Consider the following 55,302-nt stretch of genomic DNA (forward strand, 5'->3'; position numbering starts at 1 on the left):
GCGCCACGCCGGCCGCACCCGCCCAAGGCCGCGCCCGCCCGCTCCGGCCGGCAACCGGCCCCGCCGCCCCGCCTGGACGAGTTGTGCGCGGCGGCCGAAGGCTCCGTGCCGGCTTCCATCGTGGACCTGTGCCTGCGCCAATACGGCCGCTGACCTGCCCTGACACCCGAATACTCTGGTCGGGCTTGACCCTCACACCGTGTCAGGGCCTGCACTGGAAGGCGTCATGTTCACCATCGGAGACTTCGCCAAGCACGGCCGGGTATCGGTCCGCATGCTGCGTCACTACGACGCCCTCGGACTGCTCCGCCCGGCCCGTGTCGACCCCGCCAGCGGCTACCGCTACTACGAGGCCGGGCAACTCGCCCGCCTCAACCGTGTCATCGCGCTCAAGGAGCTCGGCTTCAGCCTGGACCAGGTGGGCTCGATCATCGACGAGCTCGTGGGCTCGGAGGAGCTGCGCGGCATGCTGCGGCTGCGGCGGGCGGAGCTGGAGTCGGCCATGGCCGCCGCGGCGGCCCGGCTGACCCAGGTCGAGACGAGGCTCCGGATCATCGAGAACGAGGGAACCATGTCTTCCATCGACATCGTCGTGAAGAGCCTTCCGCCCGTACGCCTCGCCGAGCTGAGCGGGATCGCCGGCAGTTACGAGCCGCAGGACATCAGCCCGGTCATCGGCCCGCTGTACGACGAGCTGTGCCGCCGCGTCGAGAGCGCCGGAGTGACGCCGACCGCCCCGGGCATCGCGTACTACGAGGACGCCGGGGACGCGGCGCGCCCGGGTGCCGTCCTGGTCCACGCCGGGCTGCCGGTGGCCGCCCCGGTGCGGGCCGAGGACCTCGGGGGCGACGTACGGATCGTCGTGCTGCCCGCCGTCAAACGGGCCGCGACGGTCGTGCACCGGGGCTCGATGGACGGCGTGCTGCCGACCGCGCAGGCCCTGGCCCAGTGGATCGATGCGAACGGGGAGCGCTCCAGCGGGTACGCGCGCGAGCTGACCCTGGCCTGCCCGGAGGACCGCGACCAGTGGGTCACGGAGCTCCAGGAACCGCTCGGCGCCTGACTGTCCGTCGTCGGCCTGGCTCCGCCGGGGGGCACTCCCCCGGCGGAGCTCCTATGATCTCGACTCCTCCGGGCCCGAGGCCGTACGCGATCTGCTGTGGCGGCGGGCCGACACCGTGGTGTGGCCGGGGGACGCCGCCGCCTGGCTGCGGGCTCAGCGGCCCGCCGGGCGACGGCCGCAGACGTAGGCGCAGCCCCGTACGGTGTCGCGGACCGTGCCCCGCACGGTGCCGCGGACCGCGCCGCGGCGGGCCGTACGCAGCCGCCTCATCGTGACGTGGCCGCGCCGACGCCATTCGGCCGGAGACAGCCCGGCGCGCTGGCCGCCGCCCGCGATCAGGGCGTTGACGGGGGCGTGCGGGTCGGCGGCGAGCCCCTTGGCCACCAGGACGCCGACCACGAGCGGAACCAGAGCCACGGCCAGCGCCGCACCCGCGGTGGTCACGTGCTGCTGCACGCGCGGGCGGTTCACAGGCCGGTGGGCGGCGGCGGCGGTTGCGTCGGCGAGGACGGCGTCGGAGGGCATGACCCCATCTGATCACCGGGAGCTCGCCGGGGAATCGGGGTGGATACTCAGGCCGTTGGGTGTGACGTACTCAGATGTGTACCGGTGGGCCGGCGGACCGGTGGGCCGGCGGACCGGCGGACCGGCCCGCCGGACGAGGGGGCAGCGGCAGTGACCACACCGGGGCAGGGCTTCGAACCGGCGGGCGGCGACGGCCCGGCGCCGCCCGAAGCGGGACGGGCGGCGCAGCTCCGTACCGCGTACGAGGGCCTGTTGCAGATCCGCCGCCTGGTCAACGGACCGGCCGGCGCCGCGGTTCCCGCCCCCTGGGAGCTGCGCCTGATGCCGCGCGCGGTGGCCCTCGTACTGGAGGCTTCGGGTTTCCCCGCGTCGGCGCAGGATCCGCAGGGGTCGCGCACCCGGACCGGCTACCGGGTGGCCGCGTCCGGTGAGGGGCGGGTCGAGGTGACCTGGCTGGGCCCGCCGGGCGGCGGCGCGGCCGAGGAGGAACAGGAACGCCTGACGGCCTGCTCGGCCGCGCTCGAACCCCTCGGCTGGGTCTGCCTCCTGTACCGCGGCCCCCGCCGCCGCCGCTTCCTCGAAGTGGAACCCCCCACGAGCTCCTGACGACCCGCCGGAGGCCGTCCGATGCCGTCCGATGCCGTCGGCTACGGCGCGCCGAAGGTCAGCGTGAGCCGCGGTGTCCCCTCGTTGGCCTGGGCCCGTGAGGACCAGAGCCACAGGGCGTCCGTGCCCGTGCTGGTCAGCGCCAGGCCGTACGCGGTGCCCAGCGCTCCCGTGACGGCGGCCGTGTTCAGCCCGGCGCCGTGGACCGCCGAACCGTCCGGCACGCCCGCGAAGGCGCCGAGCGCCGGCCCGCCGAGCGCGGGGCGGTTGGCGTAGGTGGTCCCGTCCTGCGTCCACGCCCCGGTGACGGGCACCACCGAGACGGTGTCCGTCGTACCGGCTCCGCTCATCGTGCTGGTCTTCACCTCGAGCGTGGCCGACTTCAGCACGGTGCCCGCGGGAGCGGCGGGCAGGTCGAAGCGCAGGTAGCTCGCGTAGAACGAGGTGCCGCGCACCGCCAGGGAGCTGGAGGTGCCGTAGTTGGTGCCGGGCGCACCGGCGTTGGCGTAGGTGTCCTCGGACGCGGTGACCTGGACGACCGAGTCGGCCGGGGCGGAGGCGAGGGCGAAGTGGTTCTGCACCTGGGCCGCGCTCAGGACGGTCGGGTAGACGGCGGTTTCGTCGAGCCGGCCCGCCCAGAAGTCGCTGGTCGGGCGGTTCGGCCAGCCGCTCAGGTTGTCGCCGCCGGCGTGCCAGTAGCCGGAGAAGTTCTCGTGCGTGGTGACGTTCAGCGTGCCCTTCTGCACGCCGTCCACGTACAGGGTGATGCCGCCCGGTCCCTGGGTCGCCACGACGTGGTGCCAGGCGTCGTCGTTGTAGGCGGCGCTGGTGGTGACGGTGCGGGTGCCTCCGGTGTAGACGCCGAAGGCGAGCCGGCCGTCATTGGTCATGTAGACGTGCTTGTCGTACTGGCTGCTGGTGCGGTCCTGGTTGTTGCCGAAGCCGACGAGCTTGCCGCCCCGCGTGGTGTTCGTCTTGAACCAGGTTTCGACGGAGTAGGTACTGCCCACGTTCTGGCGCTTGTCCCCGTACACCTGGGCGTCCGTGCCGTCGAAGCCGATGGCCGTGCCGGCGCCGGGTACCGCTCCGGGCGACTGGCGCAGGGCGGGGCCGCCCAGGTGCACGCCGCTCTGATTGCCGCCCACCGAGGAGTCGGCGGCGAAGGGCCCTGCCGACTCGTCGTAACGCCAGTACTGCTGGGCCCCGTCGGTGCGGACCTGGTTCGGGTAGGCGTCCACCGAGGTCGGCACGGTCACGTTCGCCGCCCCCGACAGGGCGCTGGTGTTCCCGGCGGCGTCGCTCGCCGTCACCCGGTACGCGTACGACTGGCCGGCGGCGACGGTGGTGTCGGTCCAGGACGCCTGGGGACGCCGGAAGAACAGCGAGTCGGCGGTGACCGTGGCGATCGGGGTGGCCGCCCCGTTGCGGTAGATCTTGTACGTCAGGGCGCTGTCGTCCAGGTCGAGACTGGTGCGCCAGCGGACCTGCGCCTCGCCCGGCTTGAAGCTGACCGCGCTCGCGACGGGCGCGGTGGGCGCGCCGGTGTCCCCGGTGGACGCGAAGCGCGTGAGGCTCTGCTGCGCCGATCCGTTGACGGTGGTGAATTCGCCGCCGACCCAGAGGTATTGCACGCCGGCCTTGGATCCGACGGTCATCACGCGCGGGCCGATGCCCTCGCCGATGCCGTCGTTGGTGTCGGGCGCCCAGCCCAGCTTGTTGGTGCCGGTGGTCGGTTCGGCGAGCAGGTGGTGGCGCTGGCCGTCCGGGTACTCGCCGACGCTGGAGCAGTCGTGCGCGTGCGAGGCGCTGTAGAGCACGTCCTGGTACGGGAGCACGGCCTGGGTGGCGCCGAGGCAGGTGTCGCGCCAACGCTGGCCGAAGTCACTGAGGTTGAGGGCGATGCGGCCGTCGAAGACCCCGCCGCCCGTACCCTCGTTCGCGGTGTAGAAGCCCGTCGCGTCGACAGCCACGTCCTTGACCACCGAATTGGATTCGATGAACCCGGGGTAGGCCTTGGTGAGGGCGCCGCTCACGGCGTCCACGACGGCGAGGGCGTGGGTGGCCGCACCGCCCACGGTGAAGAAGTCTCCGCCCAGGACGACGTGTGCGCCGTCCGGGGTGACCTCGACGGCGCGGCCCGGCTCGTCGGCGTTGGCCGTGAAGGGCTTCAGCGTGCCGTCGGCGGCGTCGACGGCGGCGAAGCGCTCGCGCTGCTGGCCGGCGACGGTGAGGAAGTCGCCGCCCGCGTACACCGTGTCGCCGGTGACGGCGAGGGCCCGGACGGTGGCCGCGAAGGCCGGACGGAAGCCGGTCTTCACGGTGCAGGTCGCCACGTCGATGGCGGCGAGGCTGGAGACCGGCGTGCCGTTGACGGCGCCGAAGTAGCCGCCCGCGTACAGGGTCTGCTTGTCCGGCGAGAGGGTGAGGGCGCGGACGGTGGCGGTGCCGCCGCCCACGGTGAAGGACAGCTTGCAGGAGGTCGGGGCGCCGGTCGCGGCGTCGAGCGTCGCGAAGTTCACCGCCTGCTGTTCGCTGCCGGCGCCGCCCTCGGGCGGGCGCACGGCGGAGAAGGTGCCGCCGACGAAGACCTGGCCGCCCGCCTCGGCGAGGGCCCAGACGATGCCGTTGGGCTGCCACGTGGACAGCGCGTCGGCCGTGAAGGCCACCGGCGGGGTGATGGCCGCCGCCTCTTCGACGAGGCCGAGACCGATGGCCGTGCCGGTGCCGGCCACGGACAGGGCGAGAGCGGCCGCCAGGCCTCTGGATCTACGCATGAACCCCCCAGTTCGATGGTGTGGTGCGTGTACGCGGATCGCGGTGTGGCCGAAAACAGGCGTACGACTGTCCGTGACTCGATCACGGGCGCACCTTAGGGGCAATCTCCGTTGCGTTCATCCCTCTTGACGCATCGGATGCCAAATTGCGCCGTCACCGGGACGGGACGCGCCCCGGGGCCTCCGGCTCCCGCGCGGCGACCGCCCGGCTCCCGCCCCGGGCGGTCGGTCTCGCGAATGCCGCCCCACTCGGGGGCTCGTCCCTCTACCGTGCCCCTGTGTAGGGCGACCGGAGGGCGGAGCGGGATGGACGAAGAAGAAGACGTGCGGCTGGCGGGGATGACCCCGGAGATCTCCCGCCGCACCCTGGCGCTGCTCCGCGGCCTCACCGGGCTGGAACCGCCGGAGCAGGTGCCGGAGGAGGCGATGATCACCGCCGACGAGATCCTCGCCGAGTTCGGCACCGACGGTCTGCGCGTGCTCGTGACGACCCTGGCGTCCTGGGCGACGGCGCAGATCGAGAACGTCGCCGAGCTCAGCAGGCGCAGCCACGAGGCCGTCCTCGACGCGATGGAGCTGGCCTGCCTGGAGGCCGACGCGGAGGGCTGAGGGGGGTCGACAGCGGAGGACTGTGGGGGTCGACAACAGCCCGGCAACCCTCCGGCGCGGCCCTGTCGGGGCGGCGCCGGAGCCCCGGCCAGGGCCCCGTAGGGCTCCCGCCACGGTCGGAGGGGTTTGTTCCGCCAGAAATCGGTTCATCCTCCCCACACCGAAACCTCGGATTCGGCCCTTCGTCGGCGACACTGGGGAGCGGGGGGTCCCGATCGGAGGCCGTCGTGAGCACACCTTCCCCCATTCGTCTCGCTGCCGTGCTGTCCACCGAACACCGTGGACGCCTGATGTCCCACGCCCTTGAGGTCAACATCCGCGAGGGTGCCCGGATCTTCGACGAAGGCACCCGGGCACATTCCTTCTGGATCGTGCGCTCCGGAACCGTGACCCTGCAGATCCCGGGATCCGGCCGCCGGGCAACCCCTATCGAGAGCCTGGGCCCGGGCGAGCTGGTGGGCTGGTCATGGCTGTTCCCGCCGTACGTGTGGCAGCTGAGCGCCGAGGCGATGACGCCGGTCCGCGCGTACGAGTTCGACGCCACGACCGTGCGGATGCTCATGGACGCCGATCCGGCCTTCGGGTCCGCCGTCGGCCACTGGGTGGGCCGGGTCCTCGCGCTCCGGCTGCACCAGACCCGCACCCGCCTCCTCGACCTGTACGCCCCTCGCGCCGCCGCGAGCTGACCGGGGCTGCGAACCGGCGCGCTACCGAGCGTGTTCGGCCGAATCCGCCGACTGCTCCTTCACAGGTCAGCCGCAGGTCAGCCACCGGGCCACCGCTGCGGTCTGCGGTCATGCGTGCGCGTTCGGTGACGAGAAGTAGAGGTGCGAACGGGCGTTCCGCTTCCGCATGGGCAAGACTCCCGTCCGTTATCCGACACAACGACGCAAGGAGTGTTCGACATGCGGTTCATCACCAGGAGCCTGGGGCTTTCGTCCGTCGCCATGGGGCTCGCGGCCCTCACCGCCCTGGCCGGGTCCGGGGCGGCCGGCGCCGCGCCGTCCGGAGCCGATTCCCTCTACGCGCCCTCCGCGCTCGTCCTGAGCGTCACGGACGGCGACGACGCCGCGAGCGGCACCGTGCTGCGCGCGGTCACCCTCGTCTGCGCGCCCCGGGCCGGCGGAACGCACCCGGCCCCGGCCGCCGCCTGTAGCGAGATACGGGCCAACGGACCCGAGCTGGACGCACTCGCCCAGCCCCGCCAGGACTCGGCGTGCACCCGCGAGTGGGCCCCCGTGACGGTCACGGCCGACGGGGTGTGGCAGGGCCGGCACCTGAGCTACTCCTACACCTACGCCAACTCGTGCGGGCTGCGGAACAGCACCGGCGTGCTGTTCGACTTCTGACCGGCCGCCCGGCCTGCCGACGGGCAGGCGGTCGGGCGGTCGCCCGACCGGTTGTCCGGCCGCCCGGCCCCGCCGCCTCGACCCGCCGCGCCGGCCTGGCAGGCCGCCCCCGTCAGCCCAGTTCGAGGCTCGTCACGCCGTACACGCCGGTCAGGTCGACGTCCGGCTCGCGGCCGGTGTACATCCGGGCGGCCTCGAAGGTGGGGGTCAGGCCCAGTCGCGCCGACAGGGCCGTGGCCGCGGGGTGGGCGTCCGGTACGTCCACGGCGACCATCCCGTCCGGGGCGTGCTCCGCCAGCCGGAGCAGCAGGGCCTCCGCGACCGCCGGGGAGGCGGCGTAGAGCGGCCCGATCCGTGAGGCACCGCTGCACGGCCGGATCACTCCGAGCCCCTCGATCCGCCCGTCCCGGACGGCGGCGAGGCCGGTCCGGCCCGGCAGCCCGACCCAGGCGGCCAGGAAGGCATCACGGGGCGCGGGGAAGAACCTGCGGTCGTAGGCGGCGAGTTGCCCGAAGGGCAGGGTGCTCACGTCCACGATCTCCAGCCCGGCCCCCGCGCCGGACCCCGATCCCCGCGCCGGATCGGCGGCGGCGCGCGGCACGCCTTCGTGGCGGACGTTGTTCCAGGCCGAACGGAAGCCGGACTTGCGGTAGTTGTCCTGCTGCTCGACCACTCCGTCCAGTCCGACGAGCCGCCCGTCGAGCCGTTCCATGCCCGGCCGCCACAGCTGGATCCCGTAGCCCCGGCCGCGGACCTCGGGGCGGGCGATGTAGAAGCCGATGAAGCCGAAGCCCGCCCCGTACCGCACCGCCGAGACGCACGCGACGGGCTCCCCGCCGAGCCGGCCGACGAGGAAGCCGCCCGGGTCGGCGACGGCGAACGCGAACCGGTCGGAGTCCCCCGGATTCCAGCCCTCCTCGTCGGCCCAGTCCCGGATCAGCGCCATGTCGGCGGCGCTCGCGCCGTTGATCTCGAATGCCGTCATGTCCGGTGTTGTACCAGAAGCGAAGGGGGCGCACAGCAGGTCCTGTTCAGCCATCACGAGACCCTCAAGTGACGGTCAGGAGGTCGGCGAACGAGGCAGGATCGACCTCCCGGTGCAGGTCACTGACCTGCCCGTCGCCCACTTCGACCACCCGCCAGACCCCGTCCGCGCGCAGCGCGAGGTCGGTGGTGACGAAGGGGCAGCCCAGCGCCCTGACAGCGGCGCCCACCGCGTCGAGGTCCGGCGTCACGACCGCCCCGTACGGGCTGTCGGGGTGGGCGGTCACCAGCCGGGGCTCGCCGTCGCGCCACCAGACCCGTACTTCGGTGGCCGTGTCCGCGGCCACGGTGAAGTCCTCGAAGGCGCGCAGCACCACCCCGCCGGTGAGGTCGTCGCCCTGGAGTTCCACGAAGCGGCCCACCACCCGCTGCACGGCGGCCCGGTCGGCGAGATCGGGGAGGTGACAGGCCTCGGCCCACTCGTGCTTGCGGGACTTGACGTAGTCCTTGACGATGCCGGAGCGGGACGGCAGCGCCTCGGCGAGTTCCGCCAGGCGGGCCGGGTCAGGGGTCCGCCCCGGGGCCGTCGGCAGCCAGCCGGTGGCCGGGGTCAGCTCGGCGAAGGCCTCGTACCAGCCGGGGAGTTCGTGGGCGCCGCGGTACGCATCGGGGCTCACCCGGAGTTCACCACCACGCTCGCGCAGGGCGGCGTCGAGCTCCGCGTACCGCCGGGCCGGGAGCATCCAGCCCCGGTACCACAGGGCGCCCGCCCCCGGCGGGTACCCGGGCCACCGCCCGGCCCGCGTCCCCGGCGAGCAGCGCGTCGTGGTCGATGAGCGCGGTGACGGCGCCGGCGGCGCGCAGCGCCCGGGCCTCGCCGGCGAAGTGGGCATCGGCCCGGCGCTCGTTCAGCGGATCGGAGCAGTACAGGACGGTGGTCGGCATGCTGTCACCCTATGGAGCTCCGCGCGGGGCCGTCGTGCGTTCCCTAGGGGGAAGCCGCTCGTGGCGGCGGGGGCGGGCGCTCACGCACGCCGGCGCCCGGCCTACGCCGCGTCCGCGGCCCGTCGCATCTCGGCCACGTCGAGCTTCTTCATCTTCATCATGGCGGCGGTCGCGCGAGCGGCCCGCTGCGGGTCGGGGTCGGCGATCAGGTCGATGGCCCCGGCCGGGATGACCTGCCAGGACACGCCGAACTTGTCCTTGACCCACCCGCAGGCGGATTCCTCGCCGCCGTCGGAGGTCAGCGTGTCGTAGTAGTAGTCCGCCTCCGCGTCGTCGGCGCAGTGGATCTGGAAGGAGATGGCCTCGCTGAAGTGGAATTGCGGGCCGCCGTTGAGGCCGACGAACTTCTGTCCGTTGATCTCGAACTCGATGACGAGGACCTCGCCCGCCGGGCCGGGCCCCGCCTCGGTGTAGCGGCCGACGCGGCCGAGCTTTCCGTCCTTGAAGACGGACAGGTAGTAGTCGGCGGCGGCTTCCGCGTTGCCGTCGAACCACAGGCACGTGGTGAAACCGTTGCTGCTCATGACTGCCTCCGGCAGGGTGCGCGTACGGGGCGGACGGAAAGGGAAACCGTCCCGTACATACGGACCGGCCCCGGCCCCGAAACTCATCGGTGGGGCCGGGGCCGGTCCGTATCGCACTCGTGTGGGCTACATGCCGAGCATGCGGTCGACGATCCGCTCCGCGGCGCGGCCGTCGTCCAGGTCGCAGAACTCCGCCCGGAACTCGGCGCGTGCCCGCGCGTACCGCGCGCCCACCTCGTCCGCGTCGCGCACGGCTTCGATCAGGCTCGCCGAGTCCCGCAGCAGCGGGCCCGGGGCCTTCTTCTCGAAGTCGAAGGTGAAGCCGCGCAGCGTGTCGCGGTAGTGCTCCAGGTCGTAGGTGAAGAGCAGGATCGGCTTGTCGGTGTGCGCGTAGTCGAAGATCGCGGAGGAGTAGTCCGAGATCAGCACGTCGGCGACGAGCAGCAGGTCGGTCGGGTCGTGCCAGCGGGACACGTCCTTGACGAAGCCGTCGCGGACTCCGTCGCGGAGCTGTTCGTTGACCTTGTGGTGACCGCGGACGAGCAGGACGTGGTCCTCGCCGAGCTCGCGGCGGGCCGCTTCGATGTCGATCCGCAGGTCGAGCCGGTAGCCGGAGGCGAGCGACCAGCCGAGGCGGTTCTCCCGCCACGTGGGCATGTAGAGGACGACCTTCTTACCTTCCGGCAGGCCGAGCCGGCGGCGGATTTCGGTGATCCGCGCCGGGTCGGGCTTCAGGAGCGCGTCCGTGCGCGCGCTGCCGGACTCGATGGTCTCGCCGTCGTAGCCGAGTGCCCGCTTGAGGACCTCAGTGGCGTACGAGCCCGGGGAGGCGAGCAGCGACCACTGGGCGCTGTCGTGCTCCAGCGCCTCCAGCACCTCGGGGCTGGTGTAGTAGTCGTGCATGAAGTCGTGGCCGATCTGCTTCAGCGGCGTACCGTGCCACGTCTGCACGACGGTCTGGCCGGGGCGGCGCCTGAAGGCCATCGGCACGCTGTCGTTGACCACGTAGTACCGGGCGCGCGCGAGCACGTCCCAGGACTCCAGGCTGTCGTACTGGACCGCGCGGGCGGTCGGGGGGACCTCGGCGCGGCCGTCGCGCACCAGCCAGACGTGCTCCAGCTTCTCGCCGCGCCGCACGAGCTCCTCGTGGATGGCGCGGGGCGAGTCGCCGGCGCCGTTCCCCTGGAAGGAGTCGTAGACGACGAGGTCCTTGACCGGCAGGGCTCTCTGCGCCGGGTACGTCACGTCGCGGGCGACGCGCTGCGCGTAGTGCGAGCGGTCGTGCGGGCTGATCAGCGGGTCGGCGATCAGCGCCAGGCGGTCGTAGAGCCGGGCTTCGACCCGTATGCGGCGGCCCCGCGCCGTGAGGGCCTGGGGTCCCGCGTGCAGGGCGGTGGGCGCGAACTGCACCGGGGCGCCGCGGTCGACGCCGAGCAGACCCGCGGTGACTCCGCCCCGGGAGACCGGCCGCATCGAGGGCCACCAGCGGCCCTGCGGGAGGGGGGTGTGGCCGGCGTAGGACTCGGCGGGCACCGGCTCGAAGGAGGCTTCGAAGCGGTCGCCGTCCCGGGTGACGGGGTAGCTGAACTCGACTCCGTGCGCATCGTGCAGGACCAGTTCGCAGGGCTCGTCCACGGGCGCGACGAACCGGCCCCGCAGGGTCAGCCTGCCGTCCTTCGCCTCGACCGCGTCGACCAGCGGCGGGGACGGCTGCACGGAGAGGGTGAGGTGTCCGGTGTTGCCGCGCTTGGCGAAGAGGAAGCGGTCGCTCTCTTCGCCGGGCAGGGGTACGACCAGTCCGGCGAAACCGGCGCGCTCGTCGTGGGCCAGCCGCTGCTCGGTGCCGTCGGCGCCGGTCACGGACAGGCTCCACGGCTCGGGGGTCCACTCGCCGGGCTCGCGGGGGGCGTCGGGGACGGCGGCCAGTTCGGCCAGCGGGACGCGTGCGGTGAAGGGGATCCGGCCGCCGGCGACGGCGGCGGAGGTCTCCAGCGGGTAGGTGAGCACGGCCCCGGTGGAGACGTGCTGCGCGCGCAGGGCGCCGCCCGCGCCGACCTCGGCTGCGAGCTCGCCCACCACCTCGACGGCGTCGTCACCGGACGCGCGGACGTCCAGGGCGCGGGCGCGGACGATCTCGACCTGGAGGGTGAGGGCGCCGAGGGTGTTCGGAACGATCCGCACGTCGGGGGCCACCCAGTGCGCGGGCGGGTTCTGGCCGCTGTCGTGCTCGCCGCCGCGGAGCCGGGAGCGGTGCAGGCCGCCGGCGCCGGTGACGGCCACCGAGGTGGTCCACACGCCTTCGTTCCACTTGCCGCCCGTCTGGAAGGAGGTGGGGTCGACGACGGCGGTGAAGCCGGCCCAGTCGGCGTGGCGCAGGGCGAGGTGCGGGGAGTTCACGGTGGCCATCGGGGAGGCGACCGTACGGGTGGTGACGACGGTCCGGCGGCGCTTGCCGCTCTCGCGGAAGATCAGTGCTTTGCGCGAGCCGAGGCGGCTCTCGGCGCCGAGGTGGCCGGGCAGCGCGTAGCCGCGCAGCAGCAGTTTGCCGTCGGTCCACTGGGCCTGCTCCAGGCGGCTGACGACGCGGCGCTCGCGCGGGCCGAGGGTCAGGACCTTGCCGGGGACCGGTGCCTTGAGGAAGGGGTAGTCGGCCTGCGGGCGGGCCAGCCCCTTGACCGGCACGCTGTACGTGAAGTCCTTCTGGTGCTGGAGGAGGCTGATGAACTCCTCGATCCGGCCCTCGCCGGCCAGGTACGCCTTGAGCCGGTCGGCGACGGTGAGGTCGGGCCACGGCCCGGTGCCGATCTCCCGGACGAGTCCGCCGACTTCCTTGGAGAAGGCGGCACGGAAGTCGGGTCCGGCCTCCGCGACGTACTTGTAGATGAGCGGGAGTTCCTCGCTCAGCACGTTGTGGTCGTATTCGCGCAGGTAACGGGCGTACGGGGCGCCCTGCTTGCGCTGGAGCGCCTCGCGCACCAGGCGTACGGACGCCACCCGGTCGATGACCGACACCGGGTCGGTGGAGCGCTGGGTGATGGAGCGCTCGCCGGTCTCGCGGACGCGCCAGTGGTAGACGCATTCGCTGAGGATGTCGACGCTGGTGGCGAAGTAGTGCGCGGGGATGCTGACGGGTGCGTCCTCGTAGAGGATGCCCTCCGGGTACTGGAATGCGTGCTCGTCCCAGAAACTGCGCCGGTAGACCTTGTTCCACGCGGTGCGGTCGGTGACCAGCGCCGGGAACTTGGAGATGTGGGTCTCCAGTTTGGTGTGGGCGAACGCGGCGCGGTGCCCCCAGGACTGCGACATGCCGACGGAGCGGAAGCGCTTGACGTTGCCGGCGGCGAAGTCGGAGCCGGTCTCGTCGAGGGCGTCGATCATCCGCTGGTAGGCGTAGTCCGGCATCGTGTCGTCGCTGTCGACGAAGGCCAGGTACTCCGTACCGGGGGTGATGTGGCGGGCGCCGACGTTGCGGGCGGCGCCGAGGCCGGCGTTCTGCTGGAGGACCACCCGGAACCGCGCGTCACGGTCCGCGAACGCCTGTGCCATGGCCGCACTGTCATCCGTGGATCCGTCGTCGACGAGCACGACTTCAAAGTCATCGAAAGTCTGCGCTGCGATGGACTCCAGGCACTCGTCAAGATAAAGCTCGACGTTGTAGACGGGTACGACGATGCTGAGGCGCGGGGGCATGGGCGGCGAGTTCTCCAGCGTATTAATCTGTTGATGATCAGCTGATTACAGCATCTTACTGCGTAACGAGATGATAAAATCCGGCGTCTCGGACATACGGGAAAAGCCGCCGGGCGGACGGCAATGAGTTCAACCGCCCGCCACCTCGCCGCCACCTGATCAGACTTCGAGTTCCGCTTCGATCTTCCTCAGCTGGTGCCGGGCCATCGCGAGGTTGGCGCGCCCCTTGTCCAGCGCGAGGTAGAGGAAGAGCCCGGCGCCGCCCCGGCCCTTCAGCAGCCGGATCAGGTGGTATTGGCTGCCGAGAGTGATCAGGATGTCCTCGATGTCCTCGTTGAGGTTGAGCATCTCCATCGTGCGGAGCTTGGCGCGCACCACGTCGGTGTTGCCGGCCGCGGCGATCGTGAGGTCCAGATCCTTGCCGCCGCCGATGGTGCCGAGGGCCATGCCGCTGCTGTAGTCCACCAACGCGGCGCCGAGCACGCCCTCGATGCTGGTGGTGGCTTCCTTGAGTGCGGTTTCCACGTTACTCATGGTTCGTTCCTCTTTCTTGTTTCTTGTCCGGCTGTCCCGGGATTCGGTCGGTACGGAGGTACGTGGTCGGGGGGACCGCCGGGCGGTCGGCGGTCCGGGTCGCGCCGCGGTCCGCGGGCCTGTGCTCAGGGGACCCGGCGGCCGAGGCTGTGGTCGATCAGCTCGGCTATGCGCAGGCTGGAGCGCCGGGCCTCCAGGTGGAGGCGGCCCACGTTGACGCGCTGCTCGGCCACCAGCGTGAGGACCGCCGCTTCGCCCGCCGCGTAGGTGGCGACGTAGCCGTGCTCCCCGCGCACGAGCAGCTCGCGGAAGCCGCCCTGACCGGTGCAGTCGCTGAGCCGCTGGGCCACCCCGAGGGCGGCCGCCGTCAGGGCCGCGACGGACTCGGCCTCGGCGGCGGCGCTGTCCTGGGCCAGGACCAGGCCGTCGGCGCTGGCGGCGAGGGCGCCGGTGAGCTGGGGGACGCGGGACCGTAGCCGCCGGAGCTCGGCGAGTATCTCGGCCTCCGCTTCGGCGGGCACCGTGCTCATGTCGGCCTTCCTCCTTTCGGGCTGCCGCCGCTCGGAGCGGTCGGCGCGCAGGACCGGTCGCAGCGGGAGCCTCACAGGCTTGCCTCCAGTGCGTCGCGCAACCGGCGCAGCAGCGCCACGTCCGGGGACTGCGTCTGCGTCATCCAGTCGGGCAGGGCGTGCTCGGGGGCGGGTTCCGCCGCCGTCGGTGCGTACGGGGTCTCGACGAGCCCGGCCGCGGCCAGCCGCCGTACGTCGAGCAGGGTGTGGAACGCCGGCCGGCCCAGCACCCACGCGAGGTCCGCGGGTGTCCGTACGCCGTCGGCGCGGGCCAGCAGGATCCGCTGGCGGGCCGTGACGGTTTGGCCGGGGGCCGCGGCCCGGGGCACGACCGGGGAGGTGTCCAGCAGCGGGTAGGGCCAGACCGCGTCGAGCAGCTCGCGGCGCCGCCGGGTCTCCCGCTCGACGGCGGCCGCCGCGACGGAGCGGACGGTACCGATCCAGTGGGTGGCCCCGCGGCGGAAGCGGGAGGGGCCGCTGCCCGGTGAGAGGGCGAAGAAGGCGGCGTCGAAGATCGCGGCGAGGTGGCAGATCTCCAGCTCGCCGCCCGCCATGCCCCCGCTGTCGACGAGGAAGCGGGCGACCTGGCGGCGGGCGCCGGCCTGGTTCACCGCCTCGGTCCAGCGCTCCGGGGCGAGGCCGCCGCCGGTGGTGAGCAGGACGTCCAGGCCGGGGGTGGCCGGGCTCTCCGCGTGGACGATCCGGCCGTCCTCCAGGAAGAGCGTGCCCCGCTCGCGGAGCAGGGCGCCGGTGGCGCGCTCGGCGGCGAGCCGGGTGAGTAACGGCGAGACGGCAGCCGTCGCGGGGAGGGAATGTGCGGTCATTTGAGCACCAGCCCCTCGGCAAGGGCGCGGAGTCTGTGCCGGGCGAGCGCGAGATTGCCGTCGACCCGGTCGAGCCACAGGTGGAGGAAGACGCTGCTGTCGAAGCTGGTTTCGACGAAGCGGAGCACGTGGTAGCCGGTCCGGGTGGTGACGATCAGATCCTCCACGGGCAGCCCCGCCGCCTCGTCGCCGGAGCCGGCCGGTGGTTCCGCCTGGGCGAAGGACTCGTACTCGGCGGCGGCCCGCGCCAGTTCGGCGGTCTCGGCGGCGGTGGTCTCGTGGTCCCCGACCGGCGACTCCCCCGCGGTGCCGAGGGCCAGGCCACTGCTCCAGTCGACCAGTGCGGCGCCCCTCGCCCCGGGCAGGGCCATGGCTTCGAGCAGGCATTCGTCGATCCCGGGCACGCGGGCTCCCCTCCCGGCCGGACCGGGCGTGGTGCACGGTCGTACAGCGCGACAGAAGGGAACTTACTCAGGTTCCACCGTGCGGAAGGGCGTTCTGGCATTTTCCGCTGGAACATGCGAGTTAACGCGTGACAGCTTGGCCGGAACCCGTCGGAATTTGATCATTGGTTTGGATCATGGGTGCCGGGGATTGCGCGAGGCACGCGTCAGGAGGCGAGCGGAAGATCGTCCGCGAGCCGGAATGCCCCGCCCTCGCGCCGTACGTAGCCTTCGTGGCTCAGGGTGCGCAACAGGTGATAAACGGTGGGCAGGGGAATGCCGGTAATCCGGGCGAGCCTCTTGGCGGTCACGCCGCCCTCCGCGTGCATCGCCTCCACGAGGCGCAACGCCCGCTGTACGGAACCGATGAGGGTCGGTGCGGTGGTGGTGCCGCTGCTGCTGTCCGTGCCGTCCGCGCTGTCCTTGTGTCCGTGGTCGCTGCCCATGAGTAGTCCCCCTGCTTCGGTACGAGGCCTGGAAACCCATCAAAGTCGCTCATCGGCCGCAAAACCAGCGGACTCGCGTAAACCTGAGCATAAGATCAACCTCCCTGTCGGGCCCCCATATCCTGCGCGGACCGCGGATCACAGCTGGTCCGCGTCGGGGAGGGGATCAGTGAACGTGGAAACCATCGGGGAACGCACCGAGGCATCCGGCGGGGCATCCGGCAGCGAAGGGCGCACACCGCAGGGGCGGCAGTGCCCGGAGTGCGGGCACGTCGTCGCCGTGCACGCGCGGTACGTCGACTGGTGCGCGGAATGCGACTGGAACGTGGATCCGGGTGCTCCCGATCCGGACCGGGGCCGCATAGCAACGGTCCGCCGGCGCCTTGCCCGGGCACACGGGGAACAGCTCGCGGCCGGGATCGGCCGGGGCGAGGACGGGCCGGCCGCGCTGGACACCCCGACCGTCCTGGCCTACGGGATCTCCGTGGTGGTGCACGCGGTCACCGCGGCTCTGGTGGTCGTGGCCGGAGTGCTGGTCATCGATGGATGGCACACGGGGATCCAACCGGTGCTCGGCGTGCTGGTCCTGGTGATCGCGGCGGCGCTGCTGCCCCGGCCGGGGCGGCTGCCGAAGCACGCGCCGGTGCTGTACCGGGCGGACGCGCCCCGGCTGTTCGAGCTGATCGACGAGGTCGGGGCCGCCGTCGGGACGTCCGGGGTGCACGCCGTGGTCGTGGAGCCGGTCGCCAATGCGGGGGTCACCACCTACGGCTTCCGGAACCGCCGAGTGATGTACCTGGGGCTCGGGCTGTGGGAGATCCTCTCGCCGCAGGAGCTCGTGGCCCTGCTGGGCCACGAGCTCGGACACTTCGCGAACGGCGACGTGCGCTCCTCGTACCTCACCGGCTGGGCGCTGCACGCCCTCCAGCGCTGGCACCACCTGCTGACCCCGACGCCCCTGCCGCCCCTGGCACCCTTGTGGCACCAGGCGGCGGACCTCCTCCTGCGCGTCCTGGCCTTCCTGCCGCGCTGGGCCGTCTACGGGGTGACCCACCTGCTCGACGGGCTGACGATGAGGGCCTCGCAGCGGGCCGAGTACCGGGCCGACACCGGCGCCGCCCGCGTCGGGTCCACGGAGGCGGCCGTCGCCCTCATGGACCGGATGCTGCTGTGCGAGGCGGTGCAACCCCAGCTGCGGCGCGAGTCGGTGGCGGCGCAGATGCGCGGCGGGGCCCAGGGGCGCGCGCTGCGCGACGCGGCCGAGCGGGGGCTGTGGGAACGGCTCGGCGAGCGGATGGGCTCCGTCCCCGAGAGCGAGTACGAGCGGCTGCGCCGGGTCTCCGCCCGGCGCGGGCACAGCGTCGACGACACCCACCCGCCGACCCACCTGCGCCGCCGCTGCCTGGCCTCGGCCGGCGCGCACCCGGCCCGGGTGGTCTGCGACGCCGCCCGTACGGAGGCGGTCGCGGCCGAACTGGCTCCGGTCCGCGCCGAGCTGGCCCGCCGGGTGATCCGGGACTACGCGCACTGAGGCCGGGGCCGAGGCCGGGGCCGGGCTCGATCCGTCCCTGCCGCGCGGGCGCGGCTCGTGCTCGGCGTCACCGCACTGGACGACGCGGCGGCGTCGCGGCCCTCCCCACCGCCCCCCTCCCCGTGTCACCCTGCCCGTCATGGAGCGGATCATCGAGGAGATACGCGAGGACCTGGACCGCCGGCTCGCGGTGGCGGCGGAGCGGCTCGCCGACCGGGCGCCGGTCGAGGACCCGGCCCACGCCGCCCACGCCTCTTACACCGCCCTGCTCGGCCGGGCCGAACTGTGCGACCGGATCCACCACATCCTCGGTCACGTGGTCGAGGGCCTGGTCCGCGGCTCCCGCGGCCTGCCCGCCGGTCTCGCCGACGCCCGCGCCGACGGTGCGCTCCGCGCCGGGCAGGGGCTGCCGCTCGCCTCCCTGCTGGGGGTCTACCGGCTCTGCGGCCGGCTGCTGTGGCAGACCCTGACCGAGGCCGTCGCCGCCCACGACCGGGCGGCGCTGCCCCGGCTGCTGCCGGGGGCGCCCGCGCTGTGGGAGGTGGTCGACCGGTTGGCGGACGCGGCGGCCGAGTCGTACCACCGGGCCGAGTCCGCGCGCGGGGACCGGGAGCGGGAGCTCGCCGCCGCCCTGCTCGACACCCTGCTCGAAGGCTCCGGTTCGGCCGAGGAGGCCGCCGGGTCGGCGGAGCGGCTCGGGCTGCCGGAGCGCGGCCGGTTCGCGGTGGTCGTCCTCGGACCCGGCGGCGGAGACCTCGCCGGGGCCGGCCTCGGCGGCGCCGGGACAACGACCGGGGCCGAAGCCGAGACCGAAGCCGGCACCGGAGTCCACCCTGCGCCCGGCGCCCCGCGGCTGCTGTGGCGGATCCGCGCCGCCGGGGAGAGCTGCCTCGTGGAGCTGGGCCACCATCCGCTGGAATCCGTACGGGAGTTGCTCGCGCCGCTCGGCGTGCGCGCCGGGGTGAGCCCGGTGGTGGCGTCGCCGGCCGAGCTGGCCGGGGCGCACCGGATGGCCGTCCTCGCCCTGCGCACCGCCGTCGCGGAGGGCCCGCGCACCGCGCTGCTGGACGAGCGGCTGCCGGCGGCACTGGTCGCGGCCGAGCCCGAACTCGCGGCCCGGCTACGCCGGGTGGTGCTCGGGCCGGTGCTGGCGCTGCCGCCGGAGGACCGCCGGGTGCTGCTGAACACCCTGGGGACCTGGCTGACCTGCCAGGGCTCGACGACGTACGCGGCGCAGCGGCTGTACTGCCACCGCAACACCGTCTCCAACCGGCTGCGCCGTCTGGAGCGGCTGACCGGCCGCTCCCTCTCGGATCCGGCCCACGTCGTGGAGCTGGCGCTGGCGCACGCGGCGGTCGTCCAGCGTCCGGCTAGCGCCGTGCCTCCGGCGCCGGCCCCGTCTCCGTCTCCGTCCCCTCCTTCGGGTGCGTCGTCTTCGCGGACTCCAGCAGGAACGGCACGTCGATTACCGCGACCCCGGGCGTGAACAGCAGCCGCGCCTTGAGCCGCAGCGCGTTCTGGTTGTGCAGGGGCTGCTCCCACCAGTGCCCCACCACGTATTCGGGGATCACCACCGACAGCATGTCCGTCCCCTCGGCGGCCGCCTGCTCCTGCACGTAGGCGAGCACCGGCCCGACCACTTCCCGGTAGGGGGAGTGCAGCACCTTCAGCGGGATCCCCGGGTCGTGCTCCGCCCAGGTCTCCCGCAGCCGGTTCGCGTCCTCCTCGTCCGCGGCCACCGAGACCGCGGTGAGGGTGTCGGGCCGCAGCCCCATGGCGAAGCCGAGGGCCTTGAGCGTGGGGGCGTGCACGGCGGCGACGAGAACGACCACGTGATGGCGGGCGGGCTTGCGCGGTTTGACCCCGGGGGCGACGGCGACCTCCCGGGCCACGGTGTCGTAGTGGCGGCGCACGCCCTTCATGCCGAGGAAGAGCAGCGGCATCGCGATGACGACGAGCCAGGCTCCGTGGGTGAACTTGGTGATCAGGACGATGACCAGGACCACGGAGGTCATGACGGCGCCGACGGCGTTGATGGCCCGTCGGCGGTGGATGTGGATCCGCTCCTCCTTCCGGGTCCCGGGCGATGCCAGCTCCTGCTTCCAGTGCCGGACCATGCCGGCCTGCGAGAGGGTGAAGGAGACGAAGACGCCGATGATGTAGAGCTGGATGAGGCGGGTCAGCTGGGCGTCGAAGGTCACGATGAGCGCGATGGCCGCGAGCGCGAGCAGGACGATGCCGTTGGAGTAGACGAGCCGGTCGCCGCGGTTGAAGAGCTGGCGCGGTACGTACCGGTCCTTGGCCAGGATCGAGGCCAGCATCGGGAAGCCGTTGAAGGCGGTGTTCGCGGCGAGGACCAGTACGCCGGCCGTGACGGCCTGGAGCAGGTAGAAGAGGACGTGCCAGTCGCCGAAGGTGGCCCGGCCGATCTGTGCGAGCGCGGTGGACATCGGCGTCCCGGGGGCCAGGCCCAGCTCGGTCGGGTTCGCCGCGACGTGCACCTCGTAGACCATGGCGAGGAGGGTGATCCCGGCGAACATGGTGACGGCGAGCGCGCCCATCGCGGCGAGCGTGGTCGCCGCGTTCTTGCTCTTGGGCTTCTCGAAGGCGGGCACGCCGTTGCTGATGGCCTCGACGCCGGTCAGCGCGGTACAGCCGGAGGCGAAGGCGCGCAGTGCGAGCAGCACCAGCGCGAGGCCGGCGTAGCCGCCGGCTTCGGTGATCGGCAGCTCGGCGGATTCGGCGCGGATGGTGTCGCCGGTCGCGAGGCGGAAGGCGGCCACGGCGAACATGAGGTAGATGACGAGTACGAAGCCGTAGGTGGGGATCGCGAAGATCCGTCCCGACTCCCGTACGCCGCGCAGGTTCATCAGGGTCAGGAGCACGACGAACCCCACCGACAGGCCGACTTCGTGGTCGGTGAGGGAAGGGATGGCCGAAGTGATGGCGGAGACGCCGGAGACCACGGAGACGGCGACCGTCATGACGTAGTCGACGAGCAGCGCGCTCGCGGCGGTGAGGGCCGCGGTCGGGCCGAGGTTCTTGGAGCTGACGATGTAGGCGCCGCCGCCGCCCGGGTAGGCGTAGCAGGTCTGACGGTAGGAGGCGACGACGACCACCAGCAGGAAGATGATCGCCGCGGCCGCGTACCAGGCGAGGTGGAGCAGGGCGACGCCGCCGAGGGCGAGGATCAGCAGGATCTCCTCGGTGGCGTAGGCCACCGAGGAGAGCGGGTCGCTGCAGAAGATGGGGAGTGCGAGCCGTTTGGGCAGCAGGGTCTCGCCCAGACGAGCGGTGTCGAGCGGTTCACCGACCAGCACGCGTTTCGCATTGATACGCCTCATTTAGGCATGATCAGCCAAACCTGTACCGATTCACCCCGTATAGGGCTTGTGTCATGGAGTGAACCGTGTGCCTCCTACATTTTCGCCGCCGCGCTGCGGATCGCCTCGCGGATGCGGAAGTAGGTGCCGCAGCGGCAGATGTTGGCGATCGCGTCGATGTCCTCGTCGGTCGGCGTGCTCGTGCGCTTCAACAGGGCCACCGCCGCCATGATCTGGCCGGGCTGGCAGAAGCCGCACTGTGCGACGTCCTGTTCGAGCCAGGCCTCCTGCACCGGGTGCAGCTCGTCGCCGTTCGCCAGCCCCTCGATGGTGGTCACGGCCTTGCCCGCGCACGCGGAGACCGGGACCACGCACGGGCGGACGTCCACCCCGTCGAGGTGGCTGGTACAGGCCTTGCAGGCGTCCACGCCGCAGCCGTATTTGGGGCCGCGCACGCCCAGCATGTCGCGGAGCACCCACAGCAGGGGCAGATCGTCGGGCGCGTCCACGGTGACGCTCCGCCCGTTGACGGTGAAGGTGTGCGAGGGCACGGCTCGGCTCCTGGACTAGCGGGGGTAGGGGGTGAAGTCGACGTCGAAGTCGAGGGGGAAGCTGCGCGGCTTCGTGCCCGTGGCGCGGGCGTAGGCGTTGGCGATGGCGCCCACGGCGGCCGGCAGGCCCAGCTCACCGGCTCCGCCCGGCTCGGTCCCGGTCGCCGGGAGCACGAAGACCCGTACGTCCCGGGGGGTGTCCCGCTGCCGCGCCCAGCGGAACTGGCTGTAACTGCCCTCCAGCGGGAGCCCCTTGTCCAGGTGCAGGCCGGCCGTGAGCGTGGTGGAGATGGCATCCATCAGACCGCCGATCATCTGGGCCTCCAGACCGCGCGGGTTGACGGGCAGGCCCACGTCCACGGCGATGACGGCCTTGGTGACGCGCACGTGCTCCGGGTCCCGGGTGTCGATCTCGACCAGGCAGGCGGTCCTCGACTTGTACTCCTCGTGGAAGGCGATGCCCTGGGCGCACCCGGCGGGCAGGGCGCGGCCCCAGTCCCCCTCGGTCGCCACCTTGTCGAGCACGGCGCGCTGGGCGGCCGTCTTCAGGAAGGTGCGGCGGAACCGGTACGGGTCCCTGCCCGTCGCGGCGGCCAGTTCGTCGACGACGATCTCCTCGGCGCCCCGGGTGTTCGCCGAGTAAACCGAACGCCAGGAGCCGGTGGGCACCCCGGTCGGGACCTCGGTGAGGACCTGGGTGGTGAGGCCGAAGTGGTACGGGGACTTGACCGTGGTGAGGAACAGCGTCTGGGCGAGGGTGGCGTTGCCGATGCCGAGCGGCAGGCTCGCGGCCGTGGCCGTGATGATCTCGCCGAGGCCGTGCCGGAAGTCGGTCTCGGCGGCGGCGACCCGGTGTTCGAAGCTGAGCACCTCGCCGAGCAGGTGGGTCGCGCGGATCTTGTGGTGGGTGGCTGGGCGCATTCGGCCGTGCCGGGTGTCGTCGACACGGGTCCACATCAGACGGACCGGGCGGCGGCAGGCCTTGGAGATCCGGGCGGCCTCCAGCGCGGCGTCGAAGAAGAGCCGCCGGCCGAAGGAGCCCCCGGCCTGGACCACGTGGACGGTGACCTTGTCGAGCGGCAGGCCGAGGTCGGCGGCTATGGTCTCGCGGGCCACGATCGGGGACTTGAGCCCGGACCAGATCTCGGCGCGGTCCTCGCGCACGTCGGCGACCGCGGAGTTGGTCTCCATCGGCGCGTGGCTGACGAAGGCGAAGTCGAACTCGGCGTCCACGCGCGCGGTGAGCAGCGGCGGCACGACCAGCGGGGCGGTGGCGGCCCGCAGTTCGGCGCGCACCTGGGCGTCGGAGAGCTGGTCGGCGGGGCCCGGGCCCCAAGTGACCTGGAGCGCGGCCTTGGCGTCGAGGGCCTGGCCGAAGGTCTCGGCGACGACGGCGACACCGGTGGCGACGGTGACCACGTGCAGGACGCCGGGCATGGCCCTGACAGCGGCGAGGTTGGCCACGGCACGGACGCCGCCGCCGAGGGTCGGGGGACGGCGGACCACGCAGGGCTTGGCCCCGGGCACGTCGAGGTCGAGGGTGTACCGCTGGGCGCCGGTGACCATCGCGCGGGCGTCGATCCGGCTGGTCGGCTTGCCGACGAGGGTGTGCTTCGCCGGCTGCTTGGGGCTCGCTCCGAGGACCACGAGTGCGGGGTTCGCCGCGGCCGTGGCGAGTGAGCCGTAGCCGGCGGTGCGGCCGTCGGGGGCGCGGACGGCGCCGTTCGCGGTGGTGAGGGAGGAGACCGGGAGGCTCCAGCGGACGGCCGCGGCCGCCACCAGACGGGCGCGGGCGGTGGCGGCGCACTGGCGGACCGGGCCGTAGAGGGAGCGGATGGAGTTGGACGAGCCGGTGAGCTGGTTGAAGAGCAGCTCGGGGCGGGCGTCGTCCAGTTCGATCCGTACGGCGGCCAGCGGCGCGTCGAGCTCCTCCGCGACGAGCATCGCCACGGCGGTGGTGAGGCCCTGGCCGACCTCCTCGCGCGGCAGCCGGAAGCGGACGGTGCCGTCGGCCTCCACGGCGAGCGCGAGCAGGGCGGAGGTGGGAGCGCCCGCGAGGATGAACAGGTCGCCCAGGTCCAGCAGGTCCGCGGGGGCGGGCAGGGTCGGGATCACCGCGTGGGCCGGCTGCGGCGCGATGAGGTCGGCGCCGGCGCGGGTGACGAGGGCGAGGGTCGGCGCGGCGACGAGGTAGGTGAGGAAGGAGCGGCGGCTCTGCCCGTCGGCTCCGCTCCGCCGCCCGTCCGCCGACGCGTGGCCCGGCCCGTCGGTCGGGGCGTGGCCCGGCCCGTCGGTCGGCGCATGGCTCTGCCCGGTCATGTCGTCGTGTCCCCGCCCTGCGCACGGCCCGCTTTCGGCGGGCCTCCCGGCTCGTTACCGACACGTAGAGTAGCGATCGCCGGATGAACGCGGAAGGTCCGGGCGGCGGCGTACCGGCCGGACCGGCCGCCGGGAAGTCTCGTACCCCCTCCGCGCGGCCTCCCTGACCTCGCCCGGACGCCGCCCCGCCAGCCGGCCGCGCTCCCCGTTGTCCTCCGTTCGGGGGCTACGGCTCGTGTGCGAGCACGGCGGGAGTTCCCTTCGCACACCTCGGCCGTACGATCGACCGCTCCGCGCCGAAAGGCCGGTTTCCGGCCGCGGGCGGACGATGGAAAGAGCCCGCAAGAGCAGGCCGGGAACAGCGGACGAGGAGGTGTGCGGCAGTGGCGAAGTACATGGACGTCCACTACGGCATGAACGGCATCACGGCGGAGCAGCTCAAGGCCGCCCACGAGGCCGACCTGGGCATCGAGGCGGAGGAGAGCGTGCACTTCGAGCACGCCTGGGCCGACCCGGCGTCCGGCACGGTCTACTGCCTCTCGGAGGCACCCTCGGCGGACGCGGTCAAGCGCATCCACGACCGCACGGGACACCCCTTCAGCGAGATTCACCCGGTGCCGATCGCCGTGTAACGACCCAAGGGGCGCAAGGGCCGGCGGGTCTCCGGACGGAGGCCCGCCGGTAGCGCTGACCGGATTCGTTCGCACACTCCCGAGGCGTCGGAAGGCCTCAGGCATATGCCTGAAGCAAGTCCTCCACAGATGTTGCCAAACGCCTTACAGGCTGTCGCGGCCTGTGCCACAGTCGTTACCGGCCCTTCCATCAGAACCGGTCCTACCTTTCAGAACTTGGCCGTGCCGCGCCTGTATCGGAGTTCTCATGCCGTCCCACCTGTACGCGGACCCTCCCGCGCAGCCCCCGGAACCAGGGTCGGTGGACGCGCTGATCTCGCAGACCCGACAGCTGCGGGGAGAAGTCGACGCCGTCCGCCGCGACACCGTCGTCGACGACGACGACGCCCAGGGCCGGTGGCAGCGCGCGCTGTGCGATCTCGCCGTGCACCACCTCGACGACATCGGAGAGCACCTCGGCCAGCTGAAGGAAGGCCTGGCGCCGACGGTGCCGGCAACCGTCGGACCGCCGCGGGCCGCCCCGGCTCCCGAAACCGGACCCGCCGGCGCGGAAGCGCAGCAGACCCGGGTCGGCAGCGCCGAATGGAACCTGCTGACCGACGAGGTCAGCTGGTCCGACGAGCTCTTCCAGATCTTCGGCCGCTCCCCCGAGAGCGGCGCGCTCACCCTCGACGAGCTGGGCTCCACCCTGTTCTCCGAAGACCAGCCGTTGTTGACGGCCATGGTCACGGCCTGCCTGGTGGACGGAAAGCCCATAGACGGTGAGTTCCGCATCGTCCGGGCCGACGGCCGCGTCCGGACGCTGCACATGAGGGGCGAGCCGGTGCTCGACTCCGACGGCTGCACGGCCACCATGTGGGCCGTGCTGCGCGACGTGAGCGAACTGCGCCGGAGCCAGCGGGCGGTCCACGAGTCCCGTGACTCGCTGCAGCGCCGGCAGGAGATCGCGCGGACCGAGCGCCGGCTGGCGGTCGAACTACAGGAGGCCGTGCTTCCCCCGTGGCGCGGATCCCTGCGGTCCCCGCACGGCAGCCGGGCCCTGGACATCGCCGCGCACTACCTGCCCTCCGCGACCAGTGCGCTGATCGGCGGCGACTGGTACGACGCGCTCGAACTCCCGGGCGGGCAGTCGCTGCTGACGGTGGGTGACCTGACGGGTCACGGGGTGACCGCCACCTCGGGCATGGCCATGATGCTCGGCGCGCTGCGCGGGATGGCCATGGCCGGCATCGAGCCGGGCCCCCTGATGGGCTGGCTGAACCAGCTCCTCGAAGCCTCCGTACAGCCCGCCCTGGGCTCCGCGGTTTGCTGTCGCTACGATCCCGCGCACCGGATCCTGTCCTGGGCGCAGGCCGGCCACCCCGCCCCGCTGCTCTTCCGCCACGGCCAGGGCCGCTCGCTGCTGCCGCCCGAGGGCGTGCTGCTGGGAGCGACCTCCGGGGCCGCGTACGGACAGGCCGAAGAGCGGCTGGAGGCCGGCGACGTGCTCGTCCTGCACACCGACGGACTGACCCCGCGCAGCATCGAGTTCAGCAAGGCCGACGGAGCCGAGCGGCTGCTGGCGCTCGCCCCGCACTTCTCGGCCGCCCGTTCGGCGCAGGACTGCGTGCGCCTGGTGATCGGGGAGTTCGGCGAGGGCGAGCGCGAGGACGACGCCTGCGTACTGGTGGCCCGGGTCGGCGGTTAGGGCCGGCCTGCAAGGCCGCGCCGAGGCGCGGCCTTGTTCCTCTCCGCGCCGCCGCGCCCTCGCGGCACCGCGTACCGGCGTACGCGTACGGGCCGCACGGGCCGCATGAGGGCCTTCCACCGGTGGCGGCTCATACCGCGGCTCATACCGGCCGAGGGGCCACCGGGCTGTTCGGGAGGGCCAGTTTGATCTCCTCGCGGAGTTCCTCGATGCCGGCGAAGCCGGAGTAGTGGCCGCTCAGCCGGTACATTTCGCGCAGCCTGTCCCACGTCCGGTGCGATGAGGTCTCGTTCATCGAGACGAGCGCGAGGCGGGCGTAGCGGTCGGCCTGCTCCGGATCGTCGGCGATGAAGCAGGCCGAAGCCATCGAGATGTAGTCGAAGATCTTCGAGCGCTGGTGGCCGTCGGCGCGCAGCCGCAGGGCCTCCTGGGCGTGCTTCTGGGCGATCGGCGCGGCCGACGGATCGTGGTCGGCGAGGGTGCGGAAGGCCAGTGCCTGCATGCCGTGCAGATCGGCTTCGTCGAAGTGCTGCATCCACGACGGCGACGGCACGTCTCCCGACGTGGACACGAACAGGTCCTCCGCCTCGCCGAGGGTACGGCGCATCGCCTGGCCCTTGCCGAGCGCGGCCTGCGCCCACGCCTCGATGGTGTGCAGCATGGCGCGGGTGCGGGGCAGCGTCTGCTCGCCGGAACCGGACTGCGCGAGCTTCATCAGGTCCAGGGCCTCGTTCGGCTTGCCCAGGTGGACCATCTGACGGGCGGCACGGGAAAGCGCCTCCCCCGCACGCGGCCGGTCGCCGCCCTCGCGGGCCGCGTGCGCGGCGATGACGAAGTACTTCTGGGCCGTCGGCTCCAGGCCCACGTCGTGGGACATCCAGCCCGCCAGCACCGCCAGGTTGGCCGCCACCCCCCACAACCGCCGCTGGAGGTGGTCGGGATGGTGGTACGCGAGCATGCCGCCCACCTCGTTGAGCTGCCCGACCACGGCCTTGCGCTGCAGGCCGCCGCCTCTGGAGGCGTCCCAGGCGCGGAATACCTCCACGGAGCGCTCCAGGGCCTCGATCTCCTGGGAGCCGATGGGTGCGGCCTCGTACCGGTCGTATCCCGCCCCGTCGGCCTGGTAGTTGTCGCCGTGGCGGAACGCGTCCTTGGCGCGGGCCGGGTCGGTGTGGAGCCAGTCGTACATGGCGTTGCTGAGGGCTGAGCCGGCGGTGAGCGCGGCGCCCGCGCCCATCAGACCGCGACGGTTGAGCATGAGGTCCATTCCCGTGAATTCGGTGAGGACCGCGGCTGTGCGTTCGGGCGCCCATGGCATCCCCTCGGGGTTCTCCAGCTCCCCGTCCGGTTGCCGTTTGGTGGTGCGCCGTTGTCGTACGAACCCGAGGTCCTCGATGGTCACGACACGACCGAGCCGCTCGGTGAACAGTGCTGCCAGTACCGTGGGAACCGGTTCGCGCGGGGTCTCCCCCATGTCGATCCAGCGCCGCACCCGCGAGGTGTCGGTGGCCAGCTGGTGGTGGCCCATGGAGGCCGCCTGCCGGTTGACCATCCTCGCCAGTTCGCCCTTCGACCATCCGGCCAGGCCGAACAAGTCGTTCAGACGGGTGTTTGGTGCTTTGCTCACGTCAAGCCCCCAGGTTCTCGGCTGAGTTGACAGTAACCCCCCGTCAGATGCCGAGCGACTATTCGCCAGGCTTCGCCAGGGCACGCTCCGTGGTCCGCCACCCACGGCCGGGTGTCAGGTAGGAATGCGCCTCCCCGACCCGGTCACCGACGGAACTCCCCAGGGTGATGCACGGGATCGGCGGGGCGGCGTACGCAACTCGTCGGCGCACGAAGGGATCCGTAACGCCATGTACGCAGCAACGACCTCCGTGTCCGCTCCGGTCCGGCCGCACCGCACTCTCCCCGCGGTCGGCGGCCCCTACCTCGAACCCGGCCGCATCGCGGCACCGGTGCAGGGCGCCGTACGGGCACGGCGGATGCCGGGTACCGGATCGCAGCCGCTCAGCGGGAGAATCGACCTGTCGGGGCCGCAGGGCGCTCAGTTGCGGACCGCGCTCGCCTCGGTGCAGCGGATCTGTCCGGAGTTCGCGCCGGTCCAGGTGCTGCGGCGCAGCGGCCGGTCGGTCCTGCTGGTGGGGACGACCGGACGGATGACCGCCGTGGCGAAGGTTTTACTGGATCACTCGCCCGAGTGGCGCGAGCGGTACCGGCACGAAATAGCGACGTACCGGACGTTCGTCCGGCACCGCCCGCAAGTCCGCGTGCCGCGGCTGATCGCCGCCGACCCGGAGAACTGCGTACTGGTCGTCGAGCGGATGGCGGGCCGGGTCGCCGCGCTCCAGCGGCACCCGGTGGAAGCACCGCCGCGAGCCGACCTGCGGGCAGCGCTGGGCGCGGTGCGCCAGGTGAACGGCTGGCGGCCCGCCGAGGAGCTGTTCGAAAAGCCCCTGGACTACGACCGGCGGATCGCCCGGGACTACCAGCAGGGCCTGCTGACCGACCGCGACTTCGGGGATCTGCAGAAGCTGCTGCACGGGGTGAAGATGGCCGGCACCCCCTGGCAGTTCAACCACGGCGACGCGCTGCTGTCGAACCTGCTGCTGTCCCCGGCGGGGCCGGTGCTCCTCGACTGGGAGCACGCCGGCTGGTACCTGCCCGGATACGACCTGGCCACGCTGTGGACGGTACTGGGCGACGCCCCGGCCGCCCGTGCCCACATCAGCCGCATGGCGCAGGCCGCCGGACCGTCCGCACGGGACGCGTTCCTGGTCAATCTGATGCTGGTGCTGACCCGGGAGATCCGGATGACGGAGACGGCGGTGCAGCGCTCGATGGCGGCGACCGCCCCGGCCCACCCCCTGCCGGTGGGTTCCCTGTCCTCCGGCGAGGAGCAGAGGCTGCTGCTGCGGCGCCTGCACGACGACGCGGGCATGGCGCGCAGGGCGGTCCGCGCGGCCGTGGGCACGCGCTGACCCCGGCGTTCGCGGGCTCGTAGAGCGGAACCCAGGAGCACGGATCCCTGTCCCGTGTCGCACACACCCGGTGTGTGCGGCACGGGATTTCCCGTGTCCGGGCCCGGTGTGCGACTGGTGCGCATGCCTTGACTTCACATGATCCCCCGAACACCTTTCCTGACTCAGCATCAGAATCGCTGAACCGCCCCTTCCCTCCCACGACGCCGGAGCCTGCCCATGACCGCGAGACCCGCCTCCGCAGCCAGTTCCGAACCGAGTTCCGCCCTCCCCTCCCGCCGGACGGTCCTCGCGGGGACCGGAGCCGGGGTGCTCGCCGCCACCGTGCTGCCCTCCGCCGCGGCGCACGCGGCCGGCGCCGGCCCGGGGGCCGCGACGCTCGGCGAGTACGACGTCGTCGTGGTCGGATCCGGGGCCTCCGGGATGACCGCCGCGCTCACCGCCGCCAAGCGGGGCCTGAGCGTGCTCGTCGTCGAGAAGGCCCCCACCTTCGGCGGTTCGGCCGCCCGCTCCGGCGCCGGCATCTGGCTGCCCAACAACTCCGTGATCCTGGGCGCGGGCGTCCCGGACACCCCCGAGAAGGCGGCGGCGTACCTCGCGGCCGTCGTCGGCGACGGTTCCTCGGCGGACCGGCAGGCCGCCTTCCTCGCCAACGGGCCGCGGATGCTGGACCTCGTGATGGCCAACAGCCCGCTGCGCTTCCGCTTCATGGACGGCTACAGCGACTACTACCCCAACCTCCCCGGCGGGCTTCCCAACGGCCGCTCGATCGAGCCCGATCAGATCGACGGCAACATCCTCGGCGCCGAACTGGCCCACCTGAACCCGGCGTACATGCCCGTACCGGCCGGGATGGTGGTGTTCAGCCAGGACTACAAGTGGCTCAACCTCGCGGCCGTGAGCGCCAAGGGCCTCGCGGTGTCCACCGAATGCCTTGCGCGCGGCGCCGCGGCCGCGCTGTCCGGACAGAAGCCGCTGACCATGGGCCAGGCCCTGGCGACCGGCCTGCGGGCCGGGCTGTTGCGGGCCGGGGTGCCGGTGTGGCTCAACAGCCCCCTCGTCGACCTGGTCCAGGAGGGCGGCGCGGTCACCGGGGTCGTGGTGGAGCAGGAGGGCGTACGGGGCGTCGTGCGGGCCCGCAAGGGCGTGGTCATCGGCTCGGGCGGCTTCGAGCACAACGCGCAGATGCGGGCCCAGTACCAGCAGCAGCCGATCGGCACCCAGTGGTCGGTGGGAGCCGAGGAGAACACCGGCGACGGCATCCGTGCGGGCCAACGGGCCGGGGCGGCACTGGCGTTGATGGACGACGCCTGGTGGGGGCCCTCGATCCCGTTGCCGGACGAGCCGTACTTCTGCCTGGCCGAACGGACCCTGCCCGGCGGCCTGATGGTCAACGGTGAGGGCGCCCGCTTCGTCAACGAGGCCGCTCCGTACAGCGATGTGGTGCACGTGATGTACGAGAAGGACCGGGGCGCGACCGGCTCGCACATCCCCGCCTGGCTGATCGTGGATCAGAACTACCGCAACAAGTACCTGTTCAAGGACATCCTGCCCACGATCGCCTTCCCCGACTCGTGGTACGAGGTGGGCGCGGCGAAGAAGGCGTGGACCTGGGACGCCCTGGCCCACCAGATCGGCGTACCGGCCGGAGCCCTGCGCTCCACCCTCAACCGGTTCAACGCGCAGGCCTGGAACGGCACCGACCCCGACTTCCACCGGGGCGACACCGCGTACGACCACTACTACACGGACCCGGGCGTCCGGCCGAACTCGTGCCTGGCCCCGATCTGGGCCCCGCCGTTCTACGCCTTCAAGATCGTGCCGGGCGACCTGGGCACGAAGGGCGGCATCGTCACCGACGCGCGGGCCCGCGCGCTGCGGGCCGACGGATCGGTGATCCGGGGCCTGTGGGCGGCGGGCAACGCGAGTGCGGCCGTGATGGGGCACAGCTACGCGGGGGCCGGATCGACGATCGGCCCCGCGATGACGTTCGGCTACGTGGCAGCGAACGACATCGCGGCCGGCTAGTGCGGTGGCGGGCGGCTAGCCCTGCTGGAAGAGCTCGGCGGGCAGCGGCTTCAGCAGCGCGTACAGGTCGTCGGTGATCGGCCGGTCCCAGCTCGCGATGGTGACCAGCACGTTGTCACTGCGGTCGAACTGCACGCAGCTGATCCGGCTCTCGGAGAGCTTGATCTTCCGGACGATGAGGAGGTTGTCGCCCTGCATGACGGGGCAGTCCTCGGCGCCGATGACCTCGACGTCCTCGTCGTTCTCGAGGGCGTCGAGGAGCTGGGCGACCTCGAAGGGGACCTGGCCCTCCGAGAGGTCGCGGGCGGGGGAACCCTCGGGCAGGTTTCCGATGATCATCGCGGGGCCGCGTCCGCCGAAGAGGTCGTAGCGGAGGAAGACACCCTGGCAACTGCCGTCGGGCGCGGGCAGCAGCCCGGCCCCGAGGTTGCCCGGCCAGTCCCCCGGGTCCATGGCCAGGACGTCGAAGTCCGGGCCGGCGGGTGTGGCGGCGCGGTGGCGGCGGAGGAAGGACATGCCGCCATGGTACGTGCCCGCCCGCGTTTCCCGGCCCCCGCCCCGGGCTCCGCCCCTGCCCTTGGGCGTCCGCCTGACCGTGGCTACGCCCTCGGCCGTGCGCCTGACCGTGGCCGTGGGCCTGGCCGTGATCGCGCCCCTGACTGTGCGCCCACCCTTGGCCATGGGCCTGGCCAGGGCCGTGCCCTTGGCCGTGGCGCTGACCGGGCCGTGGGCGTGGCCGTGGCCGTGGCCGTGGCTACGCCCTCGGCCGTGCGCCTGACCGTGGCCGTGGCCCTGGCCCTGGCCCTGGCCCTGGCGCTGGCCCTGGCGCTGGCCCTGGCGCTGGCGCTGACCCTGGCCGTGCCCCTGACCGTGGCCGCGCCCCTGACCGTGAGCCCTCACCGTGGGCCCTGACCGTGGGCCCTGACCGTGGCTCGGATCCGGGTCGGCGGCCCACCGGTCCGCCGACCCGTACGTACCGCTGCGCGGGGCGGCCGCCCTGACCGCCGTCCCCGCCTGCGGGTCCGTACGCCCGCTGCGCGGCGCCGGTCCCCTACCCACCCTTCCGCCGTTCCCAGGGCTCCGCCCTGACCCGTAGAGCCCGGGCTCCGCCCGAAGCCCCGCGCCTCAAACGCCGGCGGGGCTGATATCTAGCCCCGCCGGCGTTTGAGGCGCGGGGGTCCGGGGGCTGGCCCCCGGCAACGAACCCGCACGGCGAGCACGGCGCCGGCCAAATCCGGCCCCGCCGGCGATTGAGGCGGAGGTCCCGCCTGACCCCCAGGCGGCTCAGCCCGCCGCGGACTCCGCGGAGCGGGCCGCCAGCGCCTCCAGGACGGCGACCGCCTCGGCGGCCCGGTCGGCGGCCACGAAGAGGTGGTCGTGGTGGTAGCCGGCGATGACGTTGCAACTCAGGCCGTGCGCCGCGAGTTCGGTGGCGAAGGCCGCGGTGAGGCCTACGGCTTCGAGGGCGGAGTGCACGCGCAGGGTGATCCAGCCGGCGGTGTACTCGTACGGCAGCCCCGCGCCGTCGGCCTCCTCCTGCCCGAGGACGAGGGTGAGCCCCTCGGGTTCCAGGATCGAGGCGACGGGGGTGAGCCCGGCGAGGGCCTCGGGGTCGGTGTCTCCGGGGATGGTGCAGAACACGTACTGCCCGTCGTTCAGCACGGGCCGCATACCGCTCAGCAGTTTCCGCAGGTCGCTCTCTCCACTCATGTGGACACCCTACCTTTTACCCCGATATGCCCGAACGGCCCGGCCGCCACCGTCAAGGTGGCGGCCGGGCCGTGCCGAGCCGTGCGTCCGTGCGTCCGCGCGTCCGTGCCGTTTCGACTAGGTCAGGTCGAACTCCCCGCCCCGCGCGTTCAGGACGAACTTGCGCCACTCGTCCGGCGCGAAGATCAGCGAGGGGCTTTCGGGGCGGTCGCCGTTGCGCATCGCGATGAACCCCTCCACGAAGGCGATCTGGACGTCACCCGCCCCCCGGCTGCTCGACTGCCAGTCCGCCTCGGTCAGATCGAGGTCCGGCTTTCCCCAGCCGGCCGGCGCCTGCGAAGTCATGCTCTCTGCCACGTGCGTGCTCCTCCCGGTACGTCGTCCCGGGGTCAGGTTAGCGATCGCACGGCGTGCCGCACAGGCCACGGTGCGTCACTCCTGGTCCCTGTGAGGCACCCCTCCCCGAAGCCGGATACCGCGGCCGCCGTTTTCAGGAGGCCGGCGGCTGCGAACCCACCAGCCACATCGAGAAGAACTGCGCCCCGCCCCCGTACGCGTGCCCCATCGCCCGCCGCGCGTCCGGGACTTGGTGTTCCCCGGCCTGACCGCGCACCTGGAGGGCCGCTTCCGCGAAGCGGATCATGCCGGAAGCGCCGATCGGGTTGGTGGACAGGACACCGCCCGACGGGTTGACGGGGAGGTCGCCGTCGAGTTCCGTGACCCCGGCCTCGGTGAGCTTCCAGCCCTCGCCCTCCTCGGCGAAACCGAGGTTCTCCAGCCACATCGGCTCGTACCAGGAGAAGGGCACGTACATCTCCACCGCGTCGATCTCCCGGCGCGGATCGGTGATCCCGGCCTGCCGGTAGACGTCGGCCGCGCAGTCCTTGCCCGCCTGCGGGGACACGAAGTCCTTGCCCGCGAAGAGCGTCGGCTCGCTGCGCATCGCCCCGCCGTGCATCCAGGCCGGCGGCTTCGGCGAACGGGCCGCGCCCGCCCGGTCGGTGAGGATCATCGCGCAGGCGCCGTCGGAGGACGGGCAGGTCTCGGAGTACCGGATCGGGTCCCACAGCATCGGCGAGGCCTGGACCTTCTCCAGGGTGATGCCGTGCTCGTGCAGGTGCGCGTACGGGTTCTTCAGCGCGTTGCGCCGGTCCTTGTACGCCACCAGCGAGCCGACCGTGTCAGGCGCGCCCGTGCGCCGCATGTACGCGCGGACGTGCGGGGCGAAGAAGCCGCCGGCCCCGGCCAGCAGCGGCTGCTGGAAGGGAACGGGCAGCGAGAGCCCCCACATGGCGTTGGACTCCGACTGCTTCTCGAAGGCGAGGGTCAGCACGGTGCGGTGCACGCGGGCGGCGACCAGGTTGGAGGCGACCAGCGCCGTGGACCCGCCCACCGAACCGGCCGTGTGCACGCGGAGCATGGGCTTGCCGACCGCGCCGAGGGCGTCGGCCAGGTACAGCTCCGGCATCATCACGCCCTCGAAGAAGTCGGGGGCCTTGCCGATGACGACCGCGTCGATGTCCGCCCAGGTCAGCTCGGCGTCCGCGAGCGCGCGGACCGCCGCCTCGCGCACCAGCCCCGCGATGGAGACGTCGTGGCGGGCGGCCACGTGCTTGGTCTGCCCGATGCCGACGACGGCCACGGGCTCCTTGCCCGATGCGCTCATGCTCGGTCCCCTTCCAGGACGGCGACCAGGTTCTGCTGGAGGCAGGGGCCGGAGGTGGCGTGCGCGACGGCCCGGTCGGACTCGCCGCGGTGGATCCGGGCGGCCGCCTCGCCGATCCGGATCAGCCCCGCGGCCATGATCGGATGGGCGGCGAGCGCGCCGCCGGACGGGTTGACGGACACGCTCGCGTCGAGTCCGAGCGCCTTGCGCAGCACGACCTCCTGGGAGGAGAACGGCGCGTGCAGTTCGGCGGTGTCCACCGGCTTCTCGAAGACCCCCGCGTGCTCGGCGGCGATCCGCGTGGACGGGGAGTCGGTGAGGTCGCGCAGCCCGAGGCTGTGCGCCTCGATGCGGTGGTCGATACCGGTGATCCAGGCGGGCCGCTCGCACAGCCGCCGCGCCACGTCCCCGGCGGCCAGGATGACGGCGGCCGCGCCGTCGCCGATCGGCGGGCAGTCGCCGGTGCGCAGCGGGGCGACCTCGTAGTCGCCCTGTGCGACGGAACCGCTGAGCTGGGCGTGCGGGTTGGCGCTCGCGCGGGCCCGGTTGCGGGCGCCGATCGCGGCGAGCGCCGGTTCGTCGGTCTCGCCCGCGTCGATGAGGGCCTGGGCCTGGAGGGCGGCCAGGGCCACCGAGTCGGGCCAGAGCGGAGCCACGTAGTAGGGGTCGAGCTGGCGGGTCAGGACGTCCCGTACCGATCCCGGGGAGGACTTGCCGTACGCGTACACGAGCGCGGTGTCCGCCTCGCCGGTCTGGATCTTGACCCAGGCCTCGTACAGGGCCCAGGCGCCGTCCATCTCCACGTGCGACTCGGAGATGGGCGGCCAGGCGCCGACCCCGTCGAGGGTCATGGTGAAGGAGAAGGCCCGGCCGGCGAGGTAGTCGCTGGAACCGGAGCAGGTGAAGCCGATCTCGCCCGTCTTCAGACCGGTCTGTGCCAGGACCTGGTGCAGGACCGGCATGACCATCTCGACTTCGCTGAGCTCGTCCGTGCGGCGCAGGTGGTCGCTCTGCGCGAAGGCGACGACGGCCACTTCCCGTGCGTGCCCGCTGCTGGTCGGCGTGGCCATCAGATGAGCTCCTTGTAGACGTCGTAGTCCGCGTCCGGCTCTCCGGTGGGGCGGTAGTGGTCGGGGTAGCGGCCGCCTTCGGTCCACACGGGCTCCACGCGCAGGCCCATGCGGACCTGGTCGTAGGGGATGCCGCCGATCCGGCCGTGGAGTGCGAGGTCGGCGCCGTCGAGGGCGATGTGTGCGTAGACGTAGGGGACTTCGATGTCGAGGTTCGCCGTATGACCGGCCTTGATGTTGACGATGCAGTACGTGGTCACCGTGCCCGCCGGACCGACCTCGACCGGGTCGGTGGTGGCGACCCCGCAGGTGGGACAGGCGCCGCGCGGGGGCACGTACACCTTGTGGCAGGAGGGGCAGCGCTCTCCGACGGTCTTCCGCTGGGAGAGGCCGTTGATGTACGCGGTCTGCGCGCGGCCGGGGGTGTACGTGTAGTCCAGGCGGGCCTCGGCGACGATGCCGGTGACGGCGTCGGCGAACTCACCGGCGTGCGGCGCCGCTTGCGCGGACCCGTCGCCCTCGTGGTGCTCCGCGGGCTCGAAGCAGGCGATGTCGGTGATCGCCCCGATCCGCTCCCCGGCCCACCGGATCCGGACCCGCATGCCGGTGTGCACGGCCTCCGGCCCGGGGGCGTCGAGGGCGTGCAGGATCCCGGTGTCGGCGCCGTCGAGGCGTACGAGGACCCAGGCGAAGGGGGTGGCGAGGGGCTGGCCGCGGCGCGGCGCGGCGTTCCACGCCCAGGTGGTCACGGTTCCGGTGGCGCCCACCTCGACGAGGTCGCGGATCTCCTCGGCGGTGACGGGGTCGTACTCGACCGGCGGCACCATCACCTTGCCGTCGGCGGTGGTGACCCCGAGGACGACGCGTTCGCGCAATCCGGTGAGGAAGGCGCTCTGCACGGGCCCGAGGGACCGGGTGAAGGGGAACTCGACGACGAAGGGCGCGCGGAGGATCTCCGGTGGGGACGCGGCTGTCATGGATGGTCTCCGATGTGTTGGTTCCGAGAACGGTCGAGTGGCGATCGCGGCCCAGGGGCGATCGCGGCTGGATGGCGGTCGCGGCCGGGTCCGGCCCCGCCGGAGGGGTCCAGCCCGGCCAGGGGTGCCTCCCGGCGGTGGCCGGGGGATTTCGAGGCGCGGGAGTAACCGGGGCCGGCCGCCCCGGTTACTCCCGCCGGTACAGCGCGGGCCGCTTCTCCGCGAAGGCCCGGGCCCCCTCCTTGGCGTCCGCCGTGTCGAAGACCGGCCAGCCGCGCAGGAGTTCGGAGGCGAGCCCCTCGGTCTCCGTCATCTCGGCCGTCTCGTAGACGGACGCCTTCACCGCCTCCACCGCGAGCGGCCCGCACGCGTTGATCCGCTCCGCGATCTCCAGCGCGGCCTCCAGCGCGGTGCCGTCCGGCACCACCCGCCCGATGAGCCCGATCCGGGCCGCCTCCTCGGCCGCGTACGGCCGCCCGGACAGCAGCATCTCCAGCGCGTGCGTCCGCGGGATCTGCCGGGGCAGCCGAACGGTCGAGCCGCCGATCGGGAAGAGCCCGCGCTTGACCTCGAACAGTCCGAAGGTCGCGCCTTCCCCGGCGACGCGGATGTCCGTGCCCTGGAGGATCTCCGTCCCGCCGGCCACGCAGTAGCCCTCGACCGCCGCGATGACGGGCTTGCGCGGCCGGTGGTGGCGCAGCATCGCCTTCCAGTGCAGGTCCGGGTCGGCTTTGAGCCGGTCCCGGTACTGGTCGCCCTCCATGCCCCGACCGGCCAGTGCCTTCAGGTCCATGCCGGCGCAGAAGTCCCCGCCGGCGCCCGTCAGCACGACGGAGCGGATCCCGTCGTCCGCGTCCGCTTCGAGCCAGCCGTCGTACAGCCCCACCAACAGCGGCAGCGAAAGGGCGTTCTTCGCTTCTGGCCTGTTCATGGTGAGCACCAGCGTGGCGCCGTGGCGTTCCGCCGTCAGGTGTTCCGTCCCACCCATTGCCGTCCTCCCGTCTCAAGACCTAGAACAGGTTGCAGTAGGGGCGGGTGCAGTTCAATAGTTTTCTGACAGTCAGTCAGATTTCTTGGGCGGTCCCCTTCCCACTTGGGGCTGGCGACGCTCTAATGACCGCCGAGCAGACCAGCCATGGGATTTTCTGGGTCAGGAGGACCGGTGGAGTACAACATTGCCGACCTGTTCGAGTCGGTCGTGGACGTGGTCCCGGACCGCGAGGCCCTCGTGTACGTGGACCACCCCGGGACCGGCGCCGAGCGCCGCCTCACGTACGCGGAGCTGGACGCGGCGTCGAACCGCATCGCGCACCACCTGCTGGACAGCGGGCTGAAGGCCGGCGAGCACCTGGGCCTGCACCTCTACAACGGGATCGAGTACTTGCAGACGGTGCTGGCCTGCCTCAAGGCCCGCCTGGTACCGGTGAACGTGAACTACCGGTACGTGGAGGAGGAACTGGTCTACCTCTACAACGACGCCGACCTCGCCGCCCTCGCCTTCGAGGGCGAGTTCACCGAGCGGGTCGCGGCGGCGCTGCCGCAGACGACGAAGCTGCGCCATCTGATCCGGGTCGGGCCGGCTCCCGAGGACGCCCCGGAGCCCTCGGTCGCGCCGATCGCGTACGCCGACGCGGAGGCGGCCGGATCGCCCGGGCGCGGCTTCCCGCCCCGCTCGCCCGACGATCTGTTCATCATTTACACGGGCGGTACGACCGGCATGCCCAAGGGCGTCATGTGGCGCGCCGAGGACCTCTTCTTCGCCGGGCTCTTCGGCGGCGAACCGTCCGGCGAGCCGGTGAAGCGGCCCGAGGAGCTGGCGGAGCGGGTCGCGGCGCGCGGCCCCGGGCTCACCTTCTTCCCGGCTCCCCCGCTGATGCACGGCACGTCCACGCTGACCTCCTTCATCGCCTTCAACTACGGGCAGCGGGTGGTCATCCACCGCAAGTACGCCCCCGAGGAGGTGCTGCGCACGATAGAGAAGGAGAGGGTCACCAGCGTGTCGCTGGTGGGCGACGCCATGCTGCGGCCGCTCATCGACGCCCTGAACGGCCCGCTGAAGGGAACGGACCTGTCGTCCCTGTTCAGCGTCTCCTCGTCCGGCGCGATCATGTCGGAGACCGTGCGCGCCGAGTTCCAGAAGCTCGTGCCGAACGTGCTGCTCCTGAACAACTTCGGCTCGTCCGAATCCGGCTCCAACGGGCGCGCCACGAACGACTCCAGCCCCGAGAGGGGCTTCCGGCTGGAGGTCAACGAGCGTACGCAAGTGGTCGACCCGGTTTCCCACGAGCCGGTGCCGATCGGCGAACCGGGGCGGCTCGCGCAGCGCGGGTACGTCCCGCTGGGTTACTACAACGACCCCGTCAAAACCGCCGAAACCTTCTTCCAGAAGGGATCGGAGCGGTGGGTGCTGCTGGGTGACATGGCGACCGTGGACGAGCAGGGCATCGTCACCGTCCTCGGCCGCGGTTCGCAGTGCATCAACACGGGCGGCGAGAAGGTGTATCCGGAGGAGGTCGAGCAGGCGCTGAAGTCCCATCCGGACGTGTACGACGCCCTGGTGGCCGGGGTCGCGGACCCGACGTGGGGCAGCCACGTCGCCGCGGTGGTCCAGATCCGGGACGGCGCCCCCGAGCCGACGCTGGAGGAGATCCAGGCCCACTGCCGCACCAAGCTCGCGGGCTACAAGATCCCGCGGCAGCTCGTCATCACCTCTGCCGTCCAGCGCTCCCCGAGCGGCAAGGCGGATTACCGGTGGGCGAAGTCGGTGGCGACGGAGGCGGACGCGGACGCGACGCGCTGACCGCCCGCGGGTGCGCGCGAGGGCCGGGACCCGGACGGGTGGCGGGCGGGTGGAAGGCTCCGGAGGCGGCGAAGGCCGCGGACGCCTCGGGGGTGGAGATCGACATGGCAGCAACCCCGGCAGGCGATCACCCGTTCGAGTAATTGATTTGGGCGCCGCACTCCGGCAATCTACCGAATGATCGGTCGGTTGACTCGAAGAGGGGTGGGCGGCATGAGCACGTTCCCGAAGGGGCGCGATGCGTGGGGCCACGGCGGCGATGCCGCCGGGCGCGGGGCGGACGAGGCGGACGAGGGCGAGCGGCTGAGCCGGGACGAGCTGGCCGCCCTCCAGCTGACCCGGCTGCGCGCGACCCTGCACCGGGCGTACGAGCGGGTGCCCTTCTACCGGCAGTCCTTCGACAAGGCCGGCCTGCATCCCGACGACTGCCGCTCCCTCGCCGATCTCGCCCTCTTCCCCTTCACCACCAAGAGCGACCTGCGCGACCAGTACCCCTTCGGCATGCTCGCCGTCCCCCGTCCCGAGGTGCGGCGCATCCACGCGTCCAGCGGCACCACCGGCCGGCCGACCGTCGTCGGGTACACCGAGGGCGATCTGTCCACGTGGGCGGACGTGGTCGCCCGCTCGATCCGCGCGGCGGGCGGCAGACCGGGCCAGATGGTCCACATCGCCTACGGGTACGGCCTGTTCACCGGAGGCCTGGGCGCCCACTACGGCGCGGAACGCCTGGGCTGTACGGTCGTGCCCGCCTCGGGCGGGATGACGGACCGCCAGGTCCGCCTGATCCAGGACTTCCGGCCGGAGATCATCATGGTCACCCCGTCCTACATGCTCACCTTGCTGGACGAGATGGAGCGCCAGGGCATCGACCCCCGCTCCACCTCGCTCCGCACGGGGATGTTCGGCGCCGAGCCGTGGACGCAGGAGATGCGCCGCGAGATCGAGGAGCGGCTGGACATCGACGCGGTGGACATCTACGGCCTGTCCGAGGTGATGGGCCCCGGCGTCGCGCAGGAGTTCGCCGAGACCAAGGACGGCCTGCACGTCTGGGAGGACCACTTCTACCCGGAGGTCGTCGACCCGCTGACGGGCGCCGTGCTGCCCGAGGGCGAGTCCGGGGAGCTGGTGTTCACCTCGCTCACCAAGGAGGCGATGCCCGTCATCCGCTACCGCACCCGGGATCTGACCCGGCTGCTGCCCGGCACCGCCCGCCCGGCCTTCCGCCGGATGGAGAAGGTCACCGGCCGCAGCGACGACATGATCATCCTGCGCGGGGTGAACCTCTACCCCACCCAGATCGAGGAGGTGCTCCTGCGCACCCCCGCCCTGGCCCCCCACTTCCAGCTCCGCCTGACCCGGGAGGGCCGCCTGGACGCCCTGACCGTACGGGTGGAGGCGCGCCGGGAGAGCGATGCCGGTCAGCGGGAGGCCGCGGCGGCGGCCGTGGTCCGGGCCGTCAAGGAGGGCATCGGCGTCTCGGTGGCGGTGGAGGTGGTGGATCCGCAGACCCTGGAGCGGTCGGTCGGAAAGATGAAGCGGCTGGTGGACCTCCGGGAGGCCTGAGCCGCGTACCCGGACGCGCCGCCGGACCCGTCGCCGAAACCACCCCTTCGGGCCCACTTCGGGGGGCCTGCCGGGAGCGGGCGGGTCCGTCCGGGTAGGGGAAAGGCGTGACCTCGATCTTCCGGAAGCTCCCCGACCGACTGCGGGCCTCCCCGGCCGGTCTGGCCTGGAGCCGTGGCCGGGAGGTGGAGCTGATGCACCGGGCGATGGGCTTCGCGGCCCTCGGCTTCCTGACCCTGGTGCCGCTGCTGGTCGTCGTCGCGGCCGCCGCGCCCGGCAGCGGCTCCGGCTTCGGACGCTGGCTGGGCCAGGCCCTCGGGGTGACGACGTACTCCCGGGAGCGGGTCGAGATGCTGTTCGGCGCCGCGGACCTCGCGCTGGAGCGGACCACCGCCTTCGGTCTGGCCGCGCTGGCGGTCTTCGGCCTGACCTTCGGCTCCGCCGTGCAGACGGGCTACGAGAAGGTCTGGGACCTCCCGACGGCCCGTTGGCACACCATGTGGCGGCACGTCGTCTGGCTCGGCCTGCTCGTCTGCTACCTCGCGTTGCTGGTCCTCATCCCCACCCCCTCCGAGGACGCGCCCGGCACGATCCTGGGCACCACGGGCGACGTCATCGGCACCTGCCTGTTCTTCTGGAGCTCCCAGCGGCTCCTGCTCGGGGGCCGGGTCCGCTGGCGCGCGCTGCTCCCGGGCGCGGTGGCCACCAGCCTCGGCCTCCTCGGCCTGCGGATCTTCTCGCAGCTGGTCTTCTCCCCGCTGATCGCCTCCAACGCCGTGACGTACGGCCCCTTCGGCACCCTCCTGGTCGTCCAGTCGTGGCTGGTCGGCGTCGGCTTCGTGGTCTACGGCGGCGCGCTGGTGGGCCGCCTGGTCCACGAACACCTCACCCTCCGCCGCCTGCGCACCACCGGCCTCCTCCCGGAGGAGTGACCGGGCACACCGACCGGTCCGCACCCGGAGGGAAGGGAGCGGTCAGGCGGGGTTGGAGAGGTGGTCGCGGAGGGTGCGCTTGAGGATCTTCCCGCTCGCGTTGCGGGGAAGGGAGTCCACGAAGACCACGCGCTTCGGGGCCTTGAAGTGGGCCAGTCGCTCGCGGGCGTACGCGAGCAGTTCCGCCTCCGTCACGCCGTCGCGCGGGACCACCACCGCCGTGACCGCCTCGATCCACCGCTCGTCCGGCAGGCCGACCACCGCCGCCTCCGCCACGCCCGGATGGGCGTACAGGACGTCCTCGACCTGCCGGGAGGCGACCAGGACGCCACCCGAGTTGATGACGTCCTTCACCGCGCAGCCGTTCCAGGACGGGCACCGGCATGACCGACGCCCCGTAGTACGCCTTGCGCAGCGCGGACAGGTCACGGACCGCGAAGTCGGGGTGGTTCGCCAGCCCGATCCACACCGTCGGCGGCGCGAACAGGCTGTCCGCCTCCCCCGCCTCCACCAGGTCGAAGATCTCCGCCGCGACCGGCGAGTCCACGATCGTGTTCCGCGCGCCGACCGCCAGGTACGGAAGCAGGAACACGTGCATCTGTGCCGAGTGGTACAGGGGCAGGGAGTGGACCGGCAGGTCCTCCTCCCCCAGGGCGAGGGCCGCGATCGCGCTCTCGTACTCGTGGCACAGCGCCTCGTGGGTCATCATCGCGCCCTTGGGTAGGGCAGTCGTCCCAGAGGTGTACAGCAGCTGCACCAGCCGGGACGGGTCACCGGTGCCGGCGCGGACACCGGCATAGGCGCCGACATCGGCACCGGCGCCGGCGGCGTACGGCGCCGGTTCGGCGAGTTCCGCGAGGAAGGAGCCGGGGGCGTCGCGCAGCGGCCGCACCGTGAACCCGGCGGGGATCCGGCCGGTCAGGTCCGGGTCCGCGAGGACCAGCGAACTCGCGCAGTTCTCCAGGATGTACGAGAGGTCCTCCCCGGTCAGGTTCTGGTTGACGGGGACGTGCGTGAGCCCGGCGCGCGCGCAGGCGAGGAACGCGACGAGGTAGGCGTCGGAGTTGTGCGCGAAGGTCGCGACCCGGTCCCCCTGCGCCAGTCCGTACCGCTCGCGCAGCACGTGCGCGCCGGTGGAGACGGCCGCGTCGAGCTCCGCGTAGGTCCAGGTCCGCTCGCGGTAGCGGACCGCCGTCCGGTCCGGGACGCGCAGCGCGCTGTCGTGGACCAGTCCGTCGACCGTGTTCTTCCGCACTGGCGTCATACCGGGATCCTCGTCTCCCCGCGGGCGCGGGGTCAATGACCGCAACGTCCGGGATGCGCGGCGGCGGTTCCGAGGGATACCAAACGGGATGTTGACATGACGTCAACCGCCTGCGTGAGTGGGGAGGCACACGGCACACAAGTACCGCCCGCACCACAGCCCGCACGGTCAACTCCGCTCGCGCGCAGGCCCTTTGGGAGGCACGTTGCGCCTTCTTCATGCACACCGCCACACCCGCCCGCTGCTCCGCCGCGTCGCGCTCCCCGGCGCCACGCTGCTGGCCGCGGCGGCCGCGATGCCCCAGGCCACCGCCGCGACACATCCGGGCATGATGGGAGGGGCCACCGGGACGCCCTCGGGAAAGGGGACCGGGCCCGGTACGCCGATGCCCGCGCCGTCCAGTCCGTCGGCCAGGCCGGACGCCTTGAGCTTGGCGGTCATCGACAGGACCTGCTCGAAGACCGCGACGGGACCTTCGCGCACGTCCATGGAATGGTTGAGGTGCCCCAGGATCTCCAACTCGGCCTTGGCACCGCGACATCGAAGCAGACGAAGCGGTCGTGCCTGATGTGCGTTGCCGGGCCGGGCCGTCATGCGGCGCACGTGCCCCTCCTCTGCAACCGGTCCCGCGCGGCCAACTTGCGCCGTTCGTCCCGGTTTCGACGGAAAGTAGCAGCACTCCTGCCAGCGCGGAAGAACTTGCGCACGGTTCCGTTCGACGTTCGCCGGAGCGAGGACGAAGAGCGGCGCGGCGGCGCCCGCGCAGCTCGGCTTCCGCCTCCAACGGCCCGTACGCCGGCTGACCGGTGGGCGCCGTTCAGACCCCGAGGGCGTCCTCCACGCTCGCATGGACGGAAAGGACCGTATCGGCCCCGGTTACGGCGAAGAGCCGGCGCAACTGCTCGCTGGGGGCGGCGATGCGCAGGGCCGTTAGGTGGTGGAACCGAAGGAGGAGGTTCAGGAAGGAGGAGTCCCCGAAGGTGATGGCACCGGCGTCCAGAACCACCAGCGGGCACCGGTTCGCGGCGGAGGCAAGCGCCTCCGCCAGCGGAGCCAGCGTGTCCTGGTCCAGCTCTCCGCGGGCCGCCACCACCCACCCGGTGCCCGCCGGGTAGCCGTCCCGGACCACACCTGTCTGGAATGCGTCCCCTGCTCCGGTCATGCCCGCCTCCCGGCTCGCCACCTGTAACGTCGTCGTCAAGGGAGTATGCCTGGTCGCTCGATCGACGATGCCGCCGCACGGTGCGTACGGCCCCCGGTACGCACCACGTGGTCCGGGAAACGAAGAGGTACCGTGCGAAGGGTGTAGGACCGATGAACCGGGGCACACGCGCCCGAGCAGCCGTCAGTCAATTGGGAGGGGAGTGGCCACATGTCTCGCTCGGCCACCGTCATGGGACCCATTCGTGCTACAGACGTGCAAGCTCCTGCTTGTGATGACCGGGGCCTGGTGGGAGCGCCACCGCAGGACACGGACCGCGTCGAGGTCGAGAACGCCCGCGAGGTGGCCCCGGCCGACGCCCGTGAACTGTCGCGGCACTTCTTCGCGAGGCTGCGCATCCTGGAGGAGGGCACGCGCGAGTACCAGTACACGCGCAACACCCTGATCGAGATGAACCTCTCGCTCGTGCAGTTCGCGGCACGGCGCTTCCGGGCCCGCGTGCTCGGCGGCGGTCTCGACATGGACGACATCATCCAGGTGGGGACCATCGGCCTGATCAAGGCCATCGACCGCTACGACCTCCAGCGGGACGTCGAATTCTCCACGCTCGCGCTCCCCTACATCATCGGTGAGATCAAGCGCTTCTTCCGTGACACCACGTGGGCCGTGCACGTACCGCGCCGGCTTCAGGAGCTGCGTATGGAACTCGCCAAGGCCCAGGAGGCCCTGAGCGACGTCCTGGGCAGGGCGCCGACGGTGAAGGAGCTCGCCCACCACCTGGAGCTGTCCGAGGACGAGGTCATCGACGGGCTGGTTGCCGCGAACGGTTACACGAGCGGTTCGCTCGACACCGTCGTCTCGGACGGCGACGCGGCCTCCTCGGCGAGCGGGACTTCGCGGCCGCTCGCGGAACGCCTCGGCGAGGTCGACTCCGGCATGGAGCTCTTCGAGGATTTCCACACCCTCGCGCCCCTGCTGGGGCAGTTGGCGGAGCGCGACCGGCTCATCCTGCGGATGCGCTTCGGCCAGGAGCAGACCCAGGCCGAGATCGGCGCCGAGCTGGGCATCTCCCAGATGCAGGTGTCGCGCATACTGTCCCGCACGCTGGCCCGGCTGCGCGCCGGCATGCTCGCGGAGTAGGGAAGTGACCTGGGGCGCCTGGGCCGGGGCGCGACACCGCTGACCGCCCAGCCGCCGCGGGACCTGGCCGGAGCGCGGCTGGGCGGCAGCGGGCCGCTCGTTCGGCCCGGGGTCTCCTCCGAATGCGACCTCCCCTTGCCCGAACCGGCCCTCACCGGTGGGCGACGCACCCCGCCTCCCCCTGCTCCCACGGAGGTCTGACCCGGGCCCGTGCCATGGGCACGGGCTTCGCCCCGCGGCTCACCACGGCAACGCCGTGAGAACGGGGGTCGCCTAGACTGTCGTGGGCCGGGCCAGGAAGCACAGACCAGTACCGACGTGGGGGTGAAAGACCTCGGTGGAGACCATCGGACCTGAAGTGGGTGATCCGTCGAGCGCGGGCCTGCCCCCCGCGGGACAGCGCCGCAGGCTCGCCCTGACGGGCGTCCGCGGCGCCGTGGCCAAAGGCCGCGACTTCACGCGCGGGGCCCTGCGCGACTGGGGGTGGGACGGGACCGCGACCACCGAGGACACCCTTCTCCTCGCGTCCGAGCTGCTGACCAACGCCTCCCTGCACGCGGGCGGCTGTCACGAGCTCGTACTCACGGCCGGAGAAACCCTGCTCATCGAGGTCTACGACGGCACCACCACCCTGCCCAGCCGTCACCCCGCCCCGCAGCGCGGCATCCCGGGCGGCCACGGCCTCCACATCGTGGACCGCCTGTCCGACTGCTGGGGCTCGCGCGCGCACGAACACGGCAAGGCCGTCTGGGCGGAGATCGACGCGTCCCGGCTGAAGTCCGGCAGGCCCACCGGTCGATGACCCCGGCGCTTCGGGTCGCGCTTCCGCCGCCTCGGCACGCCGTCCGGGGCCCGTCGAGAGGGGCCCCGGACGGCGAGCGGCACGTCGCCTACCCCGGCCAGGTGCCCGTGACCCGCTGCGTCGCGAGGGCCCCTGACCGTTCGACGGCCGCCCTGACGACGGCGAAGATCGCGCCCTGGAGGGCGGCGGCTATGAGGATCTCCTTCCAGGAGCGGTCCTCATCGGTGGCGTTCGGGGCGTCACCTTCTCCTTCGATCACCTTCCAGGCCTGTTTGAACGCCATCCCGGCGAGCAGGCCGCTTGCCGCCCCCAGTGCCAGCCCGACCGGCCTGTACGCCGCCGTGGACGCCTTCACTTGCGACCCCCGGCCGCGGCGCACCAGAAGGATGACGATCAAGACCGATCCGATGGCGATCAGCGGAGTGCGGTTGGCCCGCACCCTGGTGGCCAACCGGTCCGCCTCGCCGAGTACCGGCTCCGGTGTCCTGCCTTTCATGAAATGCGCGGCCTGTTCCGTCATCCCGGACGCCTTCTCCCTGGCTTGTTCCATGAGGTCCTGGGCCTGAGCCCGGGCGCCGGCCGCCACGTCCATGGCGTGCGCCCTGACGTCGGCGGCCTTCTCCTCGGCCCGTACCTTGACGTCGGCCTTGGCCGCAAGTGCTTCGACGGTCCGGCCGAGCTCATCGCGCGTGCGCTCGGTCCGGTGCCGCAGTTCCTCGGACGAGGAGGTGGAGCCGTTCGTGTGGGGCTGGTTCGTCATCGGTGTGCCCTCTCCTTGATCTGTGCGAGCTGTTGCTTCTGGCGTACCGATCAGGCTGGTTGGCGCCGCACAGGAGGCCGTCGGCCCTGGCAGGGGAAACGCCTGAGGGGGTCCGGACTCGCGGAGTCCGGACCCCCTCACGCAGAAGGTCAGGCGGGGCGGCCTCCGAAGGGGGCGCCGGTGCCGTAGTACGTGCCCAGCTCCTCGTGGTAACCCGCGTCGCCGAGGTGCTTGTCCCGGTGGAACTCGGGAGCGCTCTTGATCTGCTCCTTGGTCCGGTCCACGTAGACCTTCCTGTCCTGCGGGTCGACCCGCAGGACCGTGCTCGCCGGCAGCAGGACCTCCTTGCCGAAGATCCAGACGCCGGTGTCCACGACCAGGTAGGCGTCACCGACCTCGTCGGAGTGCTTGTCCACCTTGCCGATGTCACCGTCGACCGCCTCGACCTTGAAACCGGTCAGATCGGTCCCGGCCAGATGGCCCGAGGTGGACTTGTAACTCCACACATGCTCAGTCACGCGAAAACAACTCCTCCGGTAAGCGGAGGACGACAAGGGATCCCCCTGCCGCCCCTCCATTTCCGATGTCGTGCAGCGGACAGCGTCGCGTTCCGCTCGGTCTTCCGCGTGCCCCTGTCCCGGCACCCCATGCCTGCGTCACCAAAAAAGAATTTTCGGCGCGGCGGTCGCGGGTGCGTGGCACCGGTCGGTACCGAGGCCAGCGTTCGGGGGGTTGAGGAACGGGTCCAGCCGCCGAAGCCGCAGGGGTGTGCTCGGGCTGCCCGTTGCACGATCGGGTAGGTAAGGCGGGTCCCGACACGGTTTCACAAGGGAATGGTGAGCGGTTCCTGGTGTTCCCGCTGCCGCTTGACGCGCTCCCGACGCTCGACCCCGTCCGGCACCGCGGCGTCGTGGAACACCTCTCGGAGGTCTGCTTCGTGGTCGCGCTGATGGGCGCGGGTCTTGCCATCAACCGCCCGTCGGGCCTGCGCACCTGGTCGACGACGTGGCGACTGCTGGGCTGGGCAAGGTCGAAAGGCTCCTGACCGCCGTCACCCTCTTCCTCGTCGGCGGCTTCATCGCCGACGGCGGCCTCGCCGCACTGTCCTGGCGCGGAGGGGTTCTCGGGCTCGTGCTCTTCCTGCTGATCCGCCCGGCCGTCGCCTGGGCCGTCCAGATCGGCGGCAAGGCCGCCGGCAAAGAGCGAGCAGCCATCGCGTTCTTCGGCATCCGGGGCGTCGGTTCGTTCTTCTACCTCGCGTACGCCCTGGGCGAGGCGGAATTCGCCGCCCCCGCTTGTGAGTTGTGGGCGACGGTGACCTTCGCCGTCCTGCTGTCGGTACTCCTGCACGGTGTCGCGGCCACACCCGTCACTGCTCGGCTCGACCGCTACGCCCCGGACGGACCGGCCCGGAAGGACAAGGCGTCGATGAACAGGTCCCCGCGTGATGTCCCGGATTCCGGCTGCACGGCCTTCGCAGGGTTCCTCGTCCTCGGGCAGGACAGCCGACGGTGGTTCAGGGGGTAGCGGGGAGCGGGATGAACGCCGTGATCGTCTTGCCGCCGCCATGGGGTCGGATCTCCGTACGGTCGGCGATCCGATTGACCAGCAGCCAGCCGAACCCTCCCGGTACGTCAAGGGGTGTTCCCGGCGTGCGGGGCGACGCCGGGGACCTGTCCGACACTTCGACCACCACACAGTCCGCGAGAGGCCGGACGCGGAAGTCGCTGGCGCCGCCGGCGTGGCGGTCGGCGTTGGAGACGAGCTCGGAGACGACCAGCAGGACGTCGTTCACCAGGCGCTCCCCCAGGCCGCTCACCGCCAGGACGTCGCGGGCGATCAACCGGGCGTCCTCGCACTTCAGACCGGCCGTGCGGCGTGGCGTATCCGGCACCTCCTCTTCCCTCATGACTCGCTTCTTCCCCTTCTCGTTCACTCAACCCGCCGAGGGCGCCCGGCGCAGACCGCGCACGGAGCCGGGTCTGCCGCCCCTCGTCGGAGCGGCGCCCCGGGAACGGGGTGTTCATCCGCCCGTGCTCCACCCCAGCCGGTGATCCGGACCGTGAAGGAACGCGCATACCGGCCCGAGACGCGGGCATCCGCGCACTGCTCAGCCGATGTGATCGCGAAGACAAGGAGTGTCCGTGCTGCCCTTCAACGTGACCGAGAACGGTGTGCTGATCATTCGGTTGCGAGCCGACCTGGACATCGCCGGCCGGGCCGCGGCCGCCTGGGCGATCGACGGATACCTCGCCGCCCACCGCTCCGCACCCGTCATGCTGGAACTCTCGGACGCGCCGCTGAGCAACGCCGCGGTGAGCACCGTCGTACGGACCCGGCGCATGTGCCGCTCCGCGGGCGCGCCGCTGGCCGTCGTCGCGGCGACCGCCGAAACGCGCCGGGCGCTGGAGGCGCAGACGATGGCCGAGGGTCTGACCGTCCGTCCCACCCGCCGCCTGGCCGCCGCCGCGCTCTCGGCTGCCTCGGCGCCGGTCGCCGCGGCAGCGTAATACCGGGCGTCCGCGCCGCAGTGGCCCAGTCCGCCCCCGGGGGCGGACTGGGCCACTGCACGATTCGGCTACTGGGGCGCGCGGCCCACCAACAAAAGCCGGCAGTCACAGGTGTGAGCAGCGGACTCCGCAGCTCTCACCGGCAGGCCCCTCCCCCTCGTCTGCGAGGTTCACTGGCAGGCGGGTACGGAGTCGTCGAGAACGCCCGTGCCGGGCAGGCAACCGATCCGTCAGATGGCCGCCACCTACCCTGCTGATCACGGTTGAACCCCGCCGTCGGACGGCCACCGCCTGCCACCCGGGTTACGGCCCCGAGCCGCTGCGCAGGATGGTGCGCGGCTACCACGCGAGTTCCGCACGGACGGTTTTGCCGTCGTCGTGGCGGATGACCTGCACATCGCAGGCAAGGCGCTGGACGATGGGCCATCCGCGACCGCCGTACAGGTCCGGGGTGCGGGCGGCAGGAATTGCGTGGTCCGTGTCCCGCACGGTGATCTCGATCCGGTCCCGAAGCAGGGCCAGGCCGAAGATCAGGGGCCCGGGGGCATGGCGAACGGCGTTCGTCACCAGTTCGGAGACGACCAGCAGGACGTCGTCGTGAAAGGTGGGATGGGCGGCCGGGGCCTGATCGTCCAGAAACGCGGCGGCGGCATCTCGCGCTGCGGCGATGCAGCCCGAAGCGCCGTCGAAGTTCATGCACACCTGCTTCGGGCGGGTGTCGTGCTCCGTGACCCGCGGGAGTTCCATCGCGACTCCCCTCTCCCCTACGCGGTGTGCCTCACCGATCAGGTGATGCCCGCTGCCGTTGACCCATTGCGCCAACCGCGACGAGCCCGCGGCCCGTCGCACTGCCGGACCTTTAGTCGCGTGAGCTCCCGGGGACAGGATACATATCCCGTTCGCGCCGTTCAGGCCTACGCATCGTTCTGCCCTCACCGGGGGGTGCCCCGCTCAGGCCCGCCCAAGTAGCCCTCTCCCGTGCACCGTTGCGCTGCTCGACTGGTGCGGACCACTGGCCCTTTCGAGTCTTTGCGGTGATTCCTCCCTCCCTGATGCCACACGTCGCTTTGATTGGGTACTGCTTCTAGTGCAGATTCACTACCCTCTAGTGGTGTCCGTTGCCCAGAACAGGCTTGCCGTACGAGGAGGTCGACCGTGACGGGTCCCGTGTTCGCGGTCACCACGGTGCTTGATGCCGATGTATGTGCCCTGCAATTGAGCGGTGCGTTGGATCTGGACGGCACTGGCCAGTTGCGTGCCGCTCTCGCCGACTGCTTCGCGCGGCGGCCGGGCCGTATCGTGCTCGACCTGAAGAGCCTGCTCTTTTGCGACTGCGCGGGACTGAACGGGCTGCTGGAGGCCCGGATGAGGGCCGGTAGAGTCGGCAGCGAGCTGTGCGTGGTGGGCGCCCGCACGCAAGTGGCTCGCCTGTTCTTTCTGGCGGGTGTCGACAAGTGGTTCGCAGACACCGTGCCGCGTCTACCTCCGAGGACCATGTGATGTCATCGAGTCCCCACAGCGCGCTGGGCACCGTGCCACGCACCGCCAGTGGCCGTATCAGCATTCTGCTGGTCGAGGACCATGACATGGTGGCCGAGGCGATCCGGCTCGCGATGGACCGCACCGACGATCTGGAGGTGGTCGGCCGGAGCCTGTCGGTCCAGGACGCGCTGACCGATGCCGCGCGACTGCGCCCTGCCGTGGTGGTGCTGGACCGGCGTCTGCCCGACGGTGACGGGATCGACGCCATCGGTCCGCTCAAGGCCGCGGCCCCCGGCACCCGGGTGCTGGTGCTGACGGGGGAGGCGAGCCCGGCCGTGGCCGCCCGCGTCGCCGAAGCCGGCGCCTCGGGGCTCATCCTCAAGATCGGCAATCTGCGGGAGCTGCAAGACGGTGTGCGCCGGGTGGCCGCAGGCGAGGTTGCCTTCAGCGAGGGTCTGCTCGGCGGGGTGCTGGATCGACTGACCGGCCGGACCGCCGATGTGGGCGCGAGGCTCACCCCGCGCGAGCGGGAGACCCTCAGTCTGTTGGGCGAGGGGCTGGGCGCCGCGGAGATCAGCCGGCGGCTCGGCGTAGCGCTCAACACCGCCAGGAACCACGTACAGCGCGTCCTGGAGAAGCTCGGTGCCCGCTCCCAGTTGGAAGCGGTCGCCGTGGCCCGTCGCGAGGGCCTGCTGCGATGAGTGGAACGAGCTCCGCCGAAGACGGCGGCCCCCTGGCCCCGACGGAGACCGCGTTCACGCTGCTGGTCACCAGCGTCCTGGACTACGGCATCTTCATGCTCGATCCCCAGGGACACGTGTCCACCTGGAACGCGGGTGCCGAACGCATCAAGGGCTACAGCGCCACGGACATCATCGGCAAGCACTTCTCCGTCTTCTACCCGCCCGAGGACATCGCCGCCCGCAAACCCCACTGGGAGCTGGAAGCAGCCATCCAGGAAGGCCGGCTCGAGGACGAAGGCTGGCGTATCCGCAAGAACGGGTCCCGCTTCTGGGCAAACGTGGTGATCACCCCTCTGTTCGACGCCACCGGCGAACTGCGCGGCTTCGGCAAGGTCACCCGCGACATGACCGAGCGCCGTGCCGCGGAGCAGGCACTCACCGAACGCCGCCGCCTCTTCGCCCACCTGGTACAAGCACAAGAGCTGGAACGCCGCCGCATCGCCTGGGACGTGCACGACGACTCCATCCAGGCCATGGTCGCGGTCGGCATGCGGCTGCAACTCCTCGCCGAACGAGCCGGGGAGCCGCACGCCCGCGACCTCTCCGAACTCGACGCGTCGGTACGTGAGGCGGTGGACCGCCTGCGCAACCTCACCTTCCGGCTCCAGCCGCCGGGCATCGACCGGCACGGGCTGATCGAGTCCTTGTCGCAGCACCTCAACGACGTCGTGGTCGGCAGCTGGGGCCTGCAGTCGTCCATCGAGCACACTCTGGCGAACGAGCCGGCCCCCGAAACCGCGATCACCATCTTCCGTATCGTGCAGGAGGCGCTGCTCAACGTACGCAAGCACGCCGGAGCGCGCACGGTGCGCGTCAGCGTCACCACCGAGGATCAAGGCCTGCTCGTGCGGGTCGTCGACGACGGCACCGGGCAGGCCGCGATCACCCATCGCCTGTACGAACACTTCGGGCTGATCGAGATGCGCGAGCGGGCCGAGACCGCCGGCGGATGGTGGACCTTGCGCAGCGAGCCGGGCACCGGCACCACCGTGGAGTTCTGGGTGCCCGACCTGCCCACCGCCGCGCTGGACGAACCGCTGCCCGGAGCTCTCGCCAAGAGCTTCGACTCCCACACCGCCCCCCCAAGGCCCTCATGACTCAGCCCGCCACTCCCCCGCATCCCCTGCGGGTCTTGGTCTGCGACGACAACGACGTGCTGCGCGCGGCCCTGGCCGACGTCGTCCGCGCCCAGCACGACCTCACCCTGGTCGGCAGTGCCGCCGATGCCGACCAGGCGATCGCTCTCGCCCGCGCCCACCGCCCGCACGTCGTGGTACTCGACGTGCGTTTCCCCGGCGGCGGCCCGTACACCGCCCAGGAGATCGTCCGCAGCGTCCCCGGCGTACGCGTCGTGGCGTTCTCCGCGTACGGCGACCAAGGGTCGCGCAATGCGATGGCTGCCGCCGGCGTCGCCGGATATCTCGTCAAGGGCATCACCAACGCCCGGCTGCTGGACGAGATCCGAACCCTGGGAGACCAGGCCCTCGCCTCCCCCTCCTTCGCGGCCGAAGAGACGTCCGGCGGGCAACACGGCGCCACGAACGCGCACGGTCTCGCGTCTGAGCCGCGGTAGCGCGGGTACACGGGACAACTACGCCCCGCCCCCTCGACTGGAGGGCAAGGACCCGCGTACGCCCCCGTCGCACGAGGAGATGCCTTCATGAGCACTACCCCGGTCCTGGCCACTCCGTGCCGGACGGTGCGCGCAGCCGCCCGTACAGCCGTCGGTCTCCCGCCTTCGGCGCTCGACGCGATGCTGGATGCCGCCTACGAGACGCACCGCCGTTTCCGGCACGGCGCGTTCGCCGAGCCTTGCCCGACCTGCCACGTCTCGGCGGGTGAGCTCTGCCTGGCGCGACGCAGTGTGCACGCCGCCCGCCGGCTGGCGCACCGCGCCCGGGAGACACGGAGCGAGCTGGACTCGGCTCCGCTGACACCACGGTGACCCGCTCTGCTGGGAAAGAGCGTCGACGGAGGGCACAACAGCGGGCGGAGACCACAGTTTGTCGCCGTCCGACCCGCCCAGACGTCCGACGGTCCCGCGGTAATCCCAACAACTCTCCGTTATGCGAAAATCAACTTCTCCCGTCAAGGGAGGCGGAAGGGAAAGAAATCCATACCGCAGCCCCCACCGCAGCCCCCACCGCAGTCCCTACCGCACTCTTTTCCCTGCATTCACGGCGAACTTCGCGTTCCGACCCATTCCTCGCTTGCCCTGTGCCGTGTATCGCACCCCCCGATATCCGAGGTCACCTGTCAGCGCGAGAACAGAACTCCGCACCTGGCGACATGGCGGTGGCCTGTCACCCCCAGATCGGGGGGTGACAGGCCACCGCCATACCACAGCTGAACTGCGACTCTGCGAATCAGCTACCAGCGATACCACCGTCCGCTACTGCCCTTCGGGCGGGCGACAAAACCGATCAGCCAGAGCACGAGGACCGCGATAGCGACCCACCAGAGAATTTTGACCGCGAAACCCGCACCGGCGAGAATCAGGACAAGCAGAAGAACAAGAAGCAGGGGAACCATAGTTATCAACCTCCGAGGCATCACCTGCCCGAGAACGCCCCGGCCATGCACACCACAATTGACTGTTCTTTATCGGCGCGAGCGGGAATCCGCCGCCGGACAACCTGTGCGGCTCCCGTTTAGCCGACACGGCTGGGGTAGGAGGGCCGCATGTTCAAGCACCGACGTGTTCGTACGATTGCTGCGCTTGCCCTCAGCTGGGCGGCCTTGACATACGTCGAGCGGGTGAGCGAGGACGCATCCTGGCGTATGGCCCTGCTCAGCGGGCTGGTGTGGGGGGCCGTGATAGCCGGCGCCTGGTGGTTCGCCGAATGGACTCAGATGGGCCGGCGCACCAGGGGCGGCCTCGCGGATCCGGCTGCCACCCGTGAGGACGCGAGCGAGACGACGCGGAGCACCCCGTGACGGGCCGGCGTCGCAGCGTCCCGCGGTTCCCCGTCGGCTTGCCCCTTCGGCCGCCCCCGCTCGGCCCCCACTTCCTCACGGAAGCCCTTGCCGTCGTTGCGCGCGGCGTGCGGCGCAGCCGTGCCGCAGGCACCGGAGCCGTCTGCGTGTCCGCCTCCGGGTACCGGTCGCACCCCGGCCGGCAGGGCGGGTCCGCCGGCGGCGCCTCGGCCCGGCACCGGAGCCGGAGCACCTTCCCGGGCGTCACCGACCCTCACGAGCGCGCCCAGGAAGTCATCGACTCCTGTACCACCGGGCCCGGCGAACTGGCCTCGTTCCTCGACATGCTGGGCCTCCAGCCGCCCGGGCAGCCGGACGGGAACCGAGCCCGTTCCGAAGGCGACCGGGGCTACCCCGGGCCGCGGTAACGGGCAGGGGACGGCGAGGAACGGAGTCGATCACCGACCCTTGTTCTTCTTGCCCTTCGCCTTCCCCGGGGTGTCCTTCGTCTTCGCCGCACCCGGCACGTTCGCCGGAAGGCGCTCGCCGCCCGGCTGCGGCTCACGCGTGGACGCCTGGAGCCCCGGTGCGGCGGATGGTGTCGCGAGGGGCAGCGGTGCGGGCGACACCGGCCGGGGACCTGCCGGCGCGGTGTTGTCCGAAGCCGCCGGCTGCTCCTGGACCGGCACGGGGGCCGGCGTCCCGTTCTCCCCTGCGGGGATGCGGCCCATCACCAGCGTGCAGGCTCCCGCGACACCGACCGCCACGAGGCCCAAGCGAGCCCCGCGCCGACGACGCGCAGCCCTGC

General features: G+C 71.9%; 54 protein-coding genes and 5 pseudogenes (1 of these 59 only partly in view). 27 read left to right on the forward strand and 32 right to left on the reverse strand.

Features of this window, described 5'->3' with window-relative positions:
- The first annotated feature begins 226 nt into the window (after positions 1–226).
- Positions 227–1,063 (forward strand): MerR family transcriptional regulator, encoded by an 837-nt coding sequence (locus J7E97_RS13910; protein ID WP_215026629.1) that lies wholly within the window; start codon positions 227–229, stop codon positions 1,061–1,063.
- 153 nt (positions 1,064–1,216) lie between these two features.
- On the opposite strand, the gene J7E97_RS13915 is transcribed toward J7E97_RS13910, so the two are convergent.
- Positions 1,217–1,588: a hypothetical protein gene (locus J7E97_RS13915; protein WP_215026631.1), complete on the reverse strand. Its 372-nt coding sequence runs from the start codon at positions 1,586–1,588 to the stop codon at positions 1,217–1,219.
- A gap of 150 nt (positions 1,589–1,738) precedes the next feature.
- Between J7E97_RS13915 and J7E97_RS13920 the strand changes: the two genes are divergently transcribed.
- Positions 1,739–2,194 (forward strand): hypothetical protein, encoded by a 456-nt coding sequence (locus J7E97_RS13920; protein ID WP_215026634.1) that lies wholly within the window; start codon positions 1,739–1,741, stop codon positions 2,192–2,194.
- 41 nt (positions 2,195–2,235) lie between these two features.
- Here J7E97_RS13920 and J7E97_RS13925 read toward each other — a convergent pair whose 3' ends face one another.
- A complete protein-coding gene (locus tag J7E97_RS13925; protein ID WP_215026637.1) occupies positions 2,236–4,968 on the reverse strand; it encodes a DNRLRE domain-containing protein in 2,733 nt (910 codons plus the stop codon).
- A gap of 306 nt (positions 4,969–5,274) precedes the next feature.
- Between J7E97_RS13925 and J7E97_RS13930 the strand changes: the two genes are divergently transcribed.
- The 3 genes from J7E97_RS13930 (at position 5,275) to J7E97_RS13940 (ending at position 6,926) form a co-directional block, all read left to right on the forward strand.
- Entirely contained in the window at positions 5,275–5,577 is a 303-nt protein-coding gene (locus J7E97_RS13930) for a hypothetical protein (RefSeq protein ID WP_215026639.1), read from the forward strand.
- Positions 5,578–5,867: 290 nt separating this feature from the next.
- Positions 5,868–6,263 (forward strand): Crp/Fnr family transcriptional regulator, encoded by a 396-nt coding sequence (locus J7E97_RS13935; protein WP_251054467.1) that lies wholly within the window; start codon positions 5,868–5,870, stop codon positions 6,261–6,263.
- A 219-nt stretch (positions 6,264–6,482) separates the two neighbouring features.
- Complete coding sequence (locus tag J7E97_RS13940) at positions 6,483–6,926, forward strand: subtilase-type protease inhibitor (protein WP_215026645.1); 444 nt, start codon at positions 6,483–6,485, stop codon at positions 6,924–6,926.
- A gap of 112 nt (positions 6,927–7,038) precedes the next feature.
- Here the strand turns inward: J7E97_RS13940 and J7E97_RS13945 are convergent, their stop codons facing one another.
- The 9 genes and pseudogenes from J7E97_RS13945 to J7E97_RS36990 all read right to left on the reverse strand — a co-directional run.
- Complete coding sequence (locus J7E97_RS13945; protein WP_215026778.1) at positions 7,039–7,911, reverse strand: GNAT family N-acetyltransferase; 873 nt, start codon at positions 7,909–7,911, stop codon at positions 7,039–7,041.
- 64 nt (positions 7,912–7,975) lie between these two features.
- A pseudogene (locus J7E97_RS13950) lies at positions 7,976–8,855 on the reverse strand (ATP-grasp domain-containing protein).
- A 101-nt stretch (positions 8,856–8,956) separates the two neighbouring features.
- The gene (locus J7E97_RS13955; protein ID WP_215026648.1) at positions 8,957–9,439 is read right to left on the reverse strand and encodes a VOC family protein; all 483 of its coding nucleotides are present in this window, start codon (positions 9,437–9,439) and stop codon (positions 8,957–8,959) included.
- 126 nt (positions 9,440–9,565) lie between these two features.
- Positions 9,566–13,129: a bifunctional glycosyltransferase family 2 protein/CDP-glycerol:glycerophosphate glycerophosphotransferase gene (locus tag J7E97_RS13960; protein WP_215026652.1), complete on the reverse strand. Its 3,564-nt coding sequence runs from the start codon at positions 13,127–13,129 to the stop codon at positions 9,566–9,568.
- Between the two features lie 159 nt (positions 13,130–13,288).
- Positions 13,289–13,663 (reverse strand): hypothetical protein, encoded by a 375-nt coding sequence (locus J7E97_RS13965; RefSeq protein ID WP_215026655.1) that lies wholly within the window; start codon positions 13,661–13,663, stop codon positions 13,289–13,291.
- 125 nt (positions 13,664–13,788) lie between these two features.
- Positions 13,789–14,193 carry a roadblock/LC7 domain-containing protein gene (locus tag J7E97_RS13970; protein ID WP_215026658.1) on the reverse strand — a complete coding sequence of 135 codons (405 nt, stop codon included), beginning with the start codon at positions 14,191–14,193 and terminating at the stop codon, positions 13,789–13,791.
- 71 nt (positions 14,194–14,264) lie between these two features.
- Positions 14,265–15,056 (reverse strand): transcriptional regulator, encoded by a 792-nt coding sequence (locus J7E97_RS13975; protein WP_215026661.1) that lies wholly within the window; start codon positions 15,054–15,056, stop codon positions 14,265–14,267.
- Positions 15,053–15,460, reverse strand: coding sequence for a hypothetical protein (locus tag J7E97_RS13980; RefSeq protein ID WP_215026664.1), 408 nt, complete (start codon positions 15,458–15,460; stop codon positions 15,053–15,055). Before J7E97_RS13980 ends, J7E97_RS13975 begins: the two co-directional genes overlap by 4 nt.
- A 233-nt stretch (positions 15,461–15,693) precedes the next feature.
- Positions 15,694–15,828 (reverse strand): annotated as a pseudogene (locus J7E97_RS36990) (helix-turn-helix domain-containing protein); the annotation flags it as partial.
- 286 nt (positions 15,829–16,114) lie between these two features.
- Between J7E97_RS36990 and J7E97_RS13990 the strand changes: the two are divergent.
- Positions 16,115–17,476, forward strand: a complete 1,362-nt coding sequence (locus tag J7E97_RS13990; protein ID WP_308346495.1) for a M48 family metallopeptidase — start codon at positions 16,115–16,117, stop codon at positions 17,474–17,476.
- Positions 17,477–17,615: 139 nt separating this feature from the next.
- The gene (locus tag J7E97_RS13995) at positions 17,616–18,962 is read left to right on the forward strand and encodes a CdaR family transcriptional regulator (protein ID WP_215026673.1); all 1,347 of its coding nucleotides are present in this window, start codon (positions 17,616–17,618) and stop codon (positions 18,960–18,962) included.
- On the opposite strand, the gene J7E97_RS14000 is transcribed toward J7E97_RS13995, so the two are convergent.
- From J7E97_RS14000 to J7E97_RS14010, 3 genes are all read right to left on the reverse strand, one after another.
- Positions 18,847–20,820: an APC family permease gene (locus J7E97_RS14000; protein WP_215026677.1), complete on the reverse strand. Its 1,974-nt coding sequence runs from the start codon at positions 20,818–20,820 to the stop codon at positions 18,847–18,849. The two genes, J7E97_RS13995 and J7E97_RS14000, sit on opposite strands and share 116 nt — an antisense overlap.
- Positions 20,821–20,894: 74 nt before the next feature.
- Positions 20,895–21,350 carry a (2Fe-2S)-binding protein gene (locus tag J7E97_RS14005; protein WP_215026682.1) on the reverse strand — a complete coding sequence of 152 codons (456 nt, stop codon included), beginning with the start codon at positions 21,348–21,350 and terminating at the stop codon, positions 20,895–20,897.
- Between the two features lie 15 nt (positions 21,351–21,365).
- Positions 21,366–23,669, reverse strand: a complete 2,304-nt coding sequence (locus J7E97_RS14010) for a xanthine dehydrogenase family protein molybdopterin-binding subunit (RefSeq protein WP_251054469.1) — start codon at positions 23,667–23,669, stop codon at positions 21,366–21,368.
- 383 nt (positions 23,670–24,052) lie between these two features.
- Between J7E97_RS14010 and J7E97_RS14015 the strand changes: the two genes are divergently transcribed.
- Positions 24,053–24,301, forward strand: a complete 249-nt coding sequence (locus J7E97_RS14015) for an SCO4226 family nickel-binding protein (protein ID WP_215026685.1) — start codon at positions 24,053–24,055, stop codon at positions 24,299–24,301.
- A 247-nt stretch (positions 24,302–24,548) separates the two neighbouring features.
- The gene (locus tag J7E97_RS14020; protein WP_215026687.1) at positions 24,549–25,988 is read left to right on the forward strand and encodes a PP2C family protein-serine/threonine phosphatase; all 1,440 of its coding nucleotides are present in this window, start codon (positions 24,549–24,551) and stop codon (positions 25,986–25,988) included.
- Positions 25,989–26,130: 142 nt separating this feature from the next.
- Here the strand turns inward: J7E97_RS14020 and J7E97_RS14025 are convergent, their stop codons facing one another.
- Complete coding sequence (locus J7E97_RS14025) at positions 26,131–27,615, reverse strand: hypothetical protein (RefSeq protein WP_215026690.1); 1,485 nt, start codon at positions 27,613–27,615, stop codon at positions 26,131–26,133.
- A gap of 229 nt (positions 27,616–27,844) precedes the next feature.
- Between J7E97_RS14025 and J7E97_RS14030 the strand changes: the two genes are divergently transcribed.
- Both J7E97_RS14030 and kstD read left to right on the forward strand, forming a co-directional pair.
- The gene (locus tag J7E97_RS14030) at positions 27,845–28,969 is read left to right on the forward strand and encodes an aminoglycoside phosphotransferase family protein (protein ID WP_215026693.1); all 1,125 of its coding nucleotides are present in this window, start codon (positions 27,845–27,847) and stop codon (positions 28,967–28,969) included.
- Positions 28,970–29,188: 219 nt separating this feature from the next.
- Positions 29,189–30,997: a 3-oxosteroid 1-dehydrogenase gene (kstD, locus tag J7E97_RS14035; protein ID WP_215026696.1), complete on the forward strand. Its 1,809-nt coding sequence runs from the start codon at positions 29,189–29,191 to the stop codon at positions 30,995–30,997.
- Positions 30,998–31,012: 15 nt separating this feature from the next.
- Here kstD and J7E97_RS14040 read toward each other — a convergent pair whose 3' ends face one another.
- A complete protein-coding gene (locus tag J7E97_RS14040; RefSeq protein ID WP_215026699.1) occupies positions 31,013–31,513 on the reverse strand; it encodes a hypothetical protein in 501 nt (166 codons plus the stop codon).
- Between the two features lie 252 nt (positions 31,514–31,765).
- Here J7E97_RS14040 and J7E97_RS14045 point away from each other — a divergent pair, with 252 nt between their 5' ends.
- Positions 31,766–31,909, forward strand: a complete 144-nt coding sequence (locus J7E97_RS14045) for a hypothetical protein (protein WP_215026701.1) — start codon at positions 31,766–31,768, stop codon at positions 31,907–31,909.
- A 372-nt stretch (positions 31,910–32,281) separates the two neighbouring features.
- Here the strand turns inward: J7E97_RS14045 and J7E97_RS14050 are convergent, their stop codons facing one another.
- The 6 genes from J7E97_RS14050 to J7E97_RS14075 all read right to left on the reverse strand — a co-directional run bounded on the left by J7E97_RS14050 (position 32,282) and on the right by J7E97_RS14075 (position 37,408).
- Entirely contained in the window at positions 32,282–32,707 is a 426-nt protein-coding gene (locus J7E97_RS14050; RefSeq protein WP_215026704.1) for an ACT domain-containing protein, read from the reverse strand.
- 117 nt (positions 32,708–32,824) lie between these two features.
- Positions 32,825–33,052, reverse strand: a complete 228-nt coding sequence (locus J7E97_RS14055) for a DUF397 domain-containing protein (RefSeq protein WP_251054484.1) — start codon at positions 33,050–33,052, stop codon at positions 32,825–32,827.
- 145 nt (positions 33,053–33,197) lie between these two features.
- Positions 33,198–34,373: a thiolase domain-containing protein gene (locus tag J7E97_RS14060; RefSeq protein WP_215026712.1), complete on the reverse strand. Its 1,176-nt coding sequence runs from the start codon at positions 34,371–34,373 to the stop codon at positions 33,198–33,200.
- A complete protein-coding gene (locus tag J7E97_RS14065) occupies positions 34,370–35,443 on the reverse strand; it encodes a thiolase domain-containing protein (RefSeq protein WP_215026716.1) in 1,074 nt (357 codons plus the stop codon). The genes J7E97_RS14060 and J7E97_RS14065 overlap by 4 nt, the downstream gene beginning before the upstream one ends.
- A complete protein-coding gene (locus J7E97_RS14070) occupies positions 35,443–36,420 on the reverse strand; it encodes a Zn-ribbon domain-containing OB-fold protein (protein WP_215026720.1) in 978 nt (325 codons plus the stop codon). The genes J7E97_RS14065 and J7E97_RS14070 overlap by 1 nt, the downstream gene beginning before the upstream one ends.
- A 187-nt stretch (positions 36,421–36,607) precedes the next feature.
- A complete protein-coding gene (locus tag J7E97_RS14075; protein ID WP_215026725.1) occupies positions 36,608–37,408 on the reverse strand; it encodes a crotonase/enoyl-CoA hydratase family protein in 801 nt (266 codons plus the stop codon).
- A gap of 174 nt (positions 37,409–37,582) precedes the next feature.
- On the opposite strand from J7E97_RS14075, the gene J7E97_RS14080 reads away from it, so the two are divergent.
- From J7E97_RS14080 to J7E97_RS14090, 3 genes are all read left to right on the forward strand, one after another.
- Positions 37,583–39,220 carry an acyl-CoA synthetase gene (locus tag J7E97_RS14080; RefSeq protein ID WP_215026726.1) on the forward strand — a complete coding sequence of 546 codons (1,638 nt, stop codon included), beginning with the start codon at positions 37,583–37,585 and terminating at the stop codon, positions 39,218–39,220.
- A 213-nt stretch (positions 39,221–39,433) separates the two neighbouring features.
- Positions 39,434–40,783, forward strand: a complete 1,350-nt coding sequence (gene paaK / locus J7E97_RS14085) for a phenylacetate--CoA ligase PaaK (protein WP_251054471.1) — start codon at positions 39,434–39,436, stop codon at positions 40,781–40,783.
- Between the two features lie 107 nt (positions 40,784–40,890).
- Positions 40,891–41,715: a YhjD/YihY/BrkB family envelope integrity protein gene (locus J7E97_RS14090; RefSeq protein WP_308346496.1), complete on the forward strand. Its 825-nt coding sequence runs from the start codon at positions 40,891–40,893 to the stop codon at positions 41,713–41,715.
- 42 nt (positions 41,716–41,757) lie between these two features.
- Here J7E97_RS14090 and J7E97_RS14095 read toward each other — a convergent pair.
- The 3 genes and pseudogenes from J7E97_RS14095 to J7E97_RS14105 form a co-directional block, all read right to left on the reverse strand.
- A pseudogene (locus J7E97_RS14095) lies at positions 41,758–42,979 on the reverse strand (AMP-binding protein).
- A gap of 321 nt (positions 42,980–43,300) precedes the next feature.
- Positions 43,301–43,504, reverse strand: a pseudogene (locus J7E97_RS14100) (sugar kinase); the annotation flags it as partial.
- A 292-nt stretch (positions 43,505–43,796) separates the two neighbouring features.
- The gene (locus tag J7E97_RS14105) at positions 43,797–44,141 is read right to left on the reverse strand and encodes an STAS domain-containing protein (protein ID WP_215026728.1); all 345 of its coding nucleotides are present in this window, start codon (positions 44,139–44,141) and stop codon (positions 43,797–43,799) included.
- A gap of 210 nt (positions 44,142–44,351) precedes the next feature.
- Here J7E97_RS14105 and J7E97_RS14110 point away from each other — a divergent pair, with 210 nt between their 5' ends.
- Positions 44,352–45,281: a SigB/SigF/SigG family RNA polymerase sigma factor gene (locus tag J7E97_RS14110; protein ID WP_215026729.1), complete on the forward strand. Its 930-nt coding sequence runs from the start codon at positions 44,352–44,354 to the stop codon at positions 45,279–45,281.
- A 358-nt stretch (positions 45,282–45,639) separates the two neighbouring features.
- Positions 45,640–46,083 carry an ATP-binding protein gene (locus J7E97_RS14115; protein ID WP_308346497.1) on the forward strand — a complete coding sequence of 148 codons (444 nt, stop codon included), beginning with the start codon at positions 45,640–45,642 and terminating at the stop codon, positions 46,081–46,083.
- 88 nt (positions 46,084–46,171) lie between these two features.
- On the opposite strand, the gene J7E97_RS14120 is transcribed toward J7E97_RS14115, so the two are convergent.
- The 3 genes and pseudogenes from J7E97_RS14120 to J7E97_RS14130 all read right to left on the reverse strand — a co-directional run bounded on the left by J7E97_RS14120 (position 46,172) and on the right by J7E97_RS14130 (position 47,361).
- Positions 46,172–46,438, reverse strand: coding sequence for a DUF4235 domain-containing protein (locus J7E97_RS14120; RefSeq protein ID WP_215026784.1), 267 nt, complete (start codon positions 46,436–46,438; stop codon positions 46,172–46,174).
- 249 nt (positions 46,439–46,687) lie between these two features.
- Positions 46,688–46,843, reverse strand: a pseudogene (locus J7E97_RS35795) (DUF3618 domain-containing protein); the annotation flags it as partial.
- A gap of 149 nt (positions 46,844–46,992) precedes the next feature.
- A complete protein-coding gene (locus J7E97_RS14130) occupies positions 46,993–47,361 on the reverse strand; it encodes a PRC-barrel domain-containing protein (protein WP_215026732.1) in 369 nt (122 codons plus the stop codon).
- Positions 47,362–47,753: 392 nt separating this feature from the next.
- Between J7E97_RS14130 and J7E97_RS36620 the strand changes: the two genes are divergently transcribed.
- Together J7E97_RS36620 and J7E97_RS14135 are read left to right on the forward strand one after the other, a co-directional pair.
- A complete protein-coding gene (locus J7E97_RS36620; protein ID WP_285428175.1) occupies positions 47,754–47,888 on the forward strand; it encodes a hypothetical protein in 135 nt (44 codons plus the stop codon).
- Positions 47,849–48,370, forward strand: coding sequence for a cation:proton antiporter (locus J7E97_RS14135; RefSeq protein ID WP_215026734.1), 522 nt, complete (start codon positions 47,849–47,851; stop codon positions 48,368–48,370). Before J7E97_RS36620 ends, J7E97_RS14135 begins: the two co-directional genes overlap by 40 nt.
- Here J7E97_RS14135 and J7E97_RS14140 read toward each other — a convergent pair.
- Positions 48,360–48,752 (reverse strand): ATP-binding protein, encoded by a 393-nt coding sequence (locus J7E97_RS14140; RefSeq protein WP_215026738.1) that lies wholly within the window; start codon positions 48,750–48,752, stop codon positions 48,360–48,362. The genes J7E97_RS14135 and J7E97_RS14140 overlap by 11 nt on opposite strands.
- 235 nt (positions 48,753–48,987) lie before the next feature.
- Between J7E97_RS14140 and J7E97_RS14145 the strand changes: the two genes are divergently transcribed.
- On the forward strand, positions 48,988–49,353 hold the full coding sequence (locus tag J7E97_RS14145; RefSeq protein ID WP_215026741.1) for an STAS domain-containing protein: 366 nt from the start codon (positions 48,988–48,990) through the stop codon (positions 49,351–49,353).
- A 339-nt stretch (positions 49,354–49,692) separates the two neighbouring features.
- Here the strand turns inward: J7E97_RS14145 and J7E97_RS14150 are convergent, their stop codons facing one another.
- The gene (locus J7E97_RS14150; protein WP_251054475.1) at positions 49,693–50,049 is read right to left on the reverse strand and encodes an ATP-binding protein; all 357 of its coding nucleotides are present in this window, start codon (positions 50,047–50,049) and stop codon (positions 49,693–49,695) included.
- Between the two features lie 459 nt (positions 50,050–50,508).
- Between J7E97_RS14150 and J7E97_RS36625 the strand changes: the two genes are divergently transcribed.
- From J7E97_RS36625 to J7E97_RS14175, 5 genes are all read left to right on the forward strand, one after another.
- Entirely contained in the window at positions 50,509–50,853 is a 345-nt protein-coding gene (locus J7E97_RS36625; protein ID WP_215026744.1) for an STAS domain-containing protein, read from the forward strand.
- A complete protein-coding gene (locus tag J7E97_RS14160) occupies positions 50,853–51,536 on the forward strand; it encodes a response regulator transcription factor (RefSeq protein WP_215026747.1) in 684 nt (227 codons plus the stop codon). The genes J7E97_RS36625 and J7E97_RS14160 overlap by 1 nt, the downstream gene beginning before the upstream one ends.
- Complete coding sequence (locus J7E97_RS14165) at positions 51,533–52,675, forward strand: PAS domain S-box protein (RefSeq protein ID WP_215026750.1); 1,143 nt, start codon at positions 51,533–51,535, stop codon at positions 52,673–52,675. The genes J7E97_RS14160 and J7E97_RS14165 overlap by 4 nt, the downstream gene beginning before the upstream one ends.
- On the forward strand, positions 52,672–53,151 hold the full coding sequence (locus J7E97_RS14170) for a response regulator transcription factor (protein WP_215026752.1): 480 nt from the start codon (positions 52,672–52,674) through the stop codon (positions 53,149–53,151). The genes J7E97_RS14165 and J7E97_RS14170 overlap by 4 nt, the downstream gene beginning before the upstream one ends.
- 87 nt (positions 53,152–53,238) lie before the next feature.
- Positions 53,239–53,523, forward strand: coding sequence for a hypothetical protein (locus J7E97_RS14175; RefSeq protein WP_215026755.1), 285 nt, complete (start codon positions 53,239–53,241; stop codon positions 53,521–53,523).
- 425 nt (positions 53,524–53,948) lie between these two features.
- Here the strand turns inward: J7E97_RS14175 and J7E97_RS35800 are convergent, their stop codons facing one another.
- Positions 53,949–54,131, reverse strand: a complete 183-nt coding sequence (locus J7E97_RS35800) for a hydrophobic protein (protein WP_251054493.1) — start codon at positions 54,129–54,131, stop codon at positions 53,949–53,951.
- 204 nt (positions 54,132–54,335) lie between these two features.
- On the opposite strand from J7E97_RS35800, the gene J7E97_RS14180 reads away from it, so the two are divergent.
- Together J7E97_RS14180 and J7E97_RS14185 are read left to right on the forward strand one after the other, a co-directional pair.
- A complete protein-coding gene (locus tag J7E97_RS14180; protein ID WP_215026758.1) occupies positions 54,336–54,515 on the forward strand; it encodes a hypothetical protein in 180 nt (59 codons plus the stop codon).
- 146 nt (positions 54,516–54,661) lie between these two features.
- Positions 54,662–54,922: a hypothetical protein gene (locus J7E97_RS14185; protein ID WP_215026761.1), complete on the forward strand. Its 261-nt coding sequence runs from the start codon at positions 54,662–54,664 to the stop codon at positions 54,920–54,922.
- 30 nt (positions 54,923–54,952) lie between these two features.
- On the opposite strand, the gene J7E97_RS14190 is transcribed toward J7E97_RS14185, so the two are convergent.
- A protein-coding gene (locus J7E97_RS14190; RefSeq protein WP_215026764.1) for a serine/threonine-protein kinase crosses the window boundary here: on the reverse strand, positions 54,953–55,302 show its 3' portion. Its footprint extends 952 nt past the window's final position; the window shows 350 of its 1,302 coding nt (coding positions 953–1,302); its start codon lies beyond the right edge, outside the window; its stop codon occupies positions 54,953–54,955.

The sequence above is a fragment of the Streptomyces sp. ISL-66 genome (genome assembly GCF_018614135.1).
GTDB lineage: Bacteria > Actinomycetota > Actinomycetes > Streptomycetales > Streptomycetaceae > Streptomyces.

Coding starts and splice junctions, on each gene's coding strand:
- J7E97_RS13910 (WP_215026629.1), top strand. CDS start 227: ATGTTCACCATCGGAGACTTCGCCAAGCACGGCCGGGTATCGGTCCGC.
- J7E97_RS13915 (WP_215026631.1), bottom strand. CDS start 1,588: ATGCCCTCCGACGCCGTCCTCGCCGACGCAACCGCCGCCGCCGCCCAC.
- J7E97_RS13925 (WP_215026637.1), bottom strand. CDS start 4,968: ATGCGTAGATCCAGAGGCCTGGCGGCCGCTCTCGCCCTGTCCGTGGCC.
- J7E97_RS13930 (WP_215026639.1), top strand. CDS start 5,275: ATGGACGAAGAAGAAGACGTGCGGCTGGCGGGGATGACCCCGGAGATC.
- J7E97_RS13935 (WP_251054467.1), top strand. CDS start 5,868: ATGTCCCACGCCCTTGAGGTCAACATCCGCGAGGGTGCCCGGATCTTC.
- J7E97_RS13940 (WP_215026645.1), top strand. CDS start 6,483: ATGCGGTTCATCACCAGGAGCCTGGGGCTTTCGTCCGTCGCCATGGGG.
- J7E97_RS13945 (WP_215026778.1), bottom strand. CDS start 7,911: ATGACGGCATTCGAGATCAACGGCGCGAGCGCCGCCGACATGGCGCTG.
- J7E97_RS13955 (WP_215026648.1), bottom strand. CDS start 9,439: ATGAGCAGCAACGGTTTCACCACGTGCCTGTGGTTCGACGGCAACGCG.
- J7E97_RS13960 (WP_215026652.1), bottom strand. CDS start 13,129: ATGCCCCCGCGCCTCAGCATCGTCGTACCCGTCTACAACGTCGAGCTT.
- J7E97_RS13965 (WP_215026655.1), bottom strand. CDS start 13,663: ATGAGTAACGTGGAAACCGCACTCAAGGAAGCCACCACCAGCATCGAG.
- J7E97_RS13970 (WP_215026658.1), bottom strand. CDS start 14,193: ATGAGCACGGTGCCCGCCGAAGCGGAGGCCGAGATACTCGCCGAGCTC.
- J7E97_RS13975 (WP_215026661.1), bottom strand. CDS start 15,056: ATGACCGCACATTCCCTCCCCGCGACGGCTGCCGTCTCGCCGTTACTC.
- J7E97_RS13995 (WP_215026673.1), top strand. CDS start 17,616: ATGGAGCGGATCATCGAGGAGATACGCGAGGACCTGGACCGCCGGCTC.
- J7E97_RS14000 (WP_215026677.1), bottom strand. CDS start 20,820: ATGAGGCGTATCAATGCGAAACGCGTGCTGGTCGGTGAACCGCTCGAC.
- J7E97_RS14010 (WP_251054469.1), bottom strand. CDS start 23,669: ATGACCGGGCAGAGCCATGCGCCGACCGACGGGCCGGGCCACGCCCCG.
- J7E97_RS14020 (WP_215026687.1), top strand. CDS start 24,549: ATGCCGTCCCACCTGTACGCGGACCCTCCCGCGCAGCCCCCGGAACCA.
- J7E97_RS14030 (WP_215026693.1), top strand. CDS start 27,845: ATGTACGCAGCAACGACCTCCGTGTCCGCTCCGGTCCGGCCGCACCGC.
- kstD (WP_215026696.1), top strand. CDS start 29,189: ATGACCGCGAGACCCGCCTCCGCAGCCAGTTCCGAACCGAGTTCCGCC.
- J7E97_RS14040 (WP_215026699.1), bottom strand. CDS start 31,513: ATGTCCTTCCTCCGCCGCCACCGCGCCGCCACACCCGCCGGCCCGGAC.
- J7E97_RS14050 (WP_215026704.1), bottom strand. CDS start 32,707: ATGAGTGGAGAGAGCGACCTGCGGAAACTGCTGAGCGGTATGCGGCCC.
- J7E97_RS14055 (WP_251054484.1), bottom strand. CDS start 33,052: ATGACTTCGCAGGCGCCGGCCGGCTGGGGAAAGCCGGACCTCGATCTG.
- J7E97_RS14060 (WP_215026712.1), bottom strand. CDS start 34,373: ATGAGCGCATCGGGCAAGGAGCCCGTGGCCGTCGTCGGCATCGGGCAG.
- J7E97_RS14065 (WP_215026716.1), bottom strand. CDS start 35,443: ATGGCCACGCCGACCAGCAGCGGGCACGCACGGGAAGTGGCCGTCGTC.
- J7E97_RS14070 (WP_215026720.1), bottom strand. CDS start 36,420: ATGACAGCCGCGTCCCCACCGGAGATCCTCCGCGCGCCCTTCGTCGTC.
- J7E97_RS14075 (WP_215026725.1), bottom strand. CDS start 37,408: ATGGGTGGGACGGAACACCTGACGGCGGAACGCCACGGCGCCACGCTG.
- paaK (WP_251054471.1), top strand. CDS start 39,434: ATGAGCACGTTCCCGAAGGGGCGCGATGCGTGGGGCCACGGCGGCGAT.
- J7E97_RS14105 (WP_215026728.1), bottom strand. CDS start 44,141: ATGACCGGAGCAGGGGACGCATTCCAGACAGGTGTGGTCCGGGACGGC.
- J7E97_RS14110 (WP_215026729.1), top strand. CDS start 44,352: ATGTCTCGCTCGGCCACCGTCATGGGACCCATTCGTGCTACAGACGTG.
- J7E97_RS14140 (WP_215026738.1), bottom strand. CDS start 48,752: ATGAGGGAAGAGGAGGTGCCGGATACGCCACGCCGCACGGCCGGTCTG.
- J7E97_RS14150 (WP_251054475.1), bottom strand. CDS start 50,049: ATGAACTTCGACGGCGCTTCGGGCTGCATCGCCGCAGCGCGAGATGCC.
- J7E97_RS14160 (WP_215026747.1), top strand. CDS start 50,853: ATGTCATCGAGTCCCCACAGCGCGCTGGGCACCGTGCCACGCACCGCC.
- J7E97_RS14165 (WP_215026750.1), top strand. CDS start 51,533: ATGAGTGGAACGAGCTCCGCCGAAGACGGCGGCCCCCTGGCCCCGACG.
- J7E97_RS14170 (WP_215026752.1), top strand. CDS start 52,672: ATGACTCAGCCCGCCACTCCCCCGCATCCCCTGCGGGTCTTGGTCTGC.
- J7E97_RS14175 (WP_215026755.1), top strand. CDS start 53,239: ATGAGCACTACCCCGGTCCTGGCCACTCCGTGCCGGACGGTGCGCGCA.
- J7E97_RS35800 (WP_251054493.1), bottom strand. CDS start 54,131: ATGCCTCGGAGGTTGATAACTATGGTTCCCCTGCTTCTTGTTCTTCTG.